The organism is Veillonella dispar (assembly GCF_900637515.1).
In the GTDB taxonomy this organism is placed as follows: Bacteria; Bacillota; Negativicutes; order Veillonellales; family Veillonellaceae; genus Veillonella; species Veillonella dispar.
In genome coordinates, this window is sequence record NZ_LR134375.1 from 1,079,217 (window position 1) to 1,136,887 (window position 57,671).

59 protein-coding genes, 1 pseudogene and 1 riboswitch (2 of these 61 cut by a window edge) are annotated in these 57,671 nt (G+C 36.2%); of the genes and pseudogenes, 3 read left to right on the top strand and 57 right to left on the bottom strand.

All coding sequences use genetic code 11. The annotated features are described in order from the left end of the window. The 25 genes from EL171_RS04950 to cobU all read right to left on the bottom strand — a co-directional run. Positions 1–652: the 5' portion of an aspartate-semialdehyde dehydrogenase gene (locus EL171_RS04950; RefSeq protein WP_005386623.1), read on the bottom strand. It extends 380 nt beyond the left edge of the window; the window shows 652 of its 1,032 coding nt (coding positions 1–652); its start codon is at positions 650–652; the stop codon falls past the left edge of the window. Positions 653–675: 23 nt separating this feature from the next. Continuing rightward, a complete protein-coding gene (gene dapB, locus EL171_RS04955) occupies positions 676–1,473 on the bottom strand; it encodes a 4-hydroxy-tetrahydrodipicolinate reductase (RefSeq protein WP_039969200.1) in 798 nt (265 codons plus the stop codon). Positions 1,474–1,547: 74 nt separating this feature from the next. Further along, positions 1,548–1,719: riboswitch (Lysine riboswitch) on the bottom strand. Between the two features lie 41 nt (positions 1,720–1,760). Continuing rightward, positions 1,761–3,425, bottom strand: a complete 1,665-nt coding sequence (gene recN / locus EL171_RS04960) for a DNA repair protein RecN (RefSeq protein WP_005386625.1) — start codon at positions 3,423–3,425, stop codon at positions 1,761–1,763. A 4-nt stretch (positions 3,426–3,429) separates the two neighbouring features. Next, positions 3,430–3,885, bottom strand: coding sequence for an arginine repressor (gene argR / locus EL171_RS04965; RefSeq protein ID WP_005386626.1), 456 nt, complete (start codon positions 3,883–3,885; stop codon positions 3,430–3,432). Positions 3,886–4,205: 320 nt separating this feature from the next. Beyond that, positions 4,206–4,781 carry a tRNA 5-(aminomethyl)-2-thiouridylate-methyltransferase MnmM gene (gene mnmM, locus EL171_RS04970; RefSeq protein ID WP_005386627.1) on the bottom strand — a complete coding sequence of 192 codons (576 nt, stop codon included), beginning with the start codon at positions 4,779–4,781 and terminating at the stop codon, positions 4,206–4,208. Positions 4,782–4,808: 27 nt separating this feature from the next. Next, positions 4,809–5,693: an NAD(+)/NADH kinase gene (locus EL171_RS04975; protein ID WP_005386628.1), complete on the bottom strand. Its 885-nt coding sequence runs from the start codon at positions 5,691–5,693 to the stop codon at positions 4,809–4,811. Between the two features lie 9 nt (positions 5,694–5,702). Then, entirely contained in the window at positions 5,703–6,506 is an 804-nt protein-coding gene (locus EL171_RS04980) for a TlyA family RNA methyltransferase (RefSeq protein WP_005386629.1), read from the bottom strand. After that, positions 6,503–6,982 carry a divergent PAP2 family protein gene (locus tag EL171_RS04985; RefSeq protein ID WP_005386630.1) on the bottom strand — a complete coding sequence of 160 codons (480 nt, stop codon included), beginning with the start codon at positions 6,980–6,982 and terminating at the stop codon, positions 6,503–6,505. Before EL171_RS04985 ends, EL171_RS04980 begins: the two co-directional genes overlap by 4 nt. A 28-nt stretch (positions 6,983–7,010) precedes the next feature. Next, entirely contained in the window at positions 7,011–7,889 is an 879-nt protein-coding gene (locus EL171_RS04990) for a polyprenyl synthetase family protein (protein WP_005386631.1), read from the bottom strand. Between the two features lie 9 nt (positions 7,890–7,898). Continuing rightward, positions 7,899–8,105 carry an exodeoxyribonuclease VII small subunit gene (xseB, locus tag EL171_RS04995; RefSeq protein WP_005386632.1) on the bottom strand — a complete coding sequence of 69 codons (207 nt, stop codon included), beginning with the start codon at positions 8,103–8,105 and terminating at the stop codon, positions 7,899–7,901. Continuing rightward, entirely contained in the window at positions 8,080–9,303 is a 1,224-nt protein-coding gene (gene xseA / locus EL171_RS05000; protein ID WP_005386634.1) for an exodeoxyribonuclease VII large subunit, read from the bottom strand. The genes xseB and xseA overlap by 26 nt, the downstream gene beginning before the upstream one ends. Before the next feature lie 2 nt (positions 9,304–9,305). Continuing rightward, complete coding sequence (locus EL171_RS05005; protein WP_005386638.1) at positions 9,306–10,259, bottom strand: Kae1-like domain-containing protein; 954 nt, start codon at positions 10,257–10,259, stop codon at positions 9,306–9,308. Further along, the gene (gene nusB / locus EL171_RS05010) at positions 10,259–10,663 is read right to left on the bottom strand and encodes a transcription antitermination factor NusB (protein WP_005386639.1); all 405 of its coding nucleotides are present in this window, start codon (positions 10,661–10,663) and stop codon (positions 10,259–10,261) included. The genes EL171_RS05005 and nusB overlap by 1 nt, the downstream gene beginning before the upstream one ends. Beyond that, positions 10,653–11,048 carry an Asp23/Gls24 family envelope stress response protein gene (locus EL171_RS05015; RefSeq protein WP_005386640.1) on the bottom strand — a complete coding sequence of 132 codons (396 nt, stop codon included), beginning with the start codon at positions 11,046–11,048 and terminating at the stop codon, positions 10,653–10,655. The genes nusB and EL171_RS05015 overlap by 11 nt, the downstream gene beginning before the upstream one ends. 12 nt (positions 11,049–11,060) lie before the next feature. Beyond that, the gene (locus tag EL171_RS05020; protein ID WP_039969203.1) at positions 11,061–11,441 is read right to left on the bottom strand and encodes an Asp23/Gls24 family envelope stress response protein; all 381 of its coding nucleotides are present in this window, start codon (positions 11,439–11,441) and stop codon (positions 11,061–11,063) included. Positions 11,442–11,576: 135 nt separating this feature from the next. Beyond that, positions 11,577–12,134 (bottom strand): elongation factor P, encoded by a 558-nt coding sequence (gene efp / locus EL171_RS05025; RefSeq protein ID WP_005386642.1) that lies wholly within the window; start codon positions 12,132–12,134, stop codon positions 11,577–11,579. Between the two features lie 15 nt (positions 12,135–12,149). Next, the gene (locus EL171_RS05030; RefSeq protein WP_039969205.1) at positions 12,150–13,223 is read right to left on the bottom strand and encodes a M24 family metallopeptidase; all 1,074 of its coding nucleotides are present in this window, start codon (positions 13,221–13,223) and stop codon (positions 12,150–12,152) included. Between the two features lie 65 nt (positions 13,224–13,288). Then, positions 13,289–13,993, bottom strand: coding sequence for a pseudouridine synthase (locus EL171_RS05035; RefSeq protein WP_005386653.1), 705 nt, complete (start codon positions 13,991–13,993; stop codon positions 13,289–13,291). After that, positions 13,993–14,631, bottom strand: a complete 639-nt coding sequence (gene cobC, locus EL171_RS05040) for an alpha-ribazole phosphatase (protein WP_005386655.1) — start codon at positions 14,629–14,631, stop codon at positions 13,993–13,995. The genes EL171_RS05035 and cobC overlap by 1 nt, the downstream gene beginning before the upstream one ends. 7 nt (positions 14,632–14,638) lie before the next feature. Then, positions 14,639–15,769: a pyridoxal phosphate-dependent aminotransferase gene (locus EL171_RS05045; protein WP_005386657.1), complete on the bottom strand. Its 1,131-nt coding sequence runs from the start codon at positions 15,767–15,769 to the stop codon at positions 14,639–14,641. Positions 15,770–15,793: 24 nt separating this feature from the next. After that, a complete protein-coding gene (locus EL171_RS05050) occupies positions 15,794–16,678 on the bottom strand; it encodes a GHMP family kinase ATP-binding protein (protein WP_005386659.1) in 885 nt (294 codons plus the stop codon). 63 nt (positions 16,679–16,741) lie between these two features. After that, positions 16,742–17,635: an adenosylcobinamide-GDP ribazoletransferase gene (cobS, locus tag EL171_RS05055; protein ID WP_005386661.1), complete on the bottom strand. Its 894-nt coding sequence runs from the start codon at positions 17,633–17,635 to the stop codon at positions 16,742–16,744. Then, positions 17,635–18,627: an adenosylcobinamide-phosphate synthase CbiB gene (gene cbiB / locus EL171_RS05060; RefSeq protein WP_005386662.1), complete on the bottom strand. Its 993-nt coding sequence runs from the start codon at positions 18,625–18,627 to the stop codon at positions 17,635–17,637. Before cbiB ends, cobS begins: the two co-directional genes overlap by 1 nt. Before the next feature lie 12 nt (positions 18,628–18,639). Then, positions 18,640–20,157, bottom strand: coding sequence for a cobyric acid synthase (locus tag EL171_RS05065; protein WP_005386663.1), 1,518 nt, complete (start codon positions 20,155–20,157; stop codon positions 18,640–18,642). Beyond that, positions 20,150–20,728 carry a bifunctional adenosylcobinamide kinase/adenosylcobinamide-phosphate guanylyltransferase gene (cobU, locus tag EL171_RS05070; protein ID WP_005386664.1) on the bottom strand — a complete coding sequence of 193 codons (579 nt, stop codon included), beginning with the start codon at positions 20,726–20,728 and terminating at the stop codon, positions 20,150–20,152. The genes EL171_RS05065 and cobU overlap by 8 nt, the downstream gene beginning before the upstream one ends. A gap of 63 nt (positions 20,729–20,791) precedes the next feature. Between cobU and EL171_RS05075 the strand changes: the two genes are divergently transcribed. Then, positions 20,792–21,127 (top strand): hypothetical protein, encoded by a 336-nt coding sequence (locus EL171_RS05075; RefSeq protein WP_005386666.1) that lies wholly within the window; start codon positions 20,792–20,794, stop codon positions 21,125–21,127. A gap of 47 nt (positions 21,128–21,174) precedes the next feature. On the opposite strand, the gene EL171_RS05080 is transcribed toward EL171_RS05075, so the two are convergent. The 11 genes from EL171_RS05080 to EL171_RS05130 form a co-directional block, all read right to left on the bottom strand. Further along, positions 21,175–21,690, bottom strand: coding sequence for a cob(I)yrinic acid a,c-diamide adenosyltransferase (locus EL171_RS05080; RefSeq protein WP_005386667.1), 516 nt, complete (start codon positions 21,688–21,690; stop codon positions 21,175–21,177). Between the two features lie 65 nt (positions 21,691–21,755). Then, positions 21,756–22,163, bottom strand: a complete 408-nt coding sequence (ndk, locus tag EL171_RS05085; RefSeq protein ID WP_005386668.1) for a nucleoside-diphosphate kinase — start codon at positions 22,161–22,163, stop codon at positions 21,756–21,758. A gap of 22 nt (positions 22,164–22,185) precedes the next feature. Further along, positions 22,186–23,061 (bottom strand): zinc metalloprotease HtpX, encoded by an 876-nt coding sequence (htpX, locus tag EL171_RS05090; RefSeq protein ID WP_005386669.1) that lies wholly within the window; start codon positions 23,059–23,061, stop codon positions 22,186–22,188. Positions 23,062–23,116: 55 nt separating this feature from the next. Further along, positions 23,117–24,031, bottom strand: coding sequence for a homoserine kinase (thrB, locus tag EL171_RS05095; protein ID WP_005386670.1), 915 nt, complete (start codon positions 24,029–24,031; stop codon positions 23,117–23,119). A gap of 3 nt (positions 24,032–24,034) precedes the next feature. Continuing rightward, positions 24,035–25,324: a homoserine dehydrogenase gene (locus EL171_RS05100; RefSeq protein ID WP_005386671.1), complete on the bottom strand. Its 1,290-nt coding sequence runs from the start codon at positions 25,322–25,324 to the stop codon at positions 24,035–24,037. 24 nt (positions 25,325–25,348) lie between these two features. After that, entirely contained in the window at positions 25,349–25,798 is a 450-nt protein-coding gene (locus EL171_RS05105) for an ACT domain-containing protein (RefSeq protein ID WP_005386672.1), read from the bottom strand. A gap of 15 nt (positions 25,799–25,813) precedes the next feature. Then, positions 25,814–26,806 (bottom strand): lysylphosphatidylglycerol synthase transmembrane domain-containing protein, encoded by a 993-nt coding sequence (locus EL171_RS05110; RefSeq protein ID WP_005386673.1) that lies wholly within the window; start codon positions 26,804–26,806, stop codon positions 25,814–25,816. Further along, positions 26,803–27,657 carry a ChbG/HpnK family deacetylase gene (locus EL171_RS05115; protein WP_039969208.1) on the bottom strand — a complete coding sequence of 285 codons (855 nt, stop codon included), beginning with the start codon at positions 27,655–27,657 and terminating at the stop codon, positions 26,803–26,805. Before EL171_RS05115 ends, EL171_RS05110 begins: the two co-directional genes overlap by 4 nt. Positions 27,658–27,842: 185 nt before the next feature. Next, on the bottom strand, positions 27,843–28,637 hold the full coding sequence (locus EL171_RS05120) for a TrmH family RNA methyltransferase (RefSeq protein ID WP_005386675.1): 795 nt from the start codon (positions 28,635–28,637) through the stop codon (positions 27,843–27,845). A gap of 1 nt (position 28,638) precedes the next feature. Continuing rightward, on the bottom strand, positions 28,639–30,384 hold the full coding sequence (locus EL171_RS05125) for an ABC transporter ATP-binding protein (RefSeq protein WP_005386676.1): 1,746 nt from the start codon (positions 30,382–30,384) through the stop codon (positions 28,639–28,641). Then, positions 30,377–32,098, bottom strand: a complete 1,722-nt coding sequence (locus EL171_RS05130; RefSeq protein ID WP_005386677.1) for an ABC transporter ATP-binding protein — start codon at positions 32,096–32,098, stop codon at positions 30,377–30,379. The genes EL171_RS05125 and EL171_RS05130 overlap by 8 nt, the downstream gene beginning before the upstream one ends. Before the next feature lie 286 nt (positions 32,099–32,384). On the opposite strand from EL171_RS05130, the gene tpx reads away from it, so the two are divergent. Beyond that, on the top strand, positions 32,385–32,900 hold the full coding sequence (tpx, locus tag EL171_RS05135) for a thiol peroxidase (protein ID WP_005386678.1): 516 nt from the start codon (positions 32,385–32,387) through the stop codon (positions 32,898–32,900). A gap of 110 nt (positions 32,901–33,010) precedes the next feature. After that, on the top strand, positions 33,011–33,406 hold the full coding sequence (locus EL171_RS05140; RefSeq protein ID WP_005386679.1) for a phosphate-starvation-inducible protein PsiE: 396 nt from the start codon (positions 33,011–33,013) through the stop codon (positions 33,404–33,406). A 92-nt stretch (positions 33,407–33,498) separates the two neighbouring features. On the opposite strand, the gene EL171_RS05145 is transcribed toward EL171_RS05140, so the two are convergent. From EL171_RS05145 to miaB, 21 genes and pseudogenes are all read right to left on the bottom strand, one after another. Further along, positions 33,499–35,403, bottom strand: a complete 1,905-nt coding sequence (locus tag EL171_RS05145) for a type I glutamate--ammonia ligase (RefSeq protein ID WP_005386680.1) — start codon at positions 35,401–35,403, stop codon at positions 33,499–33,501. 238 nt (positions 35,404–35,641) lie between these two features. After that, a complete protein-coding gene (locus tag EL171_RS05150) occupies positions 35,642–36,085 on the bottom strand; it encodes a GatB/YqeY domain-containing protein (RefSeq protein ID WP_005386681.1) in 444 nt (147 codons plus the stop codon). 189 nt (positions 36,086–36,274) lie between these two features. After that, a complete protein-coding gene (rpsU, locus tag EL171_RS05155; protein ID WP_004695751.1) occupies positions 36,275–36,454 on the bottom strand; it encodes a 30S ribosomal protein S21 in 180 nt (59 codons plus the stop codon). Positions 36,455–36,611: 157 nt separating this feature from the next. After that, positions 36,612–36,956, bottom strand: a complete 345-nt coding sequence (locus tag EL171_RS05160) for a histidine triad nucleotide-binding protein (RefSeq protein WP_005386682.1) — start codon at positions 36,954–36,956, stop codon at positions 36,612–36,614. 11 nt (positions 36,957–36,967) lie between these two features. Beyond that, positions 36,968–38,263 carry a tRNA (N(6)-L-threonylcarbamoyladenosine(37)-C(2))-methylthiotransferase MtaB gene (gene mtaB, locus EL171_RS05165; protein ID WP_005386683.1) on the bottom strand — a complete coding sequence of 432 codons (1,296 nt, stop codon included), beginning with the start codon at positions 38,261–38,263 and terminating at the stop codon, positions 36,968–36,970. 24 nt (positions 38,264–38,287) lie between these two features. Then, positions 38,288–39,019, bottom strand: a complete 732-nt coding sequence (locus EL171_RS05170; RefSeq protein WP_005386685.1) for an RsmE family RNA methyltransferase — start codon at positions 39,017–39,019, stop codon at positions 38,288–38,290. Next, positions 39,016–39,879, bottom strand: coding sequence for a 50S ribosomal protein L11 methyltransferase (locus tag EL171_RS05175; RefSeq protein WP_005386691.1), 864 nt, complete (start codon positions 39,877–39,879; stop codon positions 39,016–39,018). Before EL171_RS05175 ends, EL171_RS05170 begins: the two co-directional genes overlap by 4 nt. A 55-nt stretch (positions 39,880–39,934) precedes the next feature. Then, the gene (gene dnaJ, locus EL171_RS05180; protein ID WP_005386692.1) at positions 39,935–41,092 is read right to left on the bottom strand and encodes a molecular chaperone DnaJ; all 1,158 of its coding nucleotides are present in this window, start codon (positions 41,090–41,092) and stop codon (positions 39,935–39,937) included. A 16-nt stretch (positions 41,093–41,108) separates the two neighbouring features. After that, entirely contained in the window at positions 41,109–42,950 is a 1,842-nt protein-coding gene (gene dnaK / locus EL171_RS05185; protein ID WP_005386694.1) for a molecular chaperone DnaK, read from the bottom strand. A gap of 28 nt (positions 42,951–42,978) precedes the next feature. Next, positions 42,979–43,524 (bottom strand): nucleotide exchange factor GrpE, encoded by a 546-nt coding sequence (gene grpE / locus EL171_RS05190; protein ID WP_005386696.1) that lies wholly within the window; start codon positions 43,522–43,524, stop codon positions 42,979–42,981. Beyond that, a pseudogene (gene hrcA / locus EL171_RS05195) lies at positions 43,524–44,553 on the bottom strand (heat-inducible transcriptional repressor HrcA). The gene grpE and the pseudogene hrcA overlap by 1 nt, the downstream one beginning before the upstream one ends. Before the next feature lie 419 nt (positions 44,554–44,972). Further along, positions 44,973–45,575 (bottom strand): nitrite/sulfite reductase domain-containing protein, encoded by a 603-nt coding sequence (locus tag EL171_RS05200; RefSeq protein ID WP_005386700.1) that lies wholly within the window; start codon positions 45,573–45,575, stop codon positions 44,973–44,975. Positions 45,576–45,656: 81 nt separating this feature from the next. Beyond that, positions 45,657–46,841, bottom strand: a complete 1,185-nt coding sequence (gene hemW / locus EL171_RS05205; RefSeq protein ID WP_005386702.1) for a radical SAM family heme chaperone HemW — start codon at positions 46,839–46,841, stop codon at positions 45,657–45,659. A gap of 4 nt (positions 46,842–46,845) precedes the next feature. Next, complete coding sequence (gene lepA / locus EL171_RS05210) at positions 46,846–48,645, bottom strand: translation elongation factor 4 (RefSeq protein WP_005386704.1); 1,800 nt, start codon at positions 48,643–48,645, stop codon at positions 46,846–46,848. Positions 48,646–48,683: 38 nt separating this feature from the next. Beyond that, on the bottom strand, positions 48,684–49,745 hold the full coding sequence (gene mnmA, locus EL171_RS05215) for a tRNA 2-thiouridine(34) synthase MnmA (RefSeq protein ID WP_039969211.1): 1,062 nt from the start codon (positions 49,743–49,745) through the stop codon (positions 48,684–48,686). A 201-nt stretch (positions 49,746–49,946) separates the two neighbouring features. Then, positions 49,947–51,185, bottom strand: coding sequence for a methionine gamma-lyase family protein (locus tag EL171_RS05220; protein WP_005386708.1), 1,239 nt, complete (start codon positions 51,183–51,185; stop codon positions 49,947–49,949). Then, the gene (gene miaA / locus EL171_RS05225) at positions 51,182–52,111 is read right to left on the bottom strand and encodes a tRNA (adenosine(37)-N6)-dimethylallyltransferase MiaA (protein WP_005386710.1); all 930 of its coding nucleotides are present in this window, start codon (positions 52,109–52,111) and stop codon (positions 51,182–51,184) included. The genes EL171_RS05220 and miaA overlap by 4 nt, the downstream gene beginning before the upstream one ends. After that, positions 52,108–52,920: a class I SAM-dependent methyltransferase gene (locus EL171_RS05230; protein ID WP_005386712.1), complete on the bottom strand. Its 813-nt coding sequence runs from the start codon at positions 52,918–52,920 to the stop codon at positions 52,108–52,110. Before EL171_RS05230 ends, miaA begins: the two co-directional genes overlap by 4 nt. Before the next feature lies 1 nt (position 52,921). Continuing rightward, complete coding sequence (gene mutL / locus EL171_RS05235; RefSeq protein WP_005386714.1) at positions 52,922–54,943, bottom strand: DNA mismatch repair endonuclease MutL; 2,022 nt, start codon at positions 54,941–54,943, stop codon at positions 52,922–52,924. Further along, on the bottom strand, positions 54,943–57,576 hold the full coding sequence (gene mutS, locus EL171_RS05240; protein WP_005386715.1) for a DNA mismatch repair protein MutS: 2,634 nt from the start codon (positions 57,574–57,576) through the stop codon (positions 54,943–54,945). The genes mutL and mutS overlap by 1 nt, the downstream gene beginning before the upstream one ends. A gap of 2 nt (positions 57,577–57,578) precedes the next feature. Continuing rightward, positions 57,579–57,671, bottom strand: partial view of a tRNA (N6-isopentenyl adenosine(37)-C2)-methylthiotransferase MiaB gene (gene miaB, locus EL171_RS05245; protein WP_039969212.1) — the 3' end only. It continues 1,224 nt past the right edge of the window; 93 of the gene's 1,317 nt are visible here — the last part of the coding sequence; its start codon lies off the right edge, out of view — the gene reads right to left on this strand; the stop codon is at positions 57,579–57,581.

Sequence of the window (57,671 nt, forward strand, 5' to 3'; positions counted from 1 at the left end):
TTTCTTCTTTTGTGTAATCATTGTCCAAGAACACATCAATTTGTGGTAAAAGGTTAAATGCTACAGGATAATGTTTAGGCGCAGAACCTGTTGGCAATAAGTTTGCAGTCATTTCTTCGCCGGCTGTATATTGTTTTACTTGGTTTTCAAGTTCTTCAATACCTTCTTTACCTGCACCAGATACTGCTTGATATGTACTTACAACAATGCGTTTAATTGGAGAAATATCATGAAGTGGTTTCAAACCTAAGCTCATAATAATAGTGGAGCAGTTAGGATTAGCAATGATACCTTTATGTTTTAAAATATCTTCTGGATTTACTTCTGGTACTACAAGAGGTACTTCAGGATCCATACGGAATGCACTAGAGTTATCAATAACGATAGCGCCTCTTTTAGCTGCTTCTGGTGCTAATGTTTTAGAAATAGAACCACCTGCAAATAGAGCGATATCAATATTTGCAAAAGATTCAGGTTTAGCTTCCTCTACTACATATGTTTTACCATTAACGGTAAGTTCAGTACCTGCAGAACGAGCAGATGCTAACAATTTTAGATTTTCATATGGGAAATTACGCTCTTCAATAAGTGTAATAAATTCAGCACCTACTGCACCAGTAGCACCAAGAATTGCAACATTAGGTTTTTTCATTACTATATCTCCTTGCTCTTATATTATAAATAATGCTCTAAGCCGTATGTTAGACCAGCTTTAGTACTAATTTTTTTACATGCTAATACTACGCCTGGCATAAAGGAAAGACGGCTTAAACTATCGTGACGAATTGTTAATGTTTCATCATAGCCACCAAATAGTACTTCTTGGTGAGCTACGTAACCAGGTAAACGAACGCTGTGAATGGTTACGTCATCAACCTTAGCGCCACGAGCACCTGGTAAACTTTCACGAGTTAAATCTTCTGCTGCAGTTGCATTCGCAGCTTGTTTAGCTTCGTTAATTAATTTAGCTGTTAAAATAGATGTACCGGATGGAGCATCATATTTATGGTTATGATGAAGCTCAATAATTTCTACATTAGGGAAATATGGAGCCAATTCTGCAGAAACCTTCATCATCATAACTGCACCAAGAGAGAAATTAGGTGCTACAAGGCAATTGGCATTATTCTTACGACCAATAGCATCTAATTCATCGCGTTGTTCCGCTGTTAAACCAGTAGTACCAATAACTACATGAATGCCTGCGGATAACATCTTTTTAGCATTTTCATAGATGACAGCAGGATTTGTAAAATCTACAATAACATCAGGTTTATTTGTATCAAGTACCTCATCGATGGAGGCATTCATTGTAATTCCTAATTGTTCGATGCCCGCTACGGTGCCTACATCTTGACCTGCCTTAGTAGGATCGATACCACCTACTAATGTTAATTCAGAATCATTATGTACTGCTTTGACTACTTCGCGGCCCATTTTACCGCCAGCGCCATTTACCATTACTCGAATCATATATACCTCCAAAAAAGCCAGTGGATGCATCCACTGGCCTTATAGTTTATATAGCTTATAACTTTTACTAAAAGCTCAATGATAGCACTCCACCAATTCAAATTGATGACAGTCGTCCATCTATTAAATAGACAACCAGAACGATGAGTCGCAATCACCGAACTTCGGCAAGCATCCCTTTTATCATGGATCAATGCATGCCGGCTCCTCATGATTACTCTTTATACTCGCACCTCTATCAACATATTCACTTAATACTATTAGTATAAGTAATTATGCGATTTTAGTCAATTAAAATGGTCAATTAGTTCTTTAGCTGCTGCTAATGCAGTGGAAGACATACCTCGACCAGACATCATAGAAGCAATTTGTGTTACTCGTTCCTCTTCATTAAGTACAGACAACGTTGAAACAGTACGATCATCTTGCTCAATTTTAGCCAAATGGTAATGTTGCTTTGCAATACTTGCTGTTTGAGGTAAATGAGTAATACAGAATACTTGATTTGTCTTAGAGAGATGTAGGATCTTTTCAGCAACCTTTAAAGCTATATCTCCACTAATACCAACATCAATTTCATCAAATACCATTGTCTTGAACGTATCACTACGGAAGACAGATTTGAAGGCTAATGCAATCCGAGCTAATTCGCCACCAGAGGCTACCTTGTGAAGCGGTAACAATTGTTCCCCCTTATTGGCAGAGAATAGTAGTTCAATAGATTTTGCACCTAAAGATGATAAGCCATCCCCATCCTCTATATGGAATTGAATCTCTCCTTTAGGCATGCCTAGGTCTACTAATTCTTGATGTAGAGCGTTAGCAATGACTTTTGCATTTTTTAGACGTATATCACGTAAAACTGTTAAAGCTTCTTCTGCTACCTTTTTCGCCTCTTCAAGACGAGCTTCTAATTCGTCTTGTGCAAATACAAGGCCTTCTAGTTCCGCTAAACGAGCTTGTGCCTTTTCTTCGTATGCTAGAATTTCTTCTACAGTTTCACCATATTTTTTCTTTAAGCCATAAATAGTTGTATCTCTATCTTGGCAATACTTATAGCGTTCTTCGTCATAGCTAATAGTATCTCTATAACGATCTAACGATTGAGCCGCCTCTTCCAGTTGGAAATAAGCAGAATCAACCATTTCAGATACTTCTTTCAGTTCACCATCATATTTTACAAGGTCATTAACCTCTACCTTAATAGAGTTTATAGTGTCTAGTAATGGTTGACGACCATTATAAAAGGCATCATAACAAGAACCTAATACCTTATCAATATGTTCAAAACCATCGAGTCGTTTTAATTCCTCTGCAATAGAAACATCTTCACCGATTGTAAGTCCTGCTTCTTCAATCTCATCGATTTGGTATCGTAGCATATCGAGCTCTCGCGCTCGTTCAGACATATTTTCTTGTAAATGATCTACATCTTGTTTGGCTTTCTTATATACTTTATAGGCATCTAAATAGGTCTTGTAAGCCTTCTGTCCCTCTTTATTATAGGTATCTAAATATTCATGATGGGTATCGGCATCTAACAATCGTTGATTACTATATTGACCATGAATATCAGCTAAATATTGACCAATTTCTTTTAATGCTTTTAATGGTATAGGTTGATCATTAGCTAAGATGGTAGATTTACCATTGCGGTTAAATGACCGGGAGAGAATTAACTCCCCTTCCTCAACCATAATATTTTTAGATTCTAATAGTTCTTGTATACTTTGGTGATCGGCAATATCAAATATTCCATCTATAACAAAACTATCTTTACCATGACGAATGAACTCGCTGCTTGCGCGCTCTCCTAAAAGGATACTAAAGGCATCCATTAATATGGATTTCCCTGCCCCAGTTTCGCCGGTAAAGATAGTTATGCCATCATTAAATGAAATATTCATTTGCTCAATCAACGCAAAGTTGCGAATGCTCATTTGCGTTAACATCTATTTAGTCCTTCATTAAATCTTGAATTTTCGCCAAAATTGCTGGAACTTCAGCTTCAGATTTTGCAATTAACAAAATTGTATCATCACCAGCTAATGTACCAATAATTTCAGACCATTTTGCATGGTCAATGGAAAATGCTACGGATTGAGCTGAACCAGGAATTGTATGTAATACGACTTGATTCAAGCTATGATCTACCTTAATTAGAGAATCTTGGAATAATCGATTGATTCGACTACGAGATAGAACTACATTTTCTTCTGGAGATAATGCATATCGATAGTGTCCATCGCCTGTAGGAATTTTGATTAACATCAATTCCTTAATATCACGAGAAACAGTAGCTTGCGTTACCTCAATACCGTCTTCTAATAAGGCCGCTGCTAATTCCTCCTGAGTTTCAATCGCCTTGGACTGAACGATTTCTTTAATTTTGTTATAGCGATAGCGTTTCATTTTAAACTCCCTTTTTTAAAACTTGCACATAAAAGAGAATAGTATCTTTCTGCTATTATTATACCATATATTCATAATTAATATATGGTATAAATCGCATATCTCATACTAGTTATGCATATTATATTTATATTTAAAAAAACGTTAACATTCTATAGATTGAGGGCGTACAAACACATAGCCTATAGGGTTCATCTATTTATACGAAATTAATAATTTAAAACTAGAATAATATGCATGTATAAATAAAAGCCCCTATAAAGGGGCTTTTACATGTTTCTTATGACTTTTATTCATAATGAATAAAGATATATTTCTTTTTATCGTTTTTGCAATATAAATAACTCAGGTGGATTATTTATTTGATTCATTGGATGCCAATGACATACATTATACAATTTCTGTTCTAAATCTGATAAATACGATTTAAGGATCTGCATTTCTTCTAACCCTTCTGTTGTTCCAGGGTAAGCAACAATTGTGATAACTCCAGATTTAGATAATTTCTCTAAACCCTCTTTTATAGCGTCAATTGTTTGATGCGGTTTAGTTATAACTTGATGATCGCCACCTGGTAAATATCCTAGGTTAAAAATCATTAAATCAATTACTTCATCTTTTAACTGATTAACTAATGCACGATCATGGGAGTCATGGATAAATGTTAGGCTCACATCTTCAGCTATATCATTTGACTGCAATAACTCTTGGCTACTATTAATAGCTTTCATTTGGATATCGATGCCATATAAATGACAGCCTTTTCTTGCTCGCTCTGCTAGATACAATAAATCATGGCCATTGCCACATGTTGCATCTACTACAACATTAGCGTGTTTCATTACTCGATCCCAGATTAAATGTTGAAACTGAACAGCATTGTTAATGTTAATCACAAAATCACCCCACTTGAGATTTTAGTATTATAATAACTCGTCACGACGAGAGGCTAATTTTTTAAATAATGTACCAAAGAAACATTGATCTTTAAAACGTACGAATAAGCAATATACTGGATTGGAGCTTATATGTAATGTTTCTTTATTGGTAAACGTATAGTCAAATGTACCATCTATACAGATATGTAATTGAGGCTCTCGTTCTGGCATGGTGATTTGAATTGTATCATGCTCTTCCAATACAAGAGAAACGCCTTGAATAAGATGTGGTGCTACAGGAGTCACAATAATTGATCTATTATCAGGCTTCATAATAGGACCACCTGCAGATAGATTATATCCTGTAGAGCCTGTGGCAGAAGAAATGATCAAGCCATCAGAAGGATACATTTGTGTATGTTGATTATTGATGGACATATTGATACGTGCCATTTTAGCTGGTTCTGCACGGGTAATAACTATTTCATTAATGATAGGTACTAATTCTTCTTCATTACCATTATTGCGGTCAATATACGCATATAAATGTCCACGTTTTTCGATATTATAATCACCCTTGGCAATACGTTTAATATGACTTTGCATTTGGTGAACTTCGATTTGGTTTAAGAAACCCAACTCACCAAGATTAATACCACAAACAGGTACATTGTATGGGTAAATTTGTCGTGCCAAATGGATGATGGTACCATCACCACCAAAACTAAAGGCAATATCTATTTGTTTAAAGATTTCTGGACGACTTAAAATGTGAGTTTCAGGAATCTTAAGTACTCGTGCAGGTGCATCTGATTCGAGATCATCTGGCAAGAATACTTCGATACCTTCATCTTTACAAATATGTGCAGCCATTTTTAAAACTGCCATAATATTGCTTTTCCCCATATTAGGGAAAAATCCGATACGCATAGTAATCTCCTATAATGAATGAGCCTCTGCAACCACTGTATCGATTAAAGTATCATCAATGGTTAAAGCCCCTTCTTCGTACTTTTTAAAATAACCTAAAAACTCAATATTACCTTCCATACCTTTAATTGGTGAGAAAGTTAATCCATGAACATATAATCCACAATCATGAGCAACGTGTAAGATACGATGTAAAACCTCTTTATGGATTTTCGGGTCGCGCACAATACCACCTTTGCCAACATTTTCTTTGCCAGCTTCAAATTGCGGCTTAATTAAAGCAACGAGGGAGCCTGTATCTTTTAACAATGTAGTAGCTACAGGCAATACTTTATCTAAAGAGATAAATGCTACATCTATGGAAATAAAGTCAACCAGTTCACCTAATTGTTCTGGTGTGACAGTGCGAATATTTTGCTTTTCCATGTTGATAACACGTGGGTCTTGACGTAACTTCCAAGCCAATTGATTATAGCCTACGTCAATGGCAAAAACTTTAGATGCACCATTTTGTAGGGCGCAATCTGTAAAACCACCTGTACTAGCTCCTATATCAACCATAACAGCATCCTGTAAATCGATAGGATACGTTTGAATAGCCTTTTCTAACTTTAGTCCACCACGACTAACATAAGGTAAGGTGTTACCCTTTACTACGATATTAGCATCTACAGGAATTTTTGTACCCGCTTTATCAATACGCGTTGTATCCATAAAGATTTGGCCAGCCATTATGGCTGCTTTGGCTTTTTCTCTACTTTCAAAAAGTCCTCGATTAACAAGGAGTATGTCTAAACGTTCTTTACTGCTCATATGACACCATTATAAATATAATAAAATTGAATACATGCTACAAGAATGCCAAGAATTAATCCCCCAAATACCTCTATTGGTGTATGGCCTAATAACTCTTTCAAGGCCTCTTTACGAGTAATGACAACAGGTATGTTTTTCTTTGTAAAATAATCTACAATTTGGTTTAGAATTTGAGCTTGACGACCAGCTTCTAAACGTACGCCAGATGCATCATACATGACTACGATAGAGAATACTAAGGATAGAATAAAAAGATCAGATGCTCCATTTTTTAGATATATAGCCGTGGTTGTAGCGATTACAAAGGATGTATGCGAACTTGGGAAACCACCAGATCCGACTAATCGTTCTGGACGAAATTTACCATGCCGAACTAGTTGCCATACGAATTTGATAGCCTGAGCTGTAAACCAACCCCAAAATGCGGCTTGCGCTATGTAGTTGTGTGCTATTTGTGGTAATATATCAATCATTATTTATACCTTCTACAGGTCGTAATAATTAATTAGTGCGTTCTAAAAGATAATCAATTAGAGCAGCCAGAATAGATGTATCATAGGAAACGGAATTTAGTGCATCATGAGCTTGTTTACCAACTAAGGAAGCTTGATTCTTAGCTTCATCTAAACCTAGTAAAGATACATAGGTAGATTTATGTTGGCGAATATCACTACCAGGTGTTTTTCCTAATTCTTCAATAGTACCAGTTACATCTAGAATATCATCAGTAATTTGGAATAACAATCCCAAACAATTTGCATATTCCATAAGTGCTGTTCTCGTAGCTGTATCTGCATTGCCTAAGATGAGCCCTAATTCTACAGATGCATTAAATAAAGCCCCAGTTTTTCCTCGGTGTAAAACCTTTAACTCCTCTAGTGGTATATGTTTATCTTCACTAAGCATATCGAAGGCTTGACCTCCGACCATACCTTCAGGGCCTGCAGCCGTAGCCACACATTGAATGGCATCAAGTTTTTCCTGCGCTGTAGCCGTCTCATTAGCGGTCATTAATTGAAAGGCATAGGTCAATAAACCGTCACCTGCTAGAATAGCCATACCTTCACCATAAACTTTATGATTTGTTAAATTACCTCTACGATAATCATCATTATCCATGGCTGGTAAATCATCATGTACTAAGGAATATGTATGGATACACTCCATAGCACATAGAAATTCCTTATAATCAGCTGGATCTTTATGAAGCATTTCTAATACAGCTTTAGATAAGATTGGTCGGATTCGTTTGCCACCTTGCATTAAACTGTAATTCATAGATTCATAAAGGGGTTTAAATTCTCGATTTGGGCTAGTTAATACTTCACCTAACCATTGTTCAATATGTTGTTTGCTAGACGCTAAATAGTCTTTGAACATAGAATCTCCTTATTCGCTGATGCGGACTTCTTCGATAATTTGTTGTACTTCATCTTCTACAGAATCAAGCATTTCTGCACATTCTTTTACTAATGTTAAGCCCTTCTTATATTGCGTTAAAAGCTCAGAGATAGTCATATCACCATCGTCTAATTGTTTAACAATATCCTCTAAGGCTTTATATTTTTTCTCATAACTTTTTAGTGATGCGGCCATCTTTGTGCGCCTCCTTTACCGTAGCAGTAACATACCCATCAGCAAGTGTAACTCGTATATCATCCTTTGGATGTAATTGCGTAACAGACGTAATAGGTTTATCCTTATGTTCAACCTTTGCAAATCCTTTTACCATCATTTGTAATGGATTAAGAGATTCTAATTGTTGAGCTAACAATGCTAGACTATGTTTCTCTGTATTGCATCGTTCTTTTGTAGCATTGGTTAATGACTGTGAAAGCTCTTGTAAATGTGTTTTTTGTTTATGTAGAAATTGTAGAGCTGGAATGCCTAATCTACGATTAAAGAGCAATGTTAAATCGGTACGTTTCTGTTGTAATGTATATCGTATAAACTCATGTAGATACTCTTCTTTTTCTGACAATTGATCTTGTAATGTCGTTATAGGAAGCACTGCCATTTCTGCAGCATGACTAGGTGTTGCTCCACGAGCATCTGCAACATAATCACATAAGGTATAATCTGTTTCATGACCTACTGCTGAAATAATTGGCGTATTAGCATTATAAATCGCCTCTACAACAGATCTATCATTGAAACACCATAGATCTTCCATAGATCCACCACCACGACCAACGATGATAACATCTACATCGGGATCAGCATCGGCAGCAGCAATACCTCTTGCAATAACAGGTCCCACAGTATTGCCTTGGACAGGAACGGAGAATAATTTAAATTGCACTAGTGGGTTACGTCTCTCACTGACATGTAAAATATCATGTAATACAGCACCAGATTGAGATGTAACAATGCCTATGCAACTTGCCATGTACGGAAGACTTTGTTTGTGGCTGTCATCAAAGTATCCTAGCGCCGTTAACTCCCGTTTTAACGCGTCAAATTCAAGTTGTAATGGACTTTTAGAGCCTATTTGCATATCTGATGCAATAAGATTTAAACGGCCCATTTTATTGTAAAAATTAACAGATGCTTTTACAGTGACTAATAATCCATTTTGAATGGCATTAGCAAGTCCCTTTTGCATTACGGTGCTAGACCACATGGTAACATCAATAGCGGATTCTTCGTCTTTTAACGAGAAATACATATGGCCACTACTATGGCGCTTTGCGTTAATAATGGTACCGCTAACATAGACATTCTTAAGGAGATATTCACGGTCTAAGGTGCGCTTTATAAGATTGTTTAATTGTGTAATGGTTAATACATTCACGATTACCCTCTAGATTCTTGTAAAAAAGCAGCGCCAAAAGCATTGCCAGTGGCATTATCAACAGAAAATTGTGGCTGTGCTACATGTAATGTAAGATGATTACGTCTACAATAATGCTCCATACGTTGACGAAGTAAACTATTGCTCATTACACCACCTACGGCAATTAATGTTCGAACAGGTTTATTTTGTAAATGATAGGTAATCATTTTTTCTAATGCATTTCCTATGGAGGTGAATACAGCTCTCGCCAAATTAGACTTATCTATATCATTCATAGAATTTGTAATTCGTCGCATAGCCGCACTACATGGACCAGCAAAGCTAATCCAACCTTCTTTTACTGAAGATGGTAACGGCTCATATTCTGTAGTTTGTAATGCTAATGTTTCTAGATGTTTGCCAGCAGGAAATGGTAAGCCCATAGCTACACCAATCCGATCCACATATTGACCGCCTTGTAAATCCTTAGATCCACCGATAATATGAGAGTCAAATATCCCTTCACCTTTATAATGACAATACACGAGTTCTGTAGTACCACCTGATAAATGAAGTGCTAAGAATGGTTCACTGGGAATTGTTTTTAATTCTCGTAGTGCTGCTAAAATATGATTTTCTTGGTGTGCGAAAACGTGTAGCGGTACATTCATCAAATGATTAAGAGACTGTCCGTATCCTAGCCCCACCATAAAAGCAGGCATATAGGAATTTTCCTCACGTCTAGGAAACCCGCTAACACCAATACCACTAATAGGAAGCTGTGGCAATTCAGATATCAACTTAGGCAATGCCTTTGTATGTTGAAAGACCATATTTGATTGTTGTAGTCCTCGCTCACCTTGTTTGACCTCTAATATTTTGCGAGCTTCACCAACTATGTGAAAGTCGCTATCTATAATGGCACAACTTGTAGTGTAGCAACTAGTATCAATGCCTAAGTAATATCGTTTCATTATTTACTCTTATTATATGCATCTAAAATTGCGTTGATTAATTTATAGGAAGAATCAGAACCAAAATCTTTAGCTAACTGAATAGCTTCGTTGATAGCTATAGATGGTTCCAAAGGATCAGCTTCATTTGTCATTTCCCATAGAGCAATACGTAAAATAGCACGGTCAACTTTATCCAAGTTTTCAACTTTACGTGATTTACAGAATGGTTGTAATGTAGCATCGATAGTTTCAGAAGCGGATAATACACCATTTATGATGCTATTAGCATAGGCTTTATCCATTGATTTATGCATGTGCCCTTCTGGAAACTGCACATCATTTTGATCAACATGAAATTCATTAGCATATAACATTTGAAATGCGTATTGACGTGCTTCACGTCGATTTCGCTTAATTACCATGTAGAGTTGGCTCCTTTTCTTTAACAATACCTTCAATATGAACATCTACCTTAACATGGTCAAGATCAAGCATATTTTTTAAGGTTTGTTTGATTTCTAACTGCAATTGTTTGGATAACTCAATTAGATTGTACCCATACAATGCTTTAATATAAATATTGATTTCAATAAAGCCTTTACGATGTTTAACATTGATACCTGGTAAACTGCGTTGACCAAAGGCATGTGTAATTCCCTCTACTAATTCATCGTAAAAGCGAGGGCTTAAAGAATGAATACCTGGAATCGTAGCCAATGTTTTTGTTGCTACATCAATGATGACAGAGTCTGCAATATCTATGGTATCCATATCTAATCCGTAGTTTAATTGATTGTCTGAACTCATATAGATACCCTCCTAAGGCTGTGATGGTGTTACTAAATCATCAAATACAATGTCTTGTACCACTACATCAATGGTTTGCACTTCAATTTCTGTATAAGAAACTAAAGCTGTTTTTATACGTTCTTGTAAACGTAAGGCCACATCCGGAATACGATATCCATATTGAATACACACATATAATGTAACGGAAATAGCTCCTTCATCATTAAATGATATTTTTACACCTTCATGATCAGATTTACGTCTAAAGAAGGTATTAACACCATCATTAAAGGTGGAGCTCATATGATGTATGCCCTTTGTCTCAAGTGCAGCCATGGTGACAATCGTAGCATATACATCTTCACTAATCTTAATTTTACCCGACTCTAGTTCAGTATTTTTCTTGGTCATACTGGCCTCTTTCAAAAAAAGCACTTGTCCCTATATATAATTACATAGACGACAAGTGCTTACAGTGCAAATGTTAGGATATATGGGGAATAAGATTCCATGAAAAGATCTTGCCCCAATACATATCAATACGTATTAGGCACGTTCGATGTATTGACCTGTACGAGTATCAATACGAAGTACATCATCTACTTCGATGAAGAGAGGTACTTTTACAGTGTAGCCTGTTTCCAATACAGCTGGTTTGTTACCACCAGTAGCAGTATCGCCACGGATACCAGGATCTGTTTCAACTACGCGAAGTTCAACAGCTACAGGTAAATCGATACCGATTACGATACCTTGGAAGAACATGATGGATACTTCCATATTTTCAAGAAGGAAGTTTTTAGCATCACCTAATTGTTCAAGGTTAAGTTCAACTTGATCATATGTTTCGTTATCCATGAATGTGTAAGAGCCGTCAGACTCGTACAAATATTGCATACGACGACGATCAACATGTGCTTTAGGCACTTTTTCACCTGCATTGAAAGTACGCTCTACTACAGAACCAGTTTGCAAATTTTTCATTTTAGTACGTACGAATGCAGCACCTTTACCTGGTTTAACGTGTTGGAAATCAACTACTTGCCATACATTACCGTCGATTTCAACGGTTACACCTGGACGAAAATCATTACTGGAAATCATCTAACTCTTCTCCTTCTAAATACCTATTTCAATTAACTCTTTTGGACTATGTGTCAACACCTCATAGCCGTCAGATTTGACGATGACACTATCCTCTATTCTCAATCCGATAGTACCTGTAATATAAATGCCAGGCTCTACCGTAATGATCATATTTTCTGTAAATACCGTATCGGATTTAGTATTGGCCACTGGTTCTTCGTGAATCTCAAGGCCTACGCCATGACCAGTACCATGATTAAATTCCTTGGTATATCCATGTTCTTTAATATAATCACGACATACTGCATCAAGTTCTTTGCCAGTTATACCAGCTCGAACTGCAGCTACGCCACGTTTTTGTGCTTCTAAAACTATACTATATAACTTCTTTTGTAATTCTGAGGCAAGCCCCATTACAATAGTTCTAGTCATATCGGAATGATAACCCTTATATACGGCACCAAAGTCAAAGGTAACAAAATCACCTGCTTCGATGACCTTATCACTGGCTACACCATGAGGCATACTAGACCGATTACCAGAAGCTACAATAGTTGCAAAGGAAGGTTCCTCAGAACCACGTTTTAACATTTCTGATTCTAATATGATACGTGCTTCGTTTTCAGTCATTCCTACTTTTAGTTGTGGTAGCAATGCGGCGAAAGCTTCATCACCAATGTTAGCTGCTTTACGCAATAATTCCAATTCATCTTCACGCTTAACTGCTCGTAGTTTAGCAAAATTGATAGACGTAAAATTAAAGCGTTCATCTAATGTATCACATAAGGTTTCGTATGTATCAACAGGCATTTGTTTGCCCTCAATACCAAATAAACCTTCGTGAATATGATGTTCATTGAATATGTCTACAAGAGTATCCATAACAGAGGATTCATATTGAATGACTGTATACCCTTCACATTGTTTTGTAGCTTGCTCAGTATATCTGAAATCGGTAATCATAAAGGCTTTATCTTGAGTAATGATAGCAAACCCTGTTGTACCAGTAAAACCAGCAAAATAATGTAAATTTATAGGGCTCATCAAAATGACGCCTGTTAATTCTTGCTCTTTAATATACTGTTGTAGCAGATTTAATCCATTCATAATCATGCTCCTAGTCTATAAAGTACAATTAATCTTACCATAAAATACCTATATTGAATAGAATTTTATGCTATTTTTTTGAAAGCCTCTATATCATCTGAGGATAAGTCCTGTGCAGAACCAACCTCTTCAATACCGGTTAAATCTATATGACCTATGGTTAGACGCTTTAAATAGGTAACAGTGCCACCAGCAGCGCCAATCATACGTTTTACTTGATGATATTTGCCTTCTTCAATTGTAATATGTACAGATTTGGAAGATAAAATATCAATTAAAGCGGGCTTACAATGGGTTCCATCGCCTAGGACGATTCCCTCTTTAATACGTTGAATTCCATCTTCGGTTAACTCACCTTCGAATTCTACGTAATAAACCTTTTCTACATGCTTATTGCCATTGATAATAGAATGACTCCAAACACCATCATTGGTAAGTAAAAGTAGGCCTTCTGTATCTTTGTCTAATCTTCCCACAGGAACCACGCCCATTTTTATATATTCAGGGGGCAATAAATCCATTACGACAGGATGACTTGCATCCTCTACAGCAGTAACATAGCCTTTAGGCTTATGAAATTTAATATAGTAATGTTGTTTTGTATTAACAATTTGACCATCAACTGCAATGACATCAGACTCAATATCTACATGAATATCTTTTTTTCTTGCTACTTCACCATTAATGGTAACTCTCTGATCCTTTATGAGTTGATGGACCTCTTTTCGACTACCGTAGGCCTTATTAGCTAATAATTTATCGAGTCGCATTATACATGTCCTTGTAGTAACTCAACATGGGCCGTATCATTGAGCAAATTCAAAATATTATGATCATATTCGCCCATACCATTATAGAAAATACGGTTAATAGCCGTATTACCTTGACTGAAATTCCAACAATGACTAATTGAAATGTCTAGTAATTTACATAATAATGTTCTAATAGTTCCACCATGACATGCAACTAAAAGTGTTTCCTCTTTATCATTTTCGTTGAGAAATTCTTCAAGTCCTGCCCATGCACGATCTTGCAAATCTTTAAAGCTTTCTCCGTTTGGAACTTTTACAAGATGAGGTCTCAAATACATCTCATCAATTAGGCCTGGCCAGCGTGCTTCAATATCTGAAAATAGCATAGCTTCCCAGTCGCCAAAATTAAGTTCTCGTAATCGTTTATCTACTGTAATAGGTGTAGTACGATCACCTCGAATGGTTTCAGCTGTAACTAAAGCACGACTTAAATCACTGGATAATATACGGTCAAAAGTAATGTCTTTAAGAGCTTCACCACAGGCTTTAGCTTGATTCAAACCATTTTCATTTAGAGGAACATCTGTAATGCCTTGATATTTCCCCATTTTATTCCAATCAGTTTCTCCATGGCGCACAATATATAATGTCTTCATAATCTTCCTATACTTTCAAAATATCTGTTAGCTTCTCTACTAATTTGATATTAGTATCATGATCTTTAATAGCAATGCGTACCCATTGATTATTGAGACCTACATAAGAGTCACAATTGCGTACAATCATGTTATCTTTCTTTAGATTTTCATTAATCGTATTAGCTGTAATATCTTCACGATTTACTTTGAACAAGATAAAATTGGCGGACGGTGGATATACGGTAATCCCTTCTATTGCATCTAATGCATTATACATAAATGCTCTTTCCTCATTTAATTCTTGCTTTGTTCTTTTTATATAATCAACATCATTCAAAGCAGCCTCTGTATAAGCTTGGGCTAATGTATTTACAGACCAACTAGGAATATATTGATGTAAGTGACTAATTAATTTTTCGTTACCAAAAGCAGCACCAATTCTGAGGCCTGGTACAGCGTAAAACTTCGTGAAAGAATGAACTACGATGATATTATCAAATTCATTAATCAAAGAACGCATAGATTGGTCATTATCACGTAATGGATCATTGCCAACAAAGTCAATGAAGGACTCATCTATAACTAGTAAACTATTGGCATCTTTTAACATGCTCGCTACAGTTCGAATGTGTGCTTTATCAAGCAATGTTCCATCCGGGTTGTTAGGATTACCTAAAAATACAATAATGCGACCATCTTGACCTTTAAGCTCAGCAGCAAATGTTTCTAATGCTAAATAAGGTACTTCAAAATAAGGTTTTCCATTATCATCTTCACGAGGACGATAGAAAATATCGCGTACAGGAATATTACTAGCTTCAAGAGCTTCTTTATACTCAGAAAAACCAGGCGCTGGTACAAAAGCACCAGTATATCCAGGTAAACGACAAATGGCATACAATAATTCAGCTGCGCCATTACCAACTATAATTTGATTCTTATCCATCCCATATGTATCAGCAATAGCATTTAACACATCATCATTTGTAGCATCTGGATAATGAGAAATATAACGTAATTGATTATTTAATGCATCCAATCCACGTTGACTAGGACCAAGAGGATTAATATTAGCGCTAAAATCAATTACCTCATATGGTTCAATTCGTTGTTCATGGGCAAACTGAAATATATTGCCCCCATGTATCTTAGACATTTGATTCTCTTTCTATTAAATATATTATCGTTTGATATAGGTCAATCCTTCGTTTGTTGTTTCTACAGTATCCACATAGGATAACTGTGGTAATTTACGCATAATCTCTTGTTTACAATCATCGATTCGCCCATAATCTACTGGAAATAAAAGGCCCATAATGGTCCCACTATGAGCTATGATTGTACCAACACTATTGTAGTAATTACCAATATCATGAAAATCATATAAATTCGGTTTATACAATATACGTTGATTACCAAAGGCACTTAATGTAGCTGCTTGACCTATTAAATTTATATCATGTGTATTTAATCCCCGTTTGAATAGATCAAGTGACTCTTCTATGATTGATTCTTTTTCTAAAATCTTAGTTTGTAAATCTACTTGTTGATTAAAAGAGACCGTATCTATACTACCACCCTCATCAAATACAAGGATTTTCAATGGAGGACACATGCCTAGTGGTTGAGAAATAGTGCCTTTTATATAATCAAACTGAGTAACACCTTGATAAAATGAAGCATCTGTAGGCTCTACAGATAAGCAAATTTGCTCTAATTCCTTTAGTGATAGATCATAATTCATGGCTAATGCTGTTGCCATAGCCGTCACAGAAATATCCGCAGAACTTGAGGCCATCCCCTTACCCTGTATGATGTCAGAACGTACATATACAGGTGGACAAGCTTGGTTTTTATTATTTTTTTGTAATAATCGCTGTACTAATTCTCTTGCCTTCGCAGACTTAGGCTGTAATGCACAATAGTGCTGTGAAAACGGATGTGTTACATTACTTAATGCGTAGGAGTATCGATTAATAGGACAAGTCACTAAGAATGACTGACCATTAATAGAACCTTGTAGAAATTCCCCACATGTACCTGGGGCTCTTACATAATAGGTCACATTGAACTCCTTTCACATTAAATAAAAACAGTAACTTATAAGAAGCCATTAGGCAGAACGATATTAAAACATAGTCGTATTGGATGCGACAGAAGCAGATAATATGGACAAGATAATGATATATACAAAGAGTAATAATACCTCTGTAACCTCTACAACAAATCCATAGGTGTCACCAGTAGTACCACCAAGTTGCTTAACAATATAACGATTAAGCAAACGATTGATAATATAGGTAATTATCATGCTTACAATATTGATTTGGAAAATACCTAATGTAGCATAGACTAATACACCTAGTCCTACAACATATCCAACATCAGCTACAGAGAAGATAGAATATGCGCCATATAAAAGGGTATACAAAATCGTACCGATTATTAATATAACAATAGGCATAAAGAACGTTGAAATTGTATTGTACGTAATAACATGCTTTGGAGCTAAGTTAGCAAAGGCAGCACCCATCCCCTCTTTTCTCGCATACGGATAAGATCTGATACTCAATACAAGGGACCAACGGCTCATTAATGGCATCATAATCAATGCCGTAGGAATAAATTCCGCTGTAGGAATGGCCGTTAATAATTGCCATTTTAAAAGTGTAACAAATACAAAAGCAACAACACCAAAAGAGCCTATACGGCTATCTTTCATAATTTCCAGCTTACGTTCCCGTTCACGTCCTGAAAATAGACCATCACTTGTATCCATTAAACCATCAGCATGGAGACCACCAGTAATCAAGAATTCCGCTACAACAATGATTAACATTAACGGAACCAACGGAATAAACGGTGATAATATTCCATATAGTAATGCTAAAATAAGGCCGATGATCAACCCTACATAAGGAAAGGCTACAACAGATTTACCAAAATCCTCTACAGACCATTCTGTTTGATTAACGATCTTTAAACGTGTTAAAAACTGTAATGCTATGAAAAAAGGTGTCATTATACATTCATCCCATAAGTAATGGCTGTACTAATAATAACCATTAGTATAGTCGTAAAATACATCATATAAATTGTGCGTGTAATATGGTTGCGATTTAATTTTTCAATAGGATCCCCCATGTATTCACGGAAGGTCATTTTTTTGAAATATTGATTGTAACCACCTAAACGAATATGTAAAGCCCCTGCAACTGGTGCTTCTGCATAGCCGCCATTAGGACTTGGATGCTTATTAGCATCACGCAAGCCAATTTGGAGAGCTTTCTTTGCGTCAAAACGTAAAAAGAATGCAGAAATAATTAATAATATAAAGGTAATTCGTGCAGGAATCCAGTTAAGTACATCATCAAAGCGGGCAGCTACACGACCAAAGTACATATACTTTTGATTTTTATAGCCTAGCATAGAGTCCATAGTATTGGCAGTTCTATATAGAATTGCTCCCATTGGACCACCGATGATGAAGAAAAATAAAGGCGCAATAATGCCATCGACTGTATTTTCTGCAATGGTCTCTACAGTAGCTCGTGTAATTTCGCTTTCATCTAATTCTTCTGTATCGCGCCCTACAATCCAAGATAATCTCTTGCGAGCTTCTTCAATATTATCTTGCTTAATTAATTGGCTAATAGTAAAGCCCGCACCTGCTAGTGAGCGTGGAGATATAGCAATGTACAGAATGATTACTTCAAGAGCAAATTCTACCCATTCATCAACTACACCACCAAGCCAAAGAATCAAAGACACTATAATATATACAGAAACAAGGATTAAACCTACTGCAATACCGCCGTACCATAGTTTTTTTGTATCATTATCAGTATCTTTATATAGGACTGCCTCGAAAAAAGATATAATACGACCAATTATAGCCACAGGATGGTATTTGCTATTGGGATCTCCAATGAGCAAATCCAATATAAATGCTAAGATTGGAATACATACAAAGCTATACTTTGTAAACCAATGTAATATTGTTAAATGTTCCATATATCTCCCCTACTAACCCAAGGTAGACATAATATAATCCATATCTAAGTGTTTTTCTACAATGTCAGCTAATCGATTGTAAGCTGCATTCTTGTGTTCAAAATAATGGAATACTACATCTAATGGTTCTAACCCCTTACGTTCACGTAACTGATTGATAATAAAACGTCTAAATTCATCATTATCAAATACACCGTGAATATATGTGCCCATTACTTGATGATTGCCATCGATAAAGCCATCAATTACATTGACCGCCTCTTCACTGCGGCTCGTAATAGTGAAACAACGACTCACAGTATCTACTAATGGCGTAGTATCCCCCATATGAATCTCATAGCCTACTAATTTTTCACCTGTAAATGTACCATTTAAAAACTGAAGGTTAGATACATTAAATTCTACTTGGTGTGTTGTTTTTTGATCCTTCATAGTCGTAGAAGAATCGACTAAACCAAGGCCTTCAATTTCTTCAATATCTCCTTCCATATGATGCGGATCATAAATTGTTTTGCCCAACATTTGATTGCCCCCACATACACCAATAACAGGTGTACCTTGGTCAGCAAGTTTTTTTATTTCATCGGCAAAACCAGAGTTACGAAGATATGTAAGATCTGCTAGTGTATTTTTGGAGCCCGGTAAAATAATTAAGTCCGGATTGCCAATAACATCGCCAGGGCCGACGAATCGAACAGATACATCTGGTTCATAATTTAATGCATCAAAGTCAGTAAAGTTAGAAATTTTAGGTGTTTGCATAACCACTACTTGAATTTCTTTAGCTCCACTATTGCGTTTGTTTTCCAGTGCAACAGAGTCTTCTTCATCGATATCAAGGTTTTCAATAGCAGGAATGACACCAACTACCTTCTTTCCTGTTTTTTCTTCAATGAAGGTAAGTGCAGGTTCTAATAGTTTAATATCACCGCGGAATTTATTGATAACAATACCTTTAATAAGATCTCGTTCTTCTGGTTCTAGTAATTCTAAGGTACCCACAATAGATGCTATGGCACCACCACGGTCGATATCAGCGATGAGATATACAGGTGCTTTCGTCATCTTGGCAATGCGCATATTTACGATATCATTAGCCTTGAGATTTACCTCTGCAGGGCTACCTGCACCTTCAATAACCATCATATCAAAATTGGAATCTAAGAAATCGATAGATTCTTTTACCTTATCAAGAGCGGTTAAGGAATATTTTGTATGGTATTCTTTAGCACTATAAACGCCCACAGGTTTACCCATCAATACAACTTGAGAAGATTGATTACCTGTAGGTTTTAATAACACAGGGTTCATTTGTACAATTGGATCTATGCCAGCAGCCTCAGCTTGCGCTACTTGAGCACGACCAATTTCATCGCCCCATTTTGTCACATAAGAATTGAGGGCCATATTTTGAGCTTTAAAGGGAACAGTTTTAAAACCTCTTCTATAAAAGATACGGCATAATGCAGTACATAAAATACTTTTGCCTACATTGGAACTTGTTCCTTGGAACATAATTTTCTTAGCCATTTATATGAACCTCCTGGGATTTTAATTCAATGGTAACGCCACTAATCGTTAAGTATAATTTGTCAGCCTCAGTTGCTACTGTTCGATTGACGCGGCCTGCAATATCTCTAAAATATCTTGCTAGCTTATTATCTGGTACAATACCAAGACCAATTTCATTAGTTACAAATATAACTATTTTATCATCACTTGCTTTGATTAGATTTAATAATGCTTCTAATTCTGAAAGTACCATATCTTCTAACCGATTTGCATCTTCTTGGCCTTGAATTGACCCATGAGCCATCATATGATTTGTTGTAAACATGGTTAAACAGTCTATGAGTATTACATCTGCTACACTGCTAATATGTTGCCACTCTTCGGCCAAATATAATGGTATTTCAAAATTCGTCCATATATTACCACGTCGTTCTTGATGTTTCTTTATACGATCAACCATTTCTTCGTCAAACGCTTGTCCTGTTGCTACATAAGCTTTACGACCTTCCATAGAAAGGGCTAAACGTTCTGCAAATTCACTTTTTCCACTTCGTGCTCCACCGGAACACAATATAATTTGGGATTTCATAATGCACCTATACAAGAATTTATAATTTCAGTATCATTATAAGTATAACAAAGGAGCGATACTATGGAAATTATGAATATGAAACTTAAAATGATGGCTACTTTATGGGATAATACCTATCGTGTTGCCATCGACGATGGTCAAGGCAAGTATATTGGTACAGCCCGTGTAGTAGTAAATGTTCCACTACCACCAGAAGCGTTACCGGAAAATGCGCCACAAGTAGAGCCACAATTATTGGTTTTAGTAGAAGATTTTGATTTCGGAGCTGATAAAATTATAAACTTTGAAACAACTCTCTCTGATTTGTTAAGAGAGAAATTCCGCTATGAAATTCCTCATATTTTCTTCTACTATCCAAGTCCTCATGATGTGTTAAATCAAACAATTTCACAATAAGGTCTATAACGAGCAAAAAGCTATGTAAAATACATAGCTTTTTTTGTTTATTCAGCTCCAATTTCCTCTTCTACACGACACATAATAAAGCAAAGGTCGGATAGACGGTTTAAATATTTTAAATTAGATTCGTGAACACTTTCACCAGCATCTAATACACGCCATAAATCACGTTCAGCACGGCGAGTAATCGTTCTAGCCACATGTAAGTATGCTGAAGATTGTTTCTCACCTGGAATTACGAAATTAGATAAAGGCTCAAGCTTTTCATCAAAGCGATCTATCACCTTTTCTAAATGTTTAACATGTTGTTCTGTAATTACTGGAGCAGCATTTAAGCTTGCAATATCAGCCATTAAAGTCCATAAGTTGCGCTCAATATCATATAATTCAGTAGCAACACGAGGATTTTCAGCATAGGAACGAGCCAAGCCTAAAAATGCTTGTAATTCATCGATTGTACCATAAGCTTCTACGCGTAATGAGGATTTAGGTACTCGTTCACCTGTATATAAACCAGTTGTACCAGCATCACCTGTTTTAGTGTAAACACTACTTGCCATATGTATTACCTCCTATAGATATACATAAATGTAGAAAGAAAAGCTACAGGATCTCAACCTTGAGATTATTTATATTCTGGGAACCAAAGATGAATTTCACGAGCAGCAGCCTCTGGAGAGTCAGAAGCATGCACTACGTTAGCATCCATTGTTAAGGCATAGTCACCACGAATACTACCAGGGGCAGCATCTACAGGATTTGTTGCACCGTTTAATGCACGTACAGATACGATAGCATTATCTCCGGCCAATACGAAAGCAAGAACTGGACCAGATGTGATGAAATCTACTAATTCACCAAAGAATGGTTTCTCTTTATGCTCAGCATAATGCTCTTCAGCTAATTCACGAGGTACTTGTAGAAGTTTTAATGCTTTAATTACAAGACCTTTACGTTCATAACGGCTAAGAATTTCACCACTTAATTGACGCTTAACTGCATCTGGTTTGATTAAAACTAATGTTTCTTGCATGATATCCTCCTGTAGATATTAATTAAAATAATGCTTTCTCTTTATATTTAGGATTCATTGCTTGTTGTTTCAATTTTGCAATACGTTCCTCTGTACGAGGATGTGTACTAAAAAGATTGCTCAAGCTTTCACCAATACCAACCATAGGGTTGATGATAAACATATGGGCCGTTGCATTACTTGCATTTGGCAATGCACCATGTTTTGAATAGTAGTCAATTTTAGCGAGGGCAGATGCTAAAGCCAATGGATTTCGACACATCTCTCCGCCCCCTTCATCAGCTAAAAACTCACGAGCCCGAGAAATACTCATTTGAATGAGTCCTGCTGCAATAGGTGCAATAACTATGGCGCCTATTAACTCTAACGGATTAGAGCCTTCACGGTCATCTGAGCGACCAAATATAGCTGAGAATTGAAGCACATGGGCAATCATAGAAATAGCCCCTGCCATCATAGCGGCAATCGTGCTAATCAAGGTATCGCGATTCTTAACATGTGTTAATTCGTGACCTAGAACACCTTCTAGCTCATCATCAGTTAATAGACGTTGAATACCTTCTGTAACAGCTACCGCTGCATGACTTGGATTTCTACCTGTAGCAAACGCATTAGGTACATCACTTGGAATGATATACACTTTTGGCATTGGTAAGTTACCATTTTTAGCCAAACGTTCTACCATACCATATAGTTTTGGATTAGATTGAGCAGTTACTTGTTGTGCATTATATTGTGCTAAAACGATTTTGTCGCTATACCAATAGGACATAAAATTCATGCCCATGGATATAACGAACATAATCATCATACCACTTCTACCGCCAATCATATCACCTAAGACCACTAAAATGGCCGTTAGAGTCGCTAATAATAGCGTTGTTTTCATATTGTTCATAGTTTCCTCCAATTATAGTTATGGACTATGCCTAACACTATAATTATACCACAAACTATATAATTGACGCTCCTGTACTATCAGCTTCTAAACAGTATGTTTTATTTTCAATTCCATTAGCTGTAAATACAGCACCCATAGCATCAGCTGCATCTTGTACATGTGCTTTATCGACATAAGCAATCAAAGTAGAGCCAGATCCACTAATAGTAGCACCGTAGGCTCCAGCTGCTTTAGCAGCTTCAAAGGCTGCATCACAATGAGGAATCAATGTTTTACGGTATGGCACATGCAAATTATCATCTAATGCAACGGATAAATTACTTAATTGATGTGTAATTAAACTTGTTACAAATAAAGATGCATGGCTCACATTTTGGACAGCCTCTTTAAATGGTACATGATTAGGTAAAACAGAACGTGCGTATTCTGTGGATACCATAACCTCCGGTACTACAACAGCAAAATGTAATTCCGATGGAACAGAGATGACTGTATTTAATACCTTTGTTTTTAAACCAGTAGCACAGCATAAGTTACCAAAAATAGCAGGTGCTACATTGTCTGGATGACCTTCCATACGGTTTGCAATAACCAATAGTTCTTCTTTTGTAAGGGGTTGTTTAACTAGTGCATTAGCTAGTAAAAGTCCACCTACGATGGCTGTACTACTACTGCCGAGTCCTCGAGAAGGTGGAATTAAGGTTTCAGACGTAATATGTCCGTATTGAATCGGTTCTTGGGCGGTAGCAAAAACTTGATCCATAGCAAATCCAATAAGGTTCTTTTTAGGATCTTCCGCGCGAAGAATATCGGCACCGAAACCTTCAAAGGTATATGTATATTCAGTAGCATTTGGATCTGGTGTAAAGCTAAAGATATTGTAAAGATTTAATGCTAATCCTAGGCAATCAAAACCTGGCCCGCAGTTGGCACTAGTAGCAGGCACTTGTACGCGAATGGTAATCATAGTTTAAGCTTCCATAATACGAATGACACTATTAACAGACTTAACGGAACGCAAGCTGTTAAAGGAGTCAATAAGATTTAAAATATAAGATCTAGGACATTTTGATGTAACAATTGCAAGAACCGCAGTTTCTGGATCCATATTGCGTTGAACAATAGATAACACAGAAATCTTTTGCTCTGCTAATTTTGCAGAAATTTTTGCTAATACACCTGTTTTATTATCTACTTCTAAACGCAAGTAGTAGCTAGATTGAATTTTGCCAGGAGAGTAAATGTTCTTTTGATCGTAATAGAATGGTTTCAAACGACCTGTTTCATTGTACGAAATATTTTTGGCTACTTCCATAATGTCAGATACTACAGAGCTACCTGTAGGCAAGCTACCAGCACCGCGACCATATAACATTACATCATCGATACCATTACCTTTTACATAAATAGCATTATAAGAGCCGCGAACGGATGCTAAAGGATGTGTTGTAGGAATAAATGCAGGGTATACGTTTAAAGATAAACCTTGGCTAGTTTCTTTAGCAATACCTAATAATTTAATATTGTAGCCAAACTCTTTACCGAATTTGATGTCTTCTGTATCTATACTAGTAATACCTTCTACAGATACATCTTCAAAGAAGATACGACGATTGAAGCTAATAGAGGCAAGAATAGCCAATTTACGTGCTGCATCTAGACCCTCAACGTCAGCTGTAGGATCCGCCTCTGCATAACCTAGATCTTGTGCTTCCTTTAGTACATCTTGATAGCTTAAACCTTCTTCAGACATTTTCGTTAAAATGAAGTTTGTCGTACCATTCATAATACCGATGATCTCAGTAATACGATTGCCCGCTAATGATTCATATAATGTACGGATGATAGGAATACCACCTAATACAGATGCTTCAAAACGCAAATCCACTCCATTTTTGCTAGCTAAATCTAATAGGTATGGGCCAGATTCTGCTAATAAATCTTTATTCGCTGTTACTACATTTTTCTTGGCCTTTAAAGCGCCTTCTACACAGTCTTTAGCAAAGGTTGTACCACCCATTAATTCCACAACCATTTGAATGGAATCATCTTTTAATACTTCATCAATATCAGTTACATATTGAGCTGTTTCAGGCAATGTAATATGGCTATATTTATCAGGATTACGCACAAAGATTTTAGAAATTTCTACATTAACACCTGTACGATTTCTAATTAACTCAGCATTATCTTGCAATAAATTAAATGTACCTTGTGCAACAGTACCAAAACCTAATAACGCAATTTTTATAGTGGTCATAATTGTCCTACTCTCTTCAATAGCCTATGCTTGGCCTAAAATTTCTACTTTAATAATGCCCTTCATAGAGCGAATATCTAATAATAAATCTTCTAATGATCCTTGTAAATCTTTCGTTTCAAAGGAAATGCTACTATTTGCAATCCCCTGTAAAGGAATATCTTGATTGATCGTCAAAATACTACCATTACGTTCTGCAATGGCTTTTAATACACTAGATAGCATGCCAGATTCATTAGACATGGAAACATAAATACTAACGATTTTACCTTGCGCAATTTCAAAAAATGGGAATACATAATCCTTGTACTTGTAATACGCAGAACGACTCAAATCCATTTTTTCAACTGCTTCATTAATCGTTTTAACTTCACCTAGCTTCAAAATCTCTTTTACCTTGATCGTCTTTTTTATCGCTTCTGGTAAAATATCTTCTTGCACCAGATAAAACTTATCTTTTTTTGGTTTAGTCATAGAACACACACTCCCTTATTGTTCTTTTGAAGTTTCTTGGGCCACAAATTGACGCCCATATAATGTTAATACTGCATACATACCGATAAAAAATGGCAAATATTCTGCCATAACTCGCCATGCTACAGCAACAATACCAACAGTTCCATTAGGTACAAAGGTACTAAACAATACTACAAATAGTCCTTCTGCAATCCCTGTTCCCCCTGGTGTTGGTGCGAAATATAAAATTAAATTTAATAGAATCATTCGATCTAATATATCAATGATAGGAATATCTGGTGTGAAAGCATACATCAATGCAGGTGCAATACAGTATAAGCATAATAAACTCAATCCAGACTCAATAAATACAATAAAGGATTGAATCGGTTGTTTATATAGTAATCCTAAACCTTGATTCAAGGTTTCTAATTTAGAGAGCCAATCTCTTGTTTTATGTGCTTTAAAACGTTGCGCTAAATTATATACAAATTGACGCATATATTTAGTCTGCAAGATATATGTACCTAAAAACGTGGCAATAACAGCTAATACAGCGAAAATTAACAGCATATCTCGTGAGATATAAGGGATTTCAATGGCATCACGTAAAAATACTAAAGGTAACATGATGACCAAGAACATAATAGAAAATACGGTGCGTATTAATACGATTGGCGTGCCTTTAGATATGGGTACACCATAACTTTTTAATACTAGAACTTGCGCTACAGCACCTCCACTGGCACCTGGTGTCAACATGGCCATAAAATAATTACTAAAAATTACGCGAAGTACCGCCTTTATGGATAGCTTGTACCCACCGATTTTTACAAGTCTTTGTAACCGTAGGCCATCAAAATACATACCTGCTGCTAAAGCTATCAAAGCTAATAATAAAGAAATACTATTAAATGATGAAATTGTTTTTAATGCATCTAAATCAATAGTGTAGTAAATGATACCAATTGACACAGCCAATAGTAAGAGAAACATAAAAATGCCTCTCTTCATCATTTTACTCATATCAAGTCTCCATAATTAATTAGCTCAATATTATGTTGTCTAATATATAAACGCGTATGGTTAGAACAAACAGCTTGTAATTCATCCTCCCAATGATAGCCCCATTTATATTGATTTCCCAAAATCGTATTATTTAAACCTGGATGGATCATCAATTCATGAGTACCTGATTTTTTAGATACGGATTTTAATATACCCATTAACGTTTTCTGGTTAATGTGTCCCCCGTTTACCATACCCCAAAAATATTGTGTGGAATACATACCATTATCCCGCACTGTAGGCCTTGCCTTTGCCGCTACAGTAGATAAACCGACCTTGCCTAGTAATCGCACTGGCGAGTACATATAATTGACAAATAAAGAGGATTCATCTGGAATGCGTATTGCATTAATACCATAGTGTTTAGCTTGCTCAATAACGATTGGTAGTACCGTTGGTAATACATGCATATGTTGATGACCATCAATATGCGTTACGTGCAAACCGGACTCCATGATCCGTTCCATTTGAGCGTGAATTTCTTTGCGCAACTCACTATAGTTAATCTTTCCAGTATAAATTCGTTTCATAAAATCGATATATGTTTCTGGAAAGACGCCTTCGGATGTAAGCAGAGATGGTACTTCAGATGGATTACATACCGGTTTTAGCCCACCTACTAAGGCGATATGAACACCAATGCCCAACTTAGGGTTATTTTTTGCCATACTTACGGCTTCTGTAAAAGCTTCGCCTCCCGCTAATAGAGAGGTGCTCGTAATGATACCTGTACGGTGGCCATCAATGACTGCAGCATTAACTGCACTATGAAGACCAAAATCGTCGGCATTTACTATTAATTTGGACATAGTTTTCTTCCTTTTCATTAAAAAAGGGGAGAACTTTGTTCTCCCACAAAGGATATATGTTATTGTACCAAATACAGAACTATAAAATCAATACAAAAGCCCCCTACTTGTATACTAGTAGAGGACTTTCGATATACTTATAAATTTTTATCATAAATACTTGATCTGATTCTCAAGTATTTTAATTATGACATCAATTGCTCTTGAGCTTTATACATACATAGAGCTGCTGCTACACTCACATTTAACGATTCAATGTCACCATACATGGGGATCATGATTCGGTGCTTACATAGATTCATAACCTCAGGTGTTACCCCATTCCCTTCATTGCCTAAAATCAACATACATCGTTTATCGTATGTAACCATGTTATAAGGTTTTGATTCCTCTAAAGCAGTTACATAGGTAGACATATTGGATTCTGCAATCAGATCATTAAGCATAGATAATGTCACGTCTTCATAGACAGGTATTTTATGTAACGCACTCATTGTGCTACGTACCGTCTTATCATTAAAAGGATCTACTGTACCTTTCATCAAGAATATGCCCTTCACACCTGCTGCTACAGCAGTACGTATAATCGTACCTAAATTACCGGGATCTTGGACACCATCTAGTGTAATATAAACACCATCTTCAATAGAGATAGATTCAATACTATGATTGGGTTTCGCTACTATGGCAATAATACCTTGTCCATTTACGGTATTATCGATTTTATCAAATATTGGATCTTGCGCAATATAAGTAGGAATTGATTGCATAGAATCTAAAGCTAATAACGCTTCGATATTATTATCTTTAAATTTAGACTCTCGTATAACAATTGTTTTTATTACACCATTAGATGAAATATCACGGATAGAACGGATACCTTCAACAATATACTCACCATGTTTATTACGATTTTTACGTTGTCCTAGAGAAACTATACGTTTAATAGTCTTATTATCTTTAGATTGGATAAATTCCATGCTAACTCCCGCTTTTTTGACGAATCCATAGATTATAAAAAGCCCTTTTTAACTCAATTAATTCTTTGAAAGAACCTTTTTCTATTATTTTACCATATTCAATATAAACAATTTCATTTGCTTCTTGTACTGTGGATAATCGATGAGCAATGCTTACGATTGTTTTACTACCACGAATATTTTCAATACTCGCTTGTATTTGTTTTTCCGTATGACTATCTACGTTAGCCGTTGCTTCATCTAATAATAGAATAGGCGTATTTCTTATGAGCGTACGTCCGAATGCTAGTAGTTGCTTTTGACCGTCTGATAATAGTGAACCTAAGTACCCTACAGGTGTATTATAGCCTTCTGGTAATTGTTCAATCATAGTATCTAAATTAACTTGTTTCGCTGCTTTTACCATTTCATCATGACTGATAGAAGTATCAAACAGCGTAAGATTATCTTTAATAGATCCTTTAAACAAATACGCTTGTTGGAATACATACCCCATTAAGTGACGGAGTACAGAGCTATCGTATTTAGCAATATCAATACCATTTATATAGATGGCACCCTTTGTAGGTTTATAAATACCCATTAATAAGGATAACAATGTGGATTTACCACTACCAGAGGGACCAACAATGCCTGTAAAATCACCAGACTTAATATGTAAGGTGAAATCTTGTAATGCATAGGTATCATTATTTTCATAAGAGAACCAAACATGATCAAATTCAATTGATTCAACAGGAATCAGTTCTTTCGGAACTTCATCGACCATATTCCGCTCTTTCTCTTCTAATAATGGTACTAATCGTTCAGCACCAGCTAATGAACTTTGCAATGAATTATATTTGTCCGCAATTTCCTTTAATGGCTGAAAGAATCGATCCATATATTGAATGAAAGCAAATACTGTACCTGCATCGGCTACAGAATCTATTAAATTTGTAGTAGTAAATATGACAATTAAAGCTACGAAAAACAAGCCATCAACGAGAGGTCTGAAAATAGAAAATGTTGTTACTTCAAATAGACCAGCTTCCAAAAAACCTTTGTTAACAGTTTCATATCTACCTTCTATGGCTTTTTCTCCACCGTAGGATTTAACTATAACAATATAGTTCAGCAATTCCTTAATGCTCGAATTGGAGGCTGCTACAGACCGTCTTACTTGACGAAAAGCCTTTCTGGAAAACTTTTGATATACCCAAATAATCCCGCCCATAATAGGTACTAAAATTGTCATAATAATAGCTAACGGTACATTAATGGCATACATGAAGGCTAATATACCAATAATCATTAATCCGCTACTAGCTAAGTTTAACAATACATCGGTATATAAGGTACGCAATGATTCCACATCATTAGTAATACGAGTTACCCAATTACCAATAGGCAATTTATAAAATTCATCATGTGGTTTATGTAGAATTTTTTGGAACACAATATGGCGAATATTATAGATAATTTTTTGACCAAAGCTTTTTAAAAAGTAATTTTCTACGAAAATAAAACATACACTACCAATGATTGTTAAGCCATATAAGACAGCATAATATTCAATGACATGAATATCATTAGTGGCAAATCCTAGATCAATTACTTGTTTTGTAAGATACGGTCTAAATAACAATAATATAAGATTTCCAGCGAGTGCAATCGTTGCTATTAATAAGATGCCTAAATAGGGTTTAATATATGCAGTTATATAGGAGAATAGAGCCCAATCATTTCTAACGTTATGCTTATTCATTATGACTCTCTCCTTTCTGCGCTTCATAGAGGGTTTTATATAATCCATTTCTAGTTAACAATTCTTCATGTGTACCCTCTTCAACTATATGCCCTTCATCAAAGACAATAATTTTATCTGCTTTTTCAATAACCTCTAATCGTTGCGAAATACATAATATTGTTTGATCATTTACCGTATGCAATGTGTCTAAAATGGTGTTAACGGTTACTGCATCTAACGCAGAGAAACAATCGTCTAATAATAAATATGGTGCATTCTTGTAAAAGCCTCGAGCCATATTAATGCGTTGTTTTTGGCCACCCGATAAGTCATGACCTTCCTCCGCAAGATTATGTAAATCATTATGTAAAAAATCTCCTAAATCTCTATATAAGTCTGCTTTTTTTGCGGCTACCTCAACCGATTCATGCATAGGTAAGTCTTTACCAAATTTAATATTATCTTCGATGGTAGTGCTCAATAAATAAGATTGAGTTGGCACATAAGCAATTGAGTTTCTAAGCTTAGATAATGGTATATCTGATATATCTTGATTTCCAAAATATATAGACTTAGGCGGACACTCTTGTAGACCAATAAGTAGTTTAAAGAGTGTGCTTTTACCAGAACCAGGTTTACCTACTATACCAATAAAAGAGCCTTTACGAATAGTTGTAGATACTTGAGATAACACATGCCCTTTAGAGTTTTCATAGTTAAAATCTAAATAACGTATATTGATATCTTCAAGTGGTAATACCTCCGTAGTGTCATCAATTGACTCGATTGGTAGACGTAAGAAGTCCGTAATACGATCTAAGGAGGCCAAACCTTTTTGGACAATAGAAATGAGCCCACCAAACCCAATTAAAGGTCCTACTATTAACATAATAAATGAATTTATGGTTACAAATTCACCTATAGTCATATTGCCTTCGACAGCTAGATGTCCACATATGAAAATACTAATACTAATACAAATAAAGGGTGCAATTCTTGTTAAAGGGGTTAGTACAGAATCTAATAATGCAACATCCATATTTTTCTTATAGTTCAATTTATTTATTTTTTCAAAAGAATTAGAAATAATACGTTCCCTATTAAAAGCTCTAATTACATCTATACCTTGAAATAATTCTTGGCCAAATTCTGTCATGTCACTATACGTTGCCTGCGCACTACGCTGTTTAGCACGTAATTTCCGACCTAACACAAAGATAGCTACAATGATGAAAAATACAGGTGTCATAATTTTGAAAGCTAATAGACCATCTATCTTTTGTATGAGAATAATTGATCCTACAATGGAATAAAATATGATATCCACCACAATCATTACACCTAAACCTAACGCTACACGAAGAGATGTAACATCATTCGTCATTAACGCCATTACTTTACCAGGTCCATTTGCCTCATAATATGTTGTTTTTATTTGTAATGCTTTTCTACACAAAATTTCACGAAAAAGGTACTCCATACGACGGATGGAACCAAGTAAGGTACGTCGTGAAATAACTTTTAGAATCGTTATGATAATAAATAATAGAATAAAGTAAATAATATAATTGACTAAGCCTTCTTTATTGTGACTTAGTGTATCGATGGCATTACCAATGAATTGTGGCACAAATAAAAATGCTATATCAATAGCAATTAGCATAGTTAAGCCGATGGCATAAACCCAGCCTTCTCGGCGGAAAAACTGCATAAATAGCTCTATAGGTTTCATAGGACCTCTCAGTTAAATTTCTATAATACAGGATTATCATTATTTAAATATACTCCTTATAGTATACACATTTTTTTCATATATCTTAATACACCTATACGTATATAATGTAGTTTATTACAATATTCTCTCATTAGTAGTTACCAATAATATAATTTTTATAATCTATAATAACACTATATCGAATTTTTTAGTTTACTTATAGTAATGTAAGTGTTATACTATGCATAGATACAAAACGTATCCTTATAAACATTAGAATTAAAACTCTTAGGAGGAATACAACATGGAAAAACGTACTGGCGTAGTAACATTTGCAGGTGGCCCTATCACATTGGTTGGTCCAGAAGTTAAAGTAGGTCAACAAGCTCCTGACTTCACAGTTTTAAGCAACGACTTACAACCTAAAACATTAAAAGATTTCGAAGGTAAAGTAAAAGTTATCTCCGTTGTTCCTTCCCTTGATACAGGCGTTTGTGACGCTCAAACTCGTTGGTTCAACCAAGATGCTACTGCACTTTCTGATGATGTTGTAGTATTGACAATTTCTATGGACTTGCCTTTCGCTCAAAAACGTTGGTGTGGTGCTGCTGGCGTTGATAAAGTTATTACTCTATCCGACCACAAAGATGCTTCCTTCGGTGAAAACTATGGTTTCTTGATCGAAGAACTTCGTCTTTTGACTCGTGGCGTAGTAGTAATCAACAAAGAAGACAAAGTTACTTATGTTGAATATGTACCTGAAGTAACTCAAGCAGTTAACTTCGATGCTGCATTAGAAGCAATTAAAGCTGATATCTAATTCTTAGATATGCTGTTGATTATACTGTGGTGTAATCGAAAAAAGACCGTACGGTGTACGGTCTTTTTTATGTGGTATAGTATTTAAAGTTTTATTGTAGGTGAATTATAATGTGGATTCGTATTTCTAAACTATTATTAACGATAAAAAATATAGCCCTTATAGGCGTTGGTATTTCACTTTGTATTGCCCTTATCAATACATTAATAAGTCTCGGCTATGTTACGTGGGCAAATATTCAAGGATATAGCACATACTCCTTATTAATTGAAGAATTAATTACCTTCTTCCTATACTTTGAGTTTATTGCACTCATCGTAAAATACTTTAAAAATAACTTCCACTTCCCTCTTGATTTCTTTTTGTATATTGGGATTACAGCAATTGTAAGACTTCTAATTATTGACCATGAATCTGCATTTGATAATTTAATTTGGTCCGTTGCGATTCTTGTACTCGTATGTAGTTTAGTATTAGTAGAAAAATTTATTGGACATAATGAGTAATAGCCTTAAGAACTAAATTATAAAAAGTTAATATGAATAAAAGGGCTCCTACAAATGTAGGAGCCCTTTTTGAGCAATTAAATCAATCGATATTAGAAGATATTTTTTGCATAGTTAGCATATTTAGCTTCTAATTCTTCCATTTTATCGTTCATTTCAATTTGTAATTGAGATGCTAAGTCATATTCACCGTCATTAAGTGCATCGATTAAACGAGTGAATAAAGATTTGCGATCATCGCTATCTTTAGCAAGATAGAAACGTAAATCGTTAACTTCTGCAAAACGTTTATCATCTACACTATTACGGCTATCAGTATGAATAGCTACCATTTTACGAACAGTATCAAGATTACTAGGGATTAAACGATGTGCTAATACAAGTTTCCAACGTTTCAAAATAGATGCAATGAAGGAATCCATCAAGTCCTTAGCAAACGCATTACCTTGAGCCAATGTTTCAACTAATTCAGGATTGTTTTGGTAACCTTTAATATTTTCCCATACAGTAGCTGGTGCAATACCAAACATTTGATTACGTTCTTCTTGAGTGAAATCATCGAATACGTCTTTTTCTGTACGGTATGCACGGTTTGTAGCAAGGTATTCAGCTGGTTCACCAACTTCTTTAGAAAGTTCTGCTTCCAATTGAGCTTGTGTTTTACCAGATGTAATAGCATATTTCATACCATCAAATGCAGAGATGAAAATCAATGCCAATGCAGTGTATGTATTTGTATAAGGGTTTGGAGAACGCAATTCATAACGTGTTGCCATAGGATTATCGATATCGCGAATCAAACCACAAAGGATTGTACGGTTACGGCTAGGTTCAGAAGGATCAGTACCTAAGGATGTAACGATACATACTGGAGCTTCGAAACCAGGTTTCAAACGATTTAAGGAATCTGTAGTAGAGCTGATGAATGGATTGATGGCTTCATAGTGTTTCAATAGACCCATGATTGCACCAATACCTAAGGAGCTAGCAGATTCTTTACGCATATCTTCTGGGCTGAACAAGTTAAGAAGTTTACCAGATTTCAATTTAGCCATAACACCAAAGTGTGTATGTTCGCCAGAACCAGCTACACCAATAATAGGTTTAGCATTGAATGTTACATCAAGACCATTTTCACGGAATACTTCACGAACGATAATACGAGCTTGTAATTCATTATCTGCTGTTTGTAATGGGTTACCAGAGAATTTCCAGTCGATTTCCAATTGTTCTAATACAACTGCTTCATGACCATCTTCATCAAGTTTAGCTTTAACGCCACCTACTTCTTTATGACCCATTTCTGCTTCCATACCATATTGATCAAGACGTTCTACGGCTTGTTCTAATGCAGTACGAACTGTACCATGAGTACGTTGCCAGTATTGTTCTTGTAATTTTTGGGATACGGATAATTCTTTTTTAGTAACTGTTCTAGATGGAGTTTTTACCCAGAATTCCAACTCAGTAGCAGATGTAAAGATAATATCTACAACATCATCAGCTTTCACATGAGGCATACCAGGAAGACCATGTTCTTTAATCAAAGATAATAATTCTGCACGAACATAGTCACAGCTATTTTTTAAGATAGAACGAGAATCAACATAACGGTAGTTATGCATCAAGAATGCAGGAATACGAAGTGTACCAGTTGGTAAACCTGTTGCTTCATCGATATTTTCATAGTTATAATCAACGAACCAGTTTACACTTGGGTCGCCCCACATATCAACACGCGCATTATTCAATGTTGCAATATTTGTAAGTACTACAGAAGAACCATCTGTTTGAACAGCACGACCTTCGAAGAATGCTTCATAATCATCAAAGAATGCTGCCATAGGGATTTTTTCATCTGTATCATTACCAGCCAAATCAATACCTACAAGAGATACGAATTTAATTTCTGGATGTTGTTCTAATAGCGCAAGAACACCTTCCTTACCATATTGACCAGCTGGAATATAATACAATAAATCTTTAGTATTTGTCATAATGGTTCCTCCTAAAAATAAAAAGACTCCAACAAATAGATATATATTTCATATATCTACAGTGGAGTCTTCGTTGACCAATTATTTTGTTGAACCCATAATATCATATAGTGAAAATACATGTCAATAACTTTCTATAGAATTTCATAATTCTCTTATCTATAAGTTTAAGGATTCTATTTTTATAAATTCAATATACTAACTATATAATACATTTACTTGTCTATTTAACAATATATTAACCAAGTAACTCTTTAACGATATTATTAACTATCTTGCCATCCGCACGGCCTTTAGTTTTAGGCATTACATGTTTCATAACATTACCCATATTTACAGCATCGCCACAGGCAGTAATAGCTTCTTTAACAACTGTACGAATTTCATCTTCACTCATTTGAGCTGGTAAATATTTTTGTAGTACAGCCATTTCTTCTTTTACATGAGCGATTAAATCTTCACGGCCCGCCTTTTCAAATTCAGTTAAGGAGTCTTGACGAGTTTTCATTTCTTTTGCCAAAATACCAAGAATACCATTATCATCAAGCTCAACTTTATCATTGATTTCAGTATTTTTAATAGCACTGTTAACCATTCGAATTACAGAAAGCGCAGTTTTGCCTTCTTCGCGTGCTTTCATAGCGGCTTTCATATCTTCTTTTAATTGATCTTTTAAGCTCATTGTATCCTCCTGATCTATTTTAATTAGTAATAATCTACATCATACTATTATAAAGGTTAATCTTTACAGCATGCAAAGATATAACACATTTAATCATACTACATTATTATATTATAGATAAAATAATATAAAGAAACCCTAATCCTGGATTTCATGAAGCCATGAAAAGGCAGAATTAGGGTAATCATCTTATGCTCTGAATTTGCGTTTTCTTGCTGCTTCAGATTTTTTCTTTCTTTTTACGCTTGGTTTTTCGTAGTGTTCGCGTTTTCTTACTTCAGACAAAACACCCGCTTTTTGGCAGGAGCGTTTGAATCGACGAAGAGCACTTTCAAGCGTTTCGTTTTTACCGACTTTGATTTCAGACATCTATATCCCTCCCTCCAAAAATAATCTCGGGAAGTGCTGATAATTTACATACGCACATATAATATTATATGTATAGGTATAGATGTTGTCAATATTTTCCGGTATATTTTATAGGAATTTTAATAAGTATTATAAAAAGAATACATTATACCTAATATTAAGCTTCTGGCCAGCCCATTTCTTCGCCACCTAAAAGGTGAGCATGCATATGGAAAACAGTTTGACCTGCTTTTTTACCAGTATTGAAGATCAAACGATAACCATCTTTAGAAATACCAAGTTCTTTAGCTACATCACGAACGAATGGCAATAAACCTTCTACATAGTCTTCATTATTTTCGTTAAGATGAGCAATATTGGAAACATGGTTTTTAGGTACAATTAAAACATGTACTTTTTTCACTGGTTCAATATCATGAAATGCATAGAATTTATCGTTTTCTAACACTTTTTTAGATGGAATTTCGCCATTGATAATTTTACAGAAAATGCAGTCACTCATACTATAACTCCTTATTCAATAATCAAATAATTATCTTCTAAACCTACAACAGTACCTCCGATGAGATCACCAATTTTATGTGTCCCATCAGATTTAACTTTACCATTTACATACTCATTTGTTAAGCCCATGTAGTATCCATTCTCTTCCTTTTCGATGAGAATCTCACCAGGCTTACCAATACGAGATTTTGCGTATGCTTCATAGCCAGATTGGCTAAGCCCATTCAAAAGTGCTACACGGGTTTTCTTTACAGCTTCTGGTACTTGATCTGGCATAGTAGCTGCAGGTGTGCCTTCACGAATAGAGTATGGGAAGGCATGAATATGGGTAAATCCAATTTCACGAACTGTATTTAAGGTTTCTTCAAAGTCTTCATCTGTTTCTTGCGGGAAACCTGCAATAATATCTGTCGTAATTGATAAATCCTTAATACGAGAACGTAAACTTGCAATCAAGTCTTTATATTCTTGCAATGTATAATGGCGTTTCATCAACTTTAATACATGATCAGAACCGGCTTGTAGCGGTAAATGCAAATGTGGACAAACACGTTTATTAGTAGCCATTAATTCTACTAACTCATCAGAAACTTCTACTGATTCAATGGACCCGAAACGAATGCGGTATAAATCAGGAATCTCTAATAAAGCTTTGACTACATCGGCTAATGTAGGGCGACCTGGCAATTCAACACCGTAATTCCCCAAATGAATACCCGTTAATACGATTTCATGGAATCCATGTTCTACTAATCGTTTTGCTTCTTGTACAATATCATCAACTTTACGAGATTTTAATTTTCCTCGAGTATAAGGAATGATACAAAATGCACAGTAGTTATTACAACCTTCTTGAATTTTCATGAAAGCACGAGCTTTATCAGATTCATTACCATATAATGGCATTTCTTCAAAGTTGGATTCGTTCATGATATCCCGTACAGCATTGATTTGACGCTCTGTAGATTCCAATTGTTCTACGAGCTCAACGATTTTTGACCGGTTATTGGTACCGATAACGAGATTAACACCATCGATAGCAGCAATTGCATCTGGATCAAGCTGAGCATAACAACCAGTTACAATCACATAGGCATCTTCATTTTGACGCTTCGCTTTGCGAATCAATTGACGGGATTTCTTTTCCCCCATATTCGTTACAGAACATGTATTAATTACATAGATATCTGCTTTTTCATCGAAGTCTACAGCTTCGTAGTTATTTTGTAAAAATAAACCTTTCATAGCATCTGTATCATATTGATTGACACGACACCCTAAGGTTGTAAACGCAACGGTTTTCATTGCACCTCTCTATTCTTGTTTAATTTATAGTTCTAATTCATATCGAATCATCGCTAATGATCCAATAGCAGCCGTTTCAGCTCGCAAAATAGTATTACCAAGGGAAACTGATTTTCCACCACTCTCTATAATAGCATTGATTTCGTTCTCTTGATAGCCCCCTTCTGGACCAATACAAATTAGTATGTCTGTAATTGACTCATCAGAGTTGACCTGTGAAAGAACATCTTTAATAGTATGTCCATCTTCATTTTCATAGGCTACCAATTTTAATGCATCAGATTCTATTTCTAATACTTGTGAAAGTTTTTCCCCCACTACAAGTGTTGGCAGTTGATTTCGACCACATTGTTGAGCTGCTTCTAGCATTATTTTCTCCCAACGAGTAGCCTTTGTTTGTAATTTCTTGTCATCATATTTAGCAACAGAATTAGCGGTAGATACAAGATAGACTGTATCAATATTTAACTCTGTCGCCTTTTGTAGAACCCATTCCAGCTTTTCACCTTTTAATAAAGATTGAACAAGGATAGTACGATAAGAAGATACATTTGACTCTACGTATTCAATAAGTTTTGCTTGAGCTTTGCCATCTATTTCTTCTGTAATTTGATATGTACCACACCGATTGTCGCTGCCGGTTACAGTTATGGGCTTCTCCATATTATGACGAAATACATGTAACACATGATGTGTCACATCTGTCGGTAATTCTATGGTTTCATCTAATGGTGTATGAATAAAAATCTTTTTCATCGCTTTTCTAGCGCAAATGTATGCCAAGGCCCTGCAATGCGCTCCTCAATAATATGCCAATTAGCCTCAATATATGGCATGATTTCATCATAACGATTATCTATAATACCACTAATGATTAAAATGCCTTGATCATCCAGTTTCTTACCAATTTGAGGTAATAATATTTTGAGTGGATCTACGGTTAGATTCGCTAAAATTATTTGAGCAGTACCATTGAAATCACTATCCAAATTACCACAAATTATTTCAGCTGATACATGATTATTCTCACAGTTAATACGCGCTTGATTTGCAGCATACTCTTCAATATCAATACCAACTAAATGTTTGATGCCTAACTGAGCTGCTACCAATAAAAGGATACCAGTGCCAGTACCAATATCTAAACAAGTAACAGTGTCAAGATCCATAGATTCACTATAAGATTTCAATAACTCTGCACAAGTCCGTGTAGTCTCATGGGATCCAGTACCAAAAGAAATATCTGAATCGATTTCAATAATAGTTTTATGATCCACATTATCGTATTCCTGCCAAGCTGGTTTAATAATCAAATTTGGTAGGATTTCTGTGGGTTCAATATATTGTTGCCAAGAATTAAGCCATGTAGATTCATCTAATATATTAGCATTAATTGATGTAACACTAATATTTGCCTCTGTAAGACGATTTTCTATATCTGACTTAATTGTATCTACATCCAAAGATGGATCCGCATACATTGTTAATTTAATTAAATTGGGCTGATTTTCTACATCTTCTTCTATAATTCCATTGTCTGCATAATCGTCAAAAAGAGTAGTCACCTCATCGGTGGCTACTCTTTCACAGACAATGGATACTTCTATCCATTGCATATATGCTCCTTTATAGGGAATGTGATGGAACAAACCATTCCTTCACATGAGCTGTTCATTTAGTCAAACAGTCCTTAATTTTTTCAAAGAGACTCTTGCTCACTTGTAAGTTATTTACATCTTCGTTGCTTTCATTTGCAAAGCGTAATAATAACTCACGTTGAGTGTCTGTCAACTTCTTAGGCGTTTGGACAGTTACTACAATATGTTGGTCCCCCCGTTGTTTAGGGTTACGCAAATATGGAATACCTTTGCCCTTTACGCGGAATGCCGTTCCCGTTTGAGTACCTTCCGGAATCTTTAACTCTACTTTACCATCTAAGGTGTTAACTTGTATAGTCGCACCTAATGCTGCTTGAGCAAAGCTAATATTTACACGGCTAATAACGTCATTACCATTTCGTTCAAATTCCTTATGAGGACGAACGAAGATATACACGTAAAGATCGCCTTTTGGACCACCTAAGATACCAGGTTCACCTTCATTAGCAACGCGTAAGCGGGAACCACTATCTACACCTGCTGGAATTTTGATAGAGATTTTACGTTTTGCCAACATTTCACCTGTTCCACGACATTTGGAACAAGGTTTTTCGATGCTTTTACCAGTACCATGACAGCGGGAACAAGTGCGAACGGATTGCATACGTCCAAATGGAGTATTTTGAATAACCGCTTCTTGGCCAGAACCATGACAGTTTGGACAAGTATCGACACGAGATCCTGGTTCACCACCAGTACCATGACAGTGATCACATTCTTCATGACGATGCACTTCTATTTCCATAGATTTACCAAAGGCTGCATCTTCAAAGGAAATATCAATATCTTCGCGCAAGTCATTGCCTTTTTGAGGGCCTTGTTGTTGGCGTCCACCGCCAAACATGCCACCAAAAATGTCGCCAAAGATATCACCAAAGCCGCCAGCTTGACCACCGAAACCGCCAAAGCCACCTTGGAAACCACCGGCGCCAGCGCCGCCTCCTTGTTTGAAGGCGTCGTGGCCGAATTGGTCATATTGAGCTTTTTTTGTTTCGTCAGACAATACTTCGTAAGCTTCGTTAGCTTCTTTAAACTTTGCTTCCGCTTCCTTTGGATTATCTTTATTTACATCTGGATGGTATTGGCGTGCCTTTTTACGGAAGGCTTTTTTGATTTCATCTTGAGAGGCATTTTTGCTAACCCCTAGGATGTCATAATAATCACGTGCCATTAGTTACCAACCCTTCTTATTTCTTGTCGTCATCCACTACTGTGTAATCAGCATCAACTACATTGTCATCAGATTTTGTTTGTTGTTGACCTTGATCTGCACCACCAGCTGCTTGTTGAGCTTGTTGTGCTGCTGCATACATTTGTTCTGCTAATTTATGTAATGGTTGTTCCAAAGCTTCACTATCTTTTTTGATGTCTTCGATGTTGCCAGCTTCGATAGATTTTTTCAATTTATCTTTTGCTTCTTCAACTTCTTTCAATAAAGCAGTATCGCCTTTACCATCAAGTTCTTTCAATGCTTTTTCAGCTTGGTATACCAAGGAATCTGCATTGTTTTTAACATCTAATTCTTCTTTTCTAGCTTTATCTTCTGCTGCATGAGCTTCAGCTTCTTTAACCATGCGTTCGATTTCGTCTTCTTTCAAGCCGCTAGAAGAAGTAATTGTAATTTTTTGTTCCTTTTGAGTACCCAAATCTTTAGCTTTTACGTGTACGATACCGTTAGCATCGATGTCGAATGTTACTTCGATTTGTGGAACCCCACGAGGAGCTGCTGGGATACCATCCAAGTTGAAGCGACCCAATGTTTTATTATCGGCTGCGAACTCACGTTCACCTTGCAATACATGGATATCTACAGATGGTTGGTTATCTGCTGCAGTGGAGAATACTTGAGATTTAGATGTAGGAATTGTAGTGTTACGATCGATAATACGTGTGAATACACCACCCATTGTTTCGATACCAAGAGACAATGGAGTTACATCAAGTAACAATACGTCTTTTACTTCACCTACTAATACACCACCTTGAATAGCAGCACCGATAGCTACACATTCATCAGGGTTAACATTTTTAGTTGGTTCTTTACCCAATACTTTTTTAATAGCTTCTTGTACAGCTGGAATACGGCTAGAACCACCAACTAACAATACTTTATCGATATCGGATGCAGATAAACCAGCATCGTTCATAGCTTTACGAGTAGGTTCAATAGTAGCTTGTACCAAATCAGCTGTCAATTCTTCGAATTTAGCACGAGTCAATGTTACATCCAAGTGTTTAGGACCTGTAGCATCAGCTGTGATGAATGGCAAGTTGATATTTGTGCTAGCTACGCCAGACAATTCAATTTTAGCTTTTTCAGCAGCTTCTTTTAAACGTTGGTCAGCTAATTTATCATTAGATAAATCGATACCAGTTTCTTTTTTGAATTCTTCAATAAGGTAGTTCATGATACGTTGGTCGAAGTCATCGCCACCAAGATGGTTATTACCAGATGTTGCCAATACTTCGAATACGCCATCACCAAGTTCAAGGATAGATACGTCGAATGTACCACCACCAAGGTCAAATACAAGAACTTTACCGTCTTCATCTTTATCTACACCATATGCAAGAGCAGCTGCTGTAGGTTCGTTGATGATACGAAGTACTTCAAGACCAGCAATCGCACCAGCGTCTTTAGTAGCTTGACGTTGAGCATCTGTAAAGTATGCAGGAACTGTAATAACAGCTTGTTTTACAGGTTCGCCCAAGTAAGCTTCTGCATCAGCTTTGATTTTTTGAAGAATCATAGCAGAAATTTCTTGTGGTGTATAAGATTTACCTTCTACAGTTACTTTGTAGTCAGTACCCATGTGACGTTTAATAGAAATGATTGTGTTTTCTGGGTTAGATACAGCTTGACGTTTAGCTAATTGACCAACTAAACGTTCGCCATTTTTTGCAAAACCAACAACGGAAGGAGTTGTACGCGCGCCTTCTTGGTTAGTAATAACCGTAGGTTCGCCGCCTTCCATAACCGCAACACAAGAGTTTGTAGTACCTAAATCAATACCAATTACCTTTGCCATAATATATGCCTCCTAAAACCTTTATAATCTATTCAACAACTTTTACCATTGCTGGACGAATACAACGACCATCAACAGTATAGCCAGTTTGCAATACTTCACATACCGTATCAGATTCATATTCATCTGACGGCACTCGCATAATTGCTTGATGGAAATTTGGATCAAATGGTTTGCCAACCGCATCGATAACGGCTAAACCATGTTTAGATAACATAGCCATCAAATTTTGATGAATCATGATAAATCCATCAAGGAATACCTTAGCATCACCTTCTGCTGGACTTTGAACAGCTCGTTCAAAGTTATCTAATACAGGAAGTAAATCTGTAAGTACATCCCCTTTAACATATCCTGCAAGTTGCTCTTTTTCTTGGTTAGTACGACGTTTGAAGTTTTCAAAGTCAGCTTGCAAACGCTTATACCGATTATCGAAATCTGCTTTAAGCTCATCTAATACGTGAGCAGCGTCAGCAACAACTTCTTCAGTTTCTTCCACAGCCGGTTCCTCTACATTAGTAGCATTTGCTGTTTCGTCTACTGTTTCTTGTTTAATGTCTTGTTCTTCAGCCATTATATACCCTTTCTATTTTTGTTCTTTTACCATAGATTCCATCATATGTTTCATGTGAGACAACATTCCAATAATACGACCATATTCCATACGTGTCGGTCCTAGAATAGCAAGTGTACCAATAGGCTGATCTTGATTTGTGAAATCAGCTTGTACCACACTCATAGAATGTAGTGCTTCAGTATCATTTTCATCGCCAATCTTTACCTTCACAGGTGTAGGTGAATCATCCTTTAAAAGTTGTCCCAATTGATTTTGCTCTTCCACTAATGAAAGTAAGGGTTGTACTTTTTCAACAGACTTAAACTCTGGTTGATTTAACAACTCCGTGGTACCTACAGAATAGAACAACTTACGTTTATTAATTGCTCGTAATAATGTTTCTGAAAGGATCATCAAAATCCCTTGGGGTCCTTCCATATGAATCAAAAGTGTTCCTAACACTTCAGCCGTTACATGACCAATACTTACATTCTGTAATGCATTGCTAAATTGCATAGCCAAACTTTGTAATACATCAGGCGAAACGCCTTCAGTAAAGTACATCAATTCATTATCAAGAGCTCCTGTCTCAGTAATGACAACCATAACTGCTTGATGTGAATCGAGGGGCAACACATGAATGTATTTGATTAATGCTCTATCATGAGCTGGAGCTAAGAATAAACTCATGCTATGGCTTACTTGTGATAATAATTTAGCCATATTTAAGAAGAGCTCACTCGTCGATCCATTGGAATGTTTCCATAACATTTCAATTTTTTCAGCATCCTGTAATGGAACAGGTTGTCGACTCAACATAGAGTCAACATATAAGCGATAGCCTTTTGCTGAAGGAATACGTCCAGCCGATGTATGAGGTTGCTCTAAATAGCCTAACTCCTCTAAATCGGACATTTCATTTCGCACTGTTGCCGGACTTATACCAAGATTATAATTCTTGGCAATGGTTCTTGACCCTACCGGTTCAGCAGATTTAACGTAGTCTTCAATTATGGCTCGCAAGATGCGCTGTTTTCTTTCATCCATAATGACACCTCTTGTTAGCACTCATAAACTTTGAGTGCTAATCGCATGTATAATATTATCACATTGGAAAAAATTGTCAAGCAAAAAATCCTTAAAAAGTCAAATAATATCTATTTAGTCAAAAAGACAATTCAATATTTTTGATTAATTAGTCAAAAAATCAAAGTGTAACAATAAGAAAACACTTATACTATCTACGTTTATGTCATATCCTAAATTTTCAATCTTAGAATATGTTGGTCTAATAAAATTTATGTTATTAAGACCTGAAATAGTATAAGTGTTAATATTTGTAATAATTCTATTGTAATTTTATTGTTAATGAACTCTTAGTTAGATTACTTTCTAGCCATGCACATTTATAGATTAAGAACCATATACCAGAACCATAAATCAATGAGAAGTATAAATATAATAATTTATAGTTCTACACCTTCTAATGGATTACCAAGTCGTTCTAAGAGTTTTCCCATACGCTCACGTGGTTCCCCATGTTCCGCATACCAATCAACTAAAATATCTACAGCTTTTTTAGATTGCTCTACAGTAAGCTGTCTAGCCAAAATTTTGCCAGCTTCTGGTCTCATACCTGTATTACCGCCAACAGCCAACATAAAACCTTGGGATGTACCAATAAAAGCAATATCTTTTACCATTGCATCTGGACAGTTACGACCACATCCACTGATGCCAATTTTGCACTTATGTGATGTTTTTCGGCCGTAATGTTTTCTCTCTACATAATCAGCTAACTCTTTTGTTTCCATTTGGCCATTTTTACAATAGCCTTTACCAACGCAAGCAATTAAGGAATTAACCCCTCTATGAATAACCGTAGTTACACCTTCAGGTAATTCGGAAATAAGCTGTTCCTTATCTTCTTTTTCAATACCTGTAATTTGTATACCTGTTACAACATGACGAAAGGATCCACCATATTTTTCAGCTAATTCTATGCATGCCTTCATTTGGTCTAAACTAAATTCATTATGTAAACCGTGTAAAATAACCGATGTCTTCATCGTTCCTCCTCAAATCTAGCATGCTTATTCATCATCATCCTATTTATACTAACATATTAGATTTTGAGAAACTGTGAAAAATTACTCACGAATAAATTGACTAAATACATAGTTACCATGTTTTGCCCCTTCCGAGGTTAAATGATAACTATCATTTTCATATTCTAATAGGTCTTTGTTAACTAAATCGTTCAAAGTAGTACTAAATAAATTAACCACAGATATGCCAAATCGCTTTTTAAACGTATGTTCATTAAGGCCCCATTTAGTACGAAGTGCTAAAAAACAAAAATCCTCTTGGGCCCGCTCTACCGTAATAGTCTCCGTATCGATAGTAGGCATAGTATATCGATCAACAGCTTGTATATAAGGCATAACATTACGATTGTTACTGCGACGAACTCCGTCATAAAAAGAATGAGCACCTGCACCAAATCCTAAATAATCTACATAGTGCCAATACTTTAAATTATGACGACTATAGGAATTATCCTTACTGAAATTAGAAATTTCATATCGTTCAAAACCTAAATCTTTTAACCCAGCCATCATCATGTCATACATAGATTCATCAATGGTTTCACTAGGAATAGAAATAAGGTTCTTATCTACTAAATGATATAAATAAGTCCCTACCTCAACTTGAAGTCCATACGTTGAAATATGATTAATTGGCAAGTCTTTTACAATATCTAAATTATGTTGAATATCCTCTAAGGTTTGTCGTGGCAAACCATAGATTAAATCAATATTAATATCAGTAAAGCCCGCCTCTTTAGCATCGTAAACAGCTTGTTTAGCCTTTTCACCATTATGACTGCGATGCAGCATAGTAAGCGCCTTATCATCAAAGGTTTGAACACCAAAACTAATGCGATTAAAACCAAGATTAACTAACTTAGTTAGATACTGTAAATCTACTTCCCCAGGATTTGATTCAATAGTCATATGACAATCATCTGTAATTGTAAACGTACTTTTGATTTTATCTACAATCATCTGTAACTGTTGAATTGATAATTCAGTAGGCGTACCACCACCAAAGTAAATAGTATCAATAGGTCTAGATTTAGACTCTGGGTGTTCTGTAACCCATAAATCTATTTCTTGTACTAATGCATATACATAGGTTTCGTAATAATCTTGTAAATTTTGATAAGCTGGAAAATCACAGTACATACATTTCTGTTTACAAAAAGGGATATGGACATACAGGCCCATATCCCCAAGTGCAGACAGATTCAGAGTATTAGAATCTGTTTTCATTATATTAGTCCTCAACTTTGAGAATAGCCATGAATGCTTCTTGTGGAATCTCTACAGAGCCCACAGACTTCATACGTTTCTTACCGGCTTTTTGTTTTTCTAGCAATTTACGTTTACGAGAGATATCGCCACCATAACATTTTGCTAAAACGTCCTTACGCCAAGCTTTTACAGTTTCACGAGCTACAATTTTAGTACCTACTGCTGCTTGAATAGGAATTTCAAACATTTGACGAGGAATGAGTTCTTTTAATTTTTCCGCTAGTGCACGACCACGTGTAGCAGCACGGTCTTTGTGTACGATAATGGACAATGCATCTACAGGATCACCATTTAATAGAATATCCATCTTAACCATCGGAGATTGTTTATAACCAATCAATTCATAGTCTAATGATGCATAACCCTTTGTAGCGGATTTTAACTTATCAAAGTAATCGTAAATGATTTCACTTAAAGGTAAGTGATACACAACAGATACACGTGTTTCATCCAAATATTCCATGGATTGATATTCACCGCGTTTATCTTGAGACAATTCCATAATAGTGCCAACAAAATCTTTAGGTACGATTGTAGTAGCCTTTACATAAGGCTCCTCAATGTAGTCGATTTCTGTTGGTGGTGGTAATTTAGCAGGATTGTCCACTTCGAGCATTTCCCCATTTGTCTTGTAAACCTTATAGTTTACAGATGGAGCAGTTGTAATAAGGGATAAGTTATATTCACGTTCCAACCGTTCTTGAATAACATCCATATGTAATAGGCCGAGGAAACCACAACGGAATCCGAAGCCCAATGCCAAAGATGTTTCTGCTTCGTATTCTAAAGCAGCATCATTAAGTTGTAACTTTTCAAGTGCATCCCGAAGATTTTCATAGTCTTTAGAATCTGTTGGATATAAGCCACAATAAACCATAGATACAGCTTTGCGATAGCCAGGTAATGGTTCTGGAGCTGGGTTACTAGCTAATGTTACAGTATCACCAACGTGACAATCAGCTACATTCTTAATGCTAGCCGCAATACAACCTACAGAGCCACATGGTAACTCCTGAACAGGTACAAGATTTGGTGTAAAGATACCAAGTTCTGTTACATCAAAATCCTTTTTATCATGCATCATACGGATTGTATCTTTTGCTTTAATCGTACCTTCTTTTACACGTACATAAGCAATAGCGCCTTTATACGCATCAAAACGGCTATCAAAAATCAAAGCTCTAGTTGGTTCATCAGATTTATCTGGCGGTGCAGGCACCTTATTTACGATAGCTTCCAAAATATCTGGAATGCCAATACCAGATTTAGCAGAACATAAAACTGCTTCTGATGCATCTAAACCAATAATATCCTCAATTTCATGTTTAACTCGATCAGGATCTGCAGAAGGCAAATCAATTTTGTTAATAACAGGAATGATTTCAAGATCATGTTCTAAAGCGAGATACACATTTGCCAACGTTTGTGCCTCTACACCTTGTGCAGCATCTACTACGAGTAATGCGCCTTCACAAGCTGCAAGAGAACGAGATACTTCATAGCTGAAATCCACATGGCCCGGAGTATCAATAAGGTTCAATGTATATTCTTCACCATCTTGTGCTTTATACAAAATGCGAACAGATTGGGCTTTAATGGTAATGCCCCTTTCCCGTTCTAAATCCATAGAGTCTAGAACTTGGGCTTCCATTTCGCGTTTTTGTAATGTGCCAGTATATTCAATTAATCTATCGGCAATGGTAGATTTACCATGGTCAATATGAGCTATAATACAGAAGTTTCTAATCTTTTTCGTTGACATATTATGTGAACAAGTTCAAAGAACTTGTTTTCTCCTTTCTAACATACGCGATCGATAACAGCACCTCCTAATAATTGAGTGCCATTATAAAAGGCTACGGACTGACCTGGTGTAATAGCCCGTTGTGGTTCTTCAAAGATAACCTCCATCGTATCATCATCTAAGATACGTGCAGTACAAGGTGAAGGGTTCGCAGCGTAGCGGATTTTACCTTCTGCTTTTAATTCTTTATGAATTGTATCATCTAAGAAGTTATAGAACTTACAAATCATACGATTTGTAAAGAGTCGTTCATTAGGACCTACGATAACCTCATTGCGTTCACCATTAAAGCCAATAACATATAATGGGTGCTTGTATGCGATACCAAGACCCTTACGTTGGCCAATAGTGTAGTTAAATAAGCCATTATGCTTACCTAATACTTCACCATCTTCAGTAACGATATTACCAGATTTAGGTTTATCCTTCATTTCTTCTACCACGAGCTTTTGATAGTTCCCGTGAGGTAAGAAACAAATATCTACACTATCTGGTTTTTTAGCTACTGGTAAATCATATTCAGCAGCTAATTTACGTGTTTCAGTCTTACATTGACCACCTAGTGGGAACATAAGATGACTCAAGATACGTTGGTTCATATTATACATAACATAACTTTGATCTTTTGTAGGATCAACGCCTTTATGTAACTCATACAAACCTGTTTCTTCATTATAATTAACCTGTGCATAGTGACCAGTAACCATATGTGTGGCCCCTAGTTCAAGTGCACGATTAAGCATCAAATCAAACTTGATATTTTTGTTACAGAATACACAAGGATTTGGTGTACGACCATAGGCATATTCTTTTACAAAGTAATCTACCACATTATCGTAGAATACATCGCGAGCATCGATAACGTGATGCTCGATACCAAGAAAATCACACATCTTCTTAGCATCTGTTACAGCGAGGGGAACTGAATCATAAGGTGTACCACTCACCCACAGCCACAGGGTAATACCAAATACTTTATAGCCTTGTTTTAGTAGCATTGCAGCAGTTAAAGAACTGTCTACGCCACCACTCATAGCTACAGCGATAACTTTTTCCATACTTTCTCCTTTTAATGATCTCTTGATCATAAAACTAATCAGGGTGAAAGCCTGACGTGTAAAAAACACTAGTTCGGTGTAAAAGTCCGAGTAGTATTGCTATGAAATTATAGCAATTTATATTATAGCCTAGAACTAGGTATATTGAAAAGATTTGAAACAAAAAGAATCCCTTTCTCAAAGAGAAAGAGATTCTAACTGTTATCTATGTTTTAATATTTCTTCTGCAGCACCTAAAATGCCAAGCATGGAATGTTCAAACACAAGGCCACCTTGCATAAAAATCGTATACGGTGGACGAACAGGACCATCTGCACTTAATTCAATGGAGGAGCCTTGTACAAAGGTACCACCAGCCATGATAATTTTATCTTCATAACCAGGCATATCGCCAGGGATTGGATGTACATGAGCATCTACAGGAGAATAGGCTTGCATACCTACACAGAAGTGCTCCATTTCTTCCCCATTTTTTAGATTGATGGCTTGGATCAAGTCATAGCGATCAGCATTTACCTTAGGGAATACATCATAGCCTAACAATTCACCTACCGCAGCCGTATATACGGCCCCTTTAAGTGCTTGCAATACTACGTGAGGTGCCATAAATAAACCTTGGAAGAACAAGCGATAACCAGGAGCATAGGAGCCCATATGATCGCCAAGTCCTGGAGCAGTAAGTTGATAGGCTGCATCTTCTACAAGGTCTTCTCTACCAACAATATAACCACCAGTTGGTGCCAAACCGCCACCTGCATTTTTAATGAGAGAGCCCGCCATAATATCGGCACCAGCTTCTAATGGTTCTTGTAACTCTGTAAATTCGCCATAGCAATTATCTACAAAACAAATGGTGTTAGGATTTTTAGCTTTTACAGCATCTACAATGATCTTAATATCGGCAATAGATAATGGTTCACGCGTACTATAGCCGCGAGAACGTTGAATGACTACTACTCGCGTATTATCATTCACAGCGTTAGCAATGGCCTCCACATCATAGGTATTATCTTTTAAAGGCACCTCAGTATAGGTAAACCCTTTTTCTACTAAGGAACCACGTACTTTACGAGCAGCACCAATTACGGATTGCATTGTATCGTAAGGAGCGCCAACGGCATAGATAAATTCTTTACCTTTAGAACCATTCCCCATTAAGGAAATCAACGTTGTTGCTAGTGCGTGTGTACCAGATACAAAATGAGGACGAACGATAGCCTTTTCACCTTTAAATACATAGGCAAATACTTCATCTAATTTTTCACGTCCCACATCGTTATAACCATAACCAGTAGTACATGTGAAATGATAATCAGATACTTGGCATTCTTTAAATGCTTCTAATACTTTTTTTGTATTAGCTAAAGCAATAGGTTCAAATTTCTTAAATTCTGGTTCCGCCATTTCAAGGGCTTTACTACGTATTTCTTCTAATGTCATGCTAATCCTTCTCTACGGATTAAATCCATAGCTTTATTAAATATAAAATCTTTAGATGTATCGTTATCAATATGTATCCATTCAATATATGGCATACGTTTATACCAAGTAATTTGGCGCTTTGCAAAATGTCGTGTATTCTTCTTGATTAAATCACGACATTCATCAAGTGTAATACGGCCATTTATATATTCTACAACCTCTTTATAACCAATGCCTTTAAAAGCTTGGCAATCTGGATTTACTCCAGATTTAAGAAGTTGCTCTACTTCTTCAATCAAACCTATATCAAACATCATATCAACGCGTAAATTAATGCGTTCATATAACTTATCACGGTCTCTCATAAGACCTATAACAGGTCCTTTATAAGATACACCATCTTTTGTTTGATTACGTAATGAATCTACATCACCATGATGCAATATCTCAATAGCCCGATACAAACGATGTTTGTCATTATATTGTATCTCTATATTATGTTCTTTACCTAATGTGAAAGCATAGTCTCGTAAGCCTTCAATACCTTTTGTATTATAAAGCTCATCAAGTTTTGCTCGTAAATTTTCATCAGGCTTAACATCATTAAAGTTATAGTTCTCCAATAATGATTGAACATACAGTCCTGTGCCACCAGATAAAATAGGAAGAATATTCTGATCTTTTAAACTAGCGATAATCTCTTTCGCTTGGTCTTGAAAAATAGATACCGAATATGAATCATTTGGTTCTAGTATATCAATGAGATGATGTTTTACCCTATTAAGTTCATCCATCGATGGTTTAGCGGTACCAATATTGAGTTGTTTATATACTTGGTAAGCATCACCAGAAATAACCTCAGCATTAAGTTGTTCAGCTAATTCCAAGGTAAGATCAGTTTTGCCTACCGCCGTAGGTCCAACGATGGTAATTAAGGGATTCACATTAACTCCTTCATATATACACCATAGCCTATGCGGCTATACTTTCCCCCCACCCATTGATGAGGTGGATACTTTTGAAAGACCGAACTAAAGGGTCGTTCTTTTATAATAACACCATATCTAGCAACGCGCATAGCTTGCGACATAATTATATCATCAATGTGACTTTCTACAGTATGACCACGAAGCGGCTTAAATTGTGGACTTTCCTCTACAGGCACTTCAAACATGGGATCAAAATAAATAATATCTACACTATTATCTGATAGGTTAGGTAAATAGTTTTCATAGGTCGCATGTTGTACCTGAATACGTCGTAACGCATTTGTTACACTATCCTCACTATGAATATAATGAGCCAATCCATAGGAAGTAGCAAGCCATATAGGAAACGAACCTTCTAATCCTTGTATCTCTACATTAGGAAAAGCATAACTAACAATAATGCTATCACTAGCTAGGCCTATAGTAGAGTCGAGAAATGTAAACTGCTGTCCATCAAGTATGCCTTTTTTATCCAGAATAGTTTGAACAGCATTAACTAGATGATCTCCTTCACCACGTTCTATACGTAATATACGTAGTTGTGCCATGGAAAGGTGAAAGCTATGTTGCTTATTTTCAGGAAAATGGATGGTTAATTCAGATCCTGAAAGAACTGCAATATATTCACATTGATATTCTCTAAATAATGCCGGTATAGATGATTTTCCACGTTTTATATAGGTCATATGCATAGAGGAAGCCAATGCCTTGGCTTCCTCCTGAATGGCCTCATTAGATTTTTGAGATGTAGTTAAAATATTCATATTAAGACCGTAAGAATAATTTACCTAATTCATCAGGTGTAAATTTAATAATTGTTGGTCGACCATGAGGACATACATAAGGCTTTTCAGTACTAAATAAATCCTCAATTAAGGTAGTCATTTGATACATATTAAGGTTATGACCTGCCTTGATGGCCCCTCTACAAGATGCATAGGCTAGCATTTCATGACGCAACTGAGCCTTTGTAGGTTGTTGGTGGTCATGTAAGTAAGAAAATACATATTGGAGAATTTCAAACGCCTTAGATTCTACTAAATCTACAGGAGCGCCTACAAGTTTTATCTTTGTAGGACCACCTAATTCGATATCAAATCCAAGATCCAGTAATATTTCTCGTTCTTCCTCTACTAAATTCATTTCATCATCTGTGGCCTCACTATATTGAGGTACTAGAATAGATTGCATAGGAATTGCTTCAGAGGACTTACAAAGCTTATCATAACGTACACGTTCATGGGCCGCATGTTGATCTATAATATAGAGATCATCACCCTTTTTAGCCAAAATATAACAAGAAGCAACTTGTCCCATAGGTAAGAATCCAGAATTTTGAATCGTACGTTCTTCTGTATTATCTTCCCGAATATCGTGAGCTAAGGCCTTAAATCTTTCTACATCCTCTTTCGTATAACTAGTATATTCGGTAGGGACAGCATCAAAACTTTCATCTGTAAAGGAAGACTGTTCATACGTCGCCTTTGGCGCAGGTGGTGTGTAGCCCTTAGTTTTAAGATTCTCCACAAACTGCGCAGTTTCACTGCGCATGACTTCATACCCTTTTGTACGTCGTCCACCAAAGACCTTATCAAAATCTACCGCTGTTGCTATATGTTCAGCAGACTGCATCTCATCTTCTACCACAGAAGGTGTTCGATACGAATCATACGTACTATTGCCAGCGGAAGATGAACTACTATTACTATCCCTATCCCTATTGTTACTATTGAAGTCAACTCCATTAGTGACTATACCACTCATATAAGAGGATGATTCGCGTTCATAACGCTCATGGAGAGGATTATTTAAGGCATTTAAAATACCATGATAAACGGCTTTAAATATAATCTTATCATCAGAGAATTTTACTTCACTCTTACGAGGATGGACATTAATATCAACCATCTCAGCAGGAACAGTAATATTTAGAACTACTAAAGGATGACCATTTTTCGGCAATAATGCGTGATATGCATTATCGATAGCCTTCATTATAGTTTTATCAGAAATAACGCGGTTATTAACGATAATAGTCTGCCAAATTCTCGTGCTTTTTAGAAGTGTAGGTTTACTCACCACACCGTCGATATAGATAGAGTCACTTTCATAAGCAACAGTGAAAATATCATCCTTAGTTTTATAGCCATATAGGGCAGCTACAGTATCACCAATATTGCCATTTCCAGGCGTAATAATAGCCACTCGATCATCGATAATGAGCTTAAAGGAAATGTGTGGATTACTAAGAGCTAATTTTCCCACAATATCTTGAATCTTAGAAGATTCTGTGCGTTCCGTTTTCAAGAATTTACGACGGGCTGGCGTATTATAGAACAGATCTCTAATTTCAATTGTTGTGCCAGGTGCTGCACCGTAAGGAATACAATCGGTAAAAGTACCACCATCTACGGTAATACGAGTCCCTAAATCAGCATCTGCTTTACGTGTAGTCATGGAAAAATGAGATACAGAGGCAATACTAGCCAATGCTTCACCACGGAAGCCGAGGGATGCAATATCAAATAAATCCTCTACATGCTGAATTTTAGATGTAGCATGGCGTAAGATTGCTAACCGCGCATCCTCTTCAGTCATACCAATGCCATTATCGGTAATGCGCATATACGCCACACCACCATCTCCAATTTCTACCTCTATATTAGTAGCAGAAGCATCGATAGAGTTTTCAATGAGCTCTTTAATAACTGATGCGGGGCGCTCAACGACTTCACCAGCAGCTATCTTATTGATTGTGGTTTCATCCAAAACATGAATGGTAGCCATTATTTCCCGCCTCCTTTACGAGCCTCCTCTTGTAGTTCATATAATTTATTTAATGCTTCAATAGGTGTCATGCTCATTACATCCACTTCCAGTAAGCTATCAACTACTGAATGAGTAAATAAGTTACCTAGTGGAGAATCACTCACTTGTTTAGTGGTTGGTTTTACCACATTAGTAGGTTGACCGCCAATCACACGATTATTTAAATCACTAGCATCATGACTTTGATCTTCCAAGGATTCCAAAATCACTTCTGCTCGTTTTAATACAGAATTAGGTAAACCAGCCAGTCTAGCTACGTGAATACCATAGCTTCGGTCTGCACCACCTTTAATGATGCGGCGCAAGAATGCTACATCTTTACCTTTTTCTTTTACTGCTACAGTATAATTCTTTAATTTACTATAGCTTTCCTCTAAACAGATTAACTCATGGTAATGTGTAGCAAATAATGTCTTGCCATGAATATGCTTACAAATATGCTCCACTACAGCTTGGGCGATACTCAATCCATCAAAGGTGCTCGTACCACGACCAATTTCGTCGAGAATAATCAAGCTATTGTGTGTGGCATTTTCTAATATATATGCTACCTCTTTCATTTCTACCATAAAGGTACTTTGACCAGTAGAAATATCATCACTAGCACCTACGCGCGTAAAGATACGATCTACAGGTGAAATAGATGCCTCCCGAGCAGGAATAAAAGAGCCGATTTGAGCCATAATCATTAAAATTGCCGCTTGACGCATATACGTTGATTTACCTGCCATGTTAGGTCCTGTAATGAGCAAGAACTCCTCATCATCATGATTTAAAAAGATATCATTCGGTACAAAGACCTCACGTTTTAAGAATTTTTCAATAACAGGATGACGACCATCGCGAATATTAATTTGTCCATTCATTACAATGGTAGGACAAATATAATTCTCTTCATAGCCTACAAGTGCTAAGGAACCTAATACATCAAGCTCAGCAAGAGCACGAGCTGTCTCTTGTACATCTTTTATAACGAGTTTAATATCATTTCGTAATTGTTGATATAGTTCATATTCTAAGGCGATTATCTTATCTTTAGCGCTGAGAATTTTGATTTCAAACTCTTTTAATTCCGGTGTAATATAACGCTCTGCATTGGCTAAAGTTTGTTTTCGAATGAAATAATCCGGTACTTGTTCAGATTTACTATGAGATACTTCAAAATAGTAACCAAACACCTTATTATAGCCAGTTTTAATTTTAGATAAACCGGTAGCCTCTTTAATATCAGCTTCCATCTTGGCTAACCATTGTTCGCTATTCGTAGCCAATGAACGTAGTTCATCTAAATCCGGATTAAAACCATCCTTAATAACTCGACCCTCTTTTAATGTCAGTGCAGGCTGATCAGCAATAGCACGACATAATAGGTCATAAATATCTTTATGATCTTGAATACAATCATTGATAGAAGTTAATGATAAACTGGCACATGTACTTAATACATTTTTAATATCTGGTAAAACAGCTAATGATTCACGAAGTGCTGTTAAGTCCCTTGGGGACACAGATCCAGTTTCTACACGTCCTACAATACGCTCAAAATCATAAATGCAGTCCAGTAAGCTACGGATATGGGAACGTTCTGCACCACGTGTAATCAGTTCTGCTACAGCGGCTTGTCTACGCTGAATTTGATTAACATCCGTCAACGGACTTTCGAGCCATTGTTTTAAAAGACGAGCCCCCATTGGTGTCAATGTACGATCAAGTACATCAAGTAATGTACCTTTTTGACCACCATCACGTAAGTTATGAGTAATCTCTAAATGGCGCAAAGAAGATGTATCTAAAATCAAACGATTTCCGACACTCAATTGATGAACATAGTTAATGTGAGAAATTTCAGACTTAATGATATCCTCTAAATATAAGAGCATATAGCCCAAAGCTTCCCATACATCCTCTTCCATGAGACCTAGATCACCAAAGTGAGTAACCGCCTTTTCCGCTACTTCGCGCTGTGTATGATATGTACTAAATGGAGATAATACAATATTACTGAATTGATTATCCATAAAGTCTTTTATATCTTGCGGTAATACTGTTCCCTCAGGCAATATAATTTCACTTGGACGATACATGCTGAGAGCATCAAACATATCGCTTCGTTTTTCACAATCAGTAATGCGATGCCAAATAACTTCCCCTGTAGATACATCAGAAAATACGAGTATCCATGCATCTTTTACCATATAAAATAACGCTAAAAAGTTGTTTGATCGTGCATCATTACCATTTTCAGTCATTACAGTCCCTGGTGTGATGACCTTAATAACATCACGCTTAACGATGCCTTTAACTGCTTTAGGATCTTCTAATTGTTCACATATAGCAACCTTATAACCTTTTTTTACCAATGTTTCAATATAACTTTCAGCAGCATGAAAAGGAACGCCACACATAGGTGTGCGTTCCTCATCTCCTGTTGGGCGACCGGTTAAGGTTATATTAAGTTCACGAGATGCAATTAATGCATCATCATTAAATAATTCATAAAAGTCACCTAAACGAAAGAACAGTAATTCTTCAGAATATCTAGATTTAATATCTAAATACTGCTCCATCATAGGTGTTTGCTTTTTTGCCATACTTACCCCTTTTGTATTGTACCGTAGCAAACCCAAGTTTGTGCTTTATCAATATAGGCTGGTACGGTTTCGCCAATTGATAAAGAGTCGTCTTT

Coding starts and splice junctions, on each gene's coding strand:
- thrB (WP_005386670.1), bottom strand. CDS start 24,031: ATGATTACCATTCGCGTACAAGTGCCTGCTACTAGTGCCAACTGCGGG.
- EL171_RS04990 (WP_005386631.1), bottom strand. CDS start 7,889: ATGTTCAAAGACTATTTAGCGTCTAGCAAACAACATATTGAACAATGG.
- argR (WP_005386626.1), bottom strand. CDS start 3,885: ATGAAACGCTATCGCTATAACAAAATTAAAGAAATCGTTCAGTCCAAG.
- dnaJ (WP_005386692.1), bottom strand. CDS start 41,092: ATGGCACGTGATTATTATGACATCCTAGGGGTTAGCAAAAATGCCTCT.
- EL171_RS05075 (WP_005386666.1), top strand. CDS start 20,792: ATGGAAATTATGAATATGAAACTTAAAATGATGGCTACTTTATGGGAT.
- mnmA (WP_039969211.1), bottom strand. CDS start 49,745: ATGGAAAAAGTTATCGCTGTAGCTATGAGTGGTGGCGTAGACAGTTCT.
- EL171_RS05140 (WP_005386679.1), top strand. CDS start 33,011: ATGTGGATTCGTATTTCTAAACTATTATTAACGATAAAAAATATAGCC.
- EL171_RS04980 (WP_005386629.1), bottom strand. CDS start 6,506: ATGAGCAGTAAAGAACGTTTAGACATACTCCTTGTTAATCGAGGACTT.
- EL171_RS05170 (WP_005386685.1), bottom strand. CDS start 39,019: ATGAAAAAGATTTTTATTCATACACCATTAGATGAAACCATAGAATTA.
- tpx (WP_005386678.1), top strand. CDS start 32,385: ATGGAAAAACGTACTGGCGTAGTAACATTTGCAGGTGGCCCTATCACA.
- EL171_RS05105 (WP_005386672.1), bottom strand. CDS start 25,798: ATGACTAAACCAAAAAAAGATAAGTTTTATCTGGTGCAAGAAGATATT.
- cbiB (WP_005386662.1), bottom strand. CDS start 18,627: ATGGAACATTTAACAATATTACATTGGTTTACAAAGTATAGCTTTGTA.
- mtaB (WP_005386683.1), bottom strand. CDS start 38,263: ATGAAAACCGTTGCGTTTACAACCTTAGGGTGTCGTGTCAATCAATAT.
- xseB (WP_005386632.1), bottom strand. CDS start 8,105: ATGGCCGCATCACTAAAAAGTTATGAGAAAAAATATAAAGCCTTAGAG.
- EL171_RS05130 (WP_005386677.1), bottom strand. CDS start 32,098: ATGAAACCTATAGAGCTATTTATGCAGTTTTTCCGCCGAGAAGGCTGG.
- dapB (WP_039969200.1), bottom strand. CDS start 1,473: ATGATTCGAGTAATGGTAAATGGCGCTGGCGGTAAAATGGGCCGCGAA.
- recN (WP_005386625.1), bottom strand. CDS start 3,425: ATGTTAACGCAAATGAGCATTCGCAACTTTGCGTTGATTGAGCAAATG.
- mutS (WP_005386715.1), bottom strand. CDS start 57,576: ATGGCAAAAAAGCAAACACCTATGATGGAGCAGTATTTAGATATTAAA.
- cobS (WP_005386661.1), bottom strand. CDS start 17,635: ATGACACCTTTTTTCATAGCATTACAGTTTTTAACACGTTTAAAGATC.
- EL171_RS05005 (WP_005386638.1), bottom strand. CDS start 10,259: ATGAAACGATATTACTTAGGCATTGATACTAGTTGCTACACTACAAGT.
- EL171_RS05125 (WP_005386676.1), bottom strand. CDS start 30,384: ATGAATAAGCATAACGTTAGAAATGATTGGGCTCTATTCTCCTATATA.
- grpE (WP_005386696.1), bottom strand. CDS start 43,524: ATGGCTGAAGAACAAGACATTAAACAAGAAACAGTAGACGAAACAGCA.
- hemW (WP_005386702.1), bottom strand. CDS start 46,841: ATGAAAACAGATTCTAATACTCTGAATCTGTCTGCACTTGGGGATATG.
- EL171_RS04975 (WP_005386628.1), bottom strand. CDS start 5,693: ATGCGTATCGGATTTTTCCCTAATATGGGGAAAAGCAATATTATGGCA.
- lepA (WP_005386704.1), bottom strand. CDS start 48,645: ATGTCAACGAAAAAGATTAGAAACTTCTGTATTATAGCTCATATTGAC.
- EL171_RS05230 (WP_005386712.1), bottom strand. CDS start 52,920: ATGAATATTTTAACTACATCTCAAAAATCTAATGAGGCCATTCAGGAG.
- EL171_RS05115 (WP_039969208.1), bottom strand. CDS start 27,657: ATGTCCAAATTAATAGTAAATGCCGACGATTTTGGTCTTCATAGTGCA.
- EL171_RS05160 (WP_005386682.1), bottom strand. CDS start 36,956: ATGAGTGACTGCATTTTCTGTAAAATTATCAATGGCGAAATTCCATCT.
- EL171_RS04985 (WP_005386630.1), bottom strand. CDS start 6,982: ATGATTGATATATTACCACAAATAGCACACAACTACATAGCGCAAGCC.
- EL171_RS05020 (WP_039969203.1), bottom strand. CDS start 11,441: ATGACCAAGAAAAATACTGAACTAGAGTCGGGTAAAATTAAGATTAGT.
- EL171_RS05120 (WP_005386675.1), bottom strand. CDS start 28,637: ATGGAATTTATCCAATCTAAAGATAATAAGACTATTAAACGTATAGTT.
- EL171_RS05220 (WP_005386708.1), bottom strand. CDS start 51,185: ATGACATTAGAAGAAATACGTAGTAAAGCCCTTGAAATGGCGGAACCA.
- EL171_RS05175 (WP_005386691.1), bottom strand. CDS start 39,879: ATGCAATGGATAGAAGTATCCATTGTCTGTGAAAGAGTAGCCACCGAT.
- efp (WP_005386642.1), bottom strand. CDS start 12,134: ATGATTTCCAGTAATGATTTTCGTCCAGGTGTAACCGTTGAAATCGAC.
- EL171_RS05045 (WP_005386657.1), bottom strand. CDS start 15,769: ATGTCTAAGATACATGGGGGCAATATATTTCAGTTTGCCCATGAACAA.
- EL171_RS05100 (WP_005386671.1), bottom strand. CDS start 25,324: ATGACCACTATAAAAATTGCGTTATTAGGTTTTGGTACTGTTGCACAA.
- cobU (WP_005386664.1), bottom strand. CDS start 20,728: ATGAAATCCCAAATTATATTGTGTTCCGGTGGAGCACGAAGTGGAAAA.
- cobC (WP_005386655.1), bottom strand. CDS start 14,631: ATGAAGACATTATATATTGTGCGCCATGGAGAAACTGATTGGAATAAA.
- EL171_RS05080 (WP_005386667.1), bottom strand. CDS start 21,690: ATGGCAAGTAGTGTTTACACTAAAACAGGTGATGCTGGTACAACTGGT.
- EL171_RS05030 (WP_039969205.1), bottom strand. CDS start 13,223: ATGAATGGATTAAATCTGCTACAACAGTATATTAAAGAGCAAGAATTA.
- rpsU (WP_004695751.1), bottom strand. CDS start 36,454: ATGTCTGAAATCAAAGTCGGTAAAAACGAAACGCTTGAAAGTGCTCTT.
- EL171_RS05065 (WP_005386663.1), bottom strand. CDS start 20,157: ATGGCTAAGAAAATTATGTTCCAAGGAACAAGTTCCAATGTAGGCAAA.
- EL171_RS05200 (WP_005386700.1), bottom strand. CDS start 45,575: ATGAAGACATCGGTTATTTTACACGGTTTACATAATGAATTTAGTTTA.
- EL171_RS05035 (WP_005386653.1), bottom strand. CDS start 13,993: ATGCGACTCGATAAATTATTAGCTAATAAGGCCTACGGTAGTCGAAAA.
- mutL (WP_005386714.1), bottom strand. CDS start 54,943: ATGGCTACCATTCATGTTTTGGATGAAACCACAATCAATAAGATAGCT.
- ndk (WP_005386668.1), bottom strand. CDS start 22,163: ATGCAAGAAACATTAGTTTTAATCAAACCAGATGCAGTTAAGCGTCAA.
- EL171_RS05145 (WP_005386680.1), bottom strand. CDS start 35,403: ATGACAAATACTAAAGATTTATTGTATTATATTCCAGCTGGTCAATAT.
- dnaK (WP_005386694.1), bottom strand. CDS start 42,950: ATGGCAAAGGTAATTGGTATTGATTTAGGTACTACAAACTCTTGTGTT.
- EL171_RS05150 (WP_005386681.1), bottom strand. CDS start 36,085: ATGAGCTTAAAAGATCAATTAAAAGAAGATATGAAAGCCGCTATGAAA.
- htpX (WP_005386669.1), bottom strand. CDS start 23,061: ATGAACAATATGAAAACAACGCTATTATTAGCGACTCTAACGGCCATT.
- nusB (WP_005386639.1), bottom strand. CDS start 10,663: ATGGTAATTAAGCGAAATCGACGTGAAGCACGTCAATACGCATTTCAA.
- EL171_RS05110 (WP_005386673.1), bottom strand. CDS start 26,806: ATGAGTAAAATGATGAAGAGAGGCATTTTTATGTTTCTCTTACTATTG.
- EL171_RS05015 (WP_005386640.1), bottom strand. CDS start 11,048: ATGAGTTCAGACAATCAATTAAACTACGGATTAGATATGGATACCATA.